The following is a 57671-nucleotide window of genomic DNA, read 5'->3' as shown; positions in this document are numbered from 1 at the left end:
TCCCAAACTGTGCACGGACAACGGCGCGATGGTGGCGGCACTGGGCGCGGAGATGGTAGCCCGGGGCCGGGCGGCGTCCGACTGGGACCTGTCGGCGGACTCGTCGCTTCCGGTGACCGACCCGCACGTGCCCGGCCGGCACCCCGGGCATCGGCACGGCCACGGTCACGACCATGTGCACGAGGTCGCCAAGGACAACCTGTACTCATGACCGTCGCGCTGATGTGGGAGGCCCGGGCGGCGGCCGGCCGGGGCGAGGAACTGCTGCGCTGGGCGCAGGAACAGGCGCGCCGGCTCGCGCTGCGGCCCCTGCGCAGCGAGACCTTCCGGGCTCCGCAGGACCGGGTGCTCGTCATCACCTGGTGGGACGCCGGGTACGACGACCCCGGCCTGCCCGAACTTCCGGAGCCGGACGGCGATCTGGTGGCCAGGGCGGTGCACCGCTGGAGGTTCGAGGCGGTGCCGGACCGGTCCTGAGCGGTCAGGGCTCGTCCGTCTCGGCTTCCAGCGAGGCGCGGGTCGCGACGCCGTACACCCCGGGCTCGTCCTGCAGCACCGCGCGGGTGAGCTGGTAGGAGCGGACCGCGTTCTCGACCTCGACGTCGTACACGCCCTCGGCCCGGCCTCCCTGGTAGCCGATCTGCCGCAGCCGCGCCTGGAGTTCGGCCACCTCGGGACCGGTGTCCCCGAACCGCAGCACGGGCGACGCCGCCGAGGCGCTCGGGCCCGGCCCGGGAGTCGTGGTGCCGGTGGCCCCCCTGGACGGGGCCGGGGGCGGCGCGGCGGACCGGGTGGGTCTCGCCGCGGTGGGGGAGGAGGGCGTTTCCGGGGAGTCGGAGGCGGTCGGCGACGGCGGTGTCCGCGAGGCACGCGGGGTCGCCTTTCCGGCTGTGGTGACACCGGCGGACGTCACGTCGGGCACCGGCGCCCGTACGCCCCCGGGGAGCGCGCCGTCGCGCGTGGGACCGTCGTACAGGAGGAATCCAACGAGCACTGCCGCGGTCACGGCGGTCGCGAGGAGGCCGGCGAGCACCAGCAGGCGCAGAGGGCTCCGGCGACGGCCCGGGGGCGATGTGTCGTCGCCGCCCGGGCCTGCCGCGGAGTCGTCGGCCCGCTCGTACTCGCCTGACGTACGCCCGCCTGAGACGCGCTCGAGCAACCCGGTTTCACGCAACTCGGCTCCGCCTGACTCGGGTTCGAGTAACCCGGCTTCGCGCGACTCGGGCTCGCCTGACGCGGAATCGCCTTGTGCGAACCCGTCCATCCCGTCGCCCTCCTGGGCCGCCTCGGCCCCCTTCGCGGAGGGCGGTTCGCCGTGCTCTCGCGCGGGCGCCGGGCCGGTGGCGGCAGAGCTCTCGGGCAGGGCGTCGTCCTGCGGGTCCCGGCCGCCGTCGTCCTGCTGGTCCCGTCCGGCGTCGAACGTGACGAACGGCCGGATGCGCACCGGGTCGAAGTCCTCGGCGGCGGCCGCCTCCGCCGTGCGTGCGCTGCGGTGGGCGTCGGACGCGAGCCGGGCGCACACGCACGTGGGGGCGCCGTCCGCGGCCCGGGGCGCACCGCACAACGGACAGACGCCACGCTGCGGTTCACTCAACCTGAAGCACCTCTCGGACCGGGCTTCAGATTTTATTCACATCCTGCGCACACCATCCCCCCGCACGCGGTTTCCACGGCTGCGGCGCGGACAGCGCCCGCGCCGACACCGGCGGTGTCCGCCCGCCCCGGCCACGGCGGCGGACACCGTGGACACCGGGTCCGGGGGCCGGCGGACGGCGGCCCGCCGCCGTCCCCGCGTCGTACGTCAGCCGGGCGAAACCTCCGCCTCGCAGCGCAGTCGCCGCCCCGCCCCCGTCTCGCGCACCGGCCCGGTCAGCCGCAGCCGTGCCGTGGCCCGTACGTCGGCGCTGGAGGCGCCCAACCGCAGTTCCAGGTCGCCGGGTTCGACCACCCGCCGTCCCGAGCGGTCGGTGAAGGCGGAGAGGTCGGCGTGGAAGCGGAAGGTCACGCGGGCCGCTTCGGCGGCGGCCAGCTCCAGCCGCTGGTAGCCGATCAGCCGCACGTCGGGGCGGGTCACCTCGGCCACCGGGTCGTGCAGATACAGCTGGACGACCTCCGCGCCCGCCCGGTCGCCGGTGTTGCGGACGGTGACGGCGACGTCGTACGAGCCGTCCGTGCCGATCTCCGCGTCCGGGCCGGTGAAGTCCTCCCAGGCGAACGCCGTGTACGAGCGTCCGTGCCCGAAGGGGTACAGCGGGGTGGGGTCGAGGTTGCTGACCTGGCCCGCCAGGCCGAGCGGCGGCTGGAGGTAGGTCCACGGCTGGCCGCCCGGCACGTGCGGCACGCTCACCGGGAGCCGCCCCGAGGGGTTGACCCGGCCCGACAGCACTCCCGCCACCGCCGGACCGCCCTCCTCGCCGGGAAAGAACGCCTGGACGACCGCCCCCAGCCGCCCGTGCCAGCGGCCCAGCGCGTACGGGCGGCCGGTGAGCAGCACGAGGACGACCGGGACGCCCGTCGCGACCAGCGCGTCCAGCAGCGCGCCCTGGACGCCGGGCAGGCTCAGATCGGCGACGTCACAGCCCTCGCCGGACGTGCCCCGCCCGAACAGCCCCGCCCGGTCGCCGAGGACGGCCACGCAGACGTCCGCCTCCGAGGCGCGCGTGATGGCCTCCGTGAAGCCGGACGGGTCCGGGTCCGAGACGCCGCAGCCCTCGGTGAACGTCACCTTCGCGTCGGGGAGTTCGGCCCGCAGGGACTCCAGCACGGTCGGGATGTCGATGCCGGTCTCCACCCCGGGGTGGTGGGGCAGGACATGCGACGGGAAGGAGTAGCAGCCGAGCATCGCCAGCGCGTCCGCCGCCCGCGGCCCGATCACGGCCACCCGCGCGTCGGGGGAGAGAGGGAGCAGGCCGTCGGGGTTGTCCAGCAGGACCACCGACTCCTCCGCCAGCCGGCGGGCCAGCGCGCGGTTCGCGGGCGGGTCGAGGTCCACCGACTCGGGAACGTGCGGCTGCCAGTCCTCGTCCAGCAGGCCCAGATCGCACTTCTGCAGCAGGACGCGGCGCGCGGCCCGGTCGATCAGCTCCGCGGGCACCTCGCCCGCCCGTACGGCGTCGGCCAGCGCCGCGCCGTAGTACTTCACGGTGGGCAGCTCGACGTCGATGCCCGCGTCCAGCGCCAGCCGGGCCGCCTGCGCGGGGGTGCCGGCCACCCGGTGCAGGGTCTGCAGGAAGCCGATGCCGAAGTAGTCGGCGACGACCGTGCCGGTGAAGCCCCACTCCTCCCGGAGCAGGCCGGTCAGCAGTTCGGGGTCGGCGGAGGCGGGGACGCCGTCGCGTTCGGTGTAGGCGGCCATCACCGAGCGGGCGCCGCCCTCGCGGAGCGCCATCTCGAACGGGGGCAGCGTGACGTCCGCGAACTCGCGGGTGCCCGCCCGCACCGGGGCCAGATTGCGCGCGCCCGCCGAGGAGGCGTAGCCGGCGAAGTGCTTGAGGGTGGCGACGACCCCGGTGGACTCCAGTCCGCGCACGTAGGCCGTGCCGATCGTGCCGACCAGATACGGGTCCTCGCCGATCGTCTCCTCGACGCGCCCCCAGCGCGGATCGCGGACGACGTCCAGGACCGGGGCGAGGCCCTGGTGCACGCCCATCGCGCGCAGGTCGCCGCCGATGGCCCGGCCCAGCTCCTCGACCAGCGGCGGGTCGAAGGCCGCGCCCCAGGCCAGGGGGACCGGGTACGCGGTGGCCCGCCAGGCGGTGACTCCGGCCAGGCACTCCTCGTGGGCGACCGCCGGGATGCCGAAGCGGCCAGCGGCGACGATCTGCCGCTGGGCTCCGGCCAGGGCACGGGCGCCGAGCGCCGGGTCCACGGGCGCGGTGCCGAAGGAGCGGGTCAGCTGGCCGAGCCCCCGGGTGATCAGCTCGTCGTAGTCGTAGTCGGCGGTCATGTCGTGCTGGTGCGGGGCGACTCCCCCGCCGTCCGCCGCGGCGCCGACCCACACGCCGTACAACTGGGCGATCTTCTCCTCGAGCGTCATCCGGCCGAGGAGGTCGTCGACTCGGGTGGCGGCGGGCAGGGCGGGGTCACGCCAGGGGGCGGTGGTCATGAAACTCCTGTCAGAGGTCGGTGAGCCACCAGGGGGCGGTGCATCCTGGAATGCTGTGGAGCGTCCGGCGGGGCGGGCCCGTCGAATGTTTCGAGCTGTATTCCGAATGTTCCGGGAACCTATGGCGTCGGCATGGGTTCGTCAAGAGGTCGCGTGACGATACGATCGCCGCCATGACGCCCTCGGAGCCCACAGAAACGCGGACAGAAGCGCGGCCGACGCAGACCGCGACGCTCGCGGAGATCGCCCGCGAGGCCGGCGTGTCGGCACCGACTGTTTCGAAAGTCCTCAATGGTCGTGCCGACGTCGCCCCCGCCACCCGCACCCGTGTCGAGGAGCTGCTGCGCACCCACGGCTACCGGCGCCGCCGCGCGGAGGCGACCCGCTCTCCCCTGATCGACCTGGTCTTCCACGAGCTGGAGAGCGCCTGGGCGATGGAGGTCATCCGGGGTGTGGAGAACGTGGCCCGCGACGCGGGGCTGAGCGTGGTCCTCAGTGAGAGCGCCGGACGGCTCACCCCCGGGCGGACCTGGGCCGACCAGGTCGCCGCCCGTCGCCCGCACGGCGTGGTGCTGGTGCTGTCCGGGCTCGACGAGTCCCAGCGGGCGCTGCTGACCAGCCGCTCCATCCCGTTCGTGGTGATGGACCCGGCCGGCGACCCGGGCGCCGACGTGCCCTCCATCGGGGCGACCAACTGGCAGGGCGGCCTCGCCGCCACCCGGCACCTGGTGGAGCTGGGGCACCGCCGCATAGGGGCGATCAGCGGTCCGCCGCAGATGATGTGCAGCCGGGCCCGGATCGACGGCTACCGGGCCGCGCTGGAGACCGCCGGGCTGCCGGTCGAGCCGCATCTGATCAAGACCGGCGACTTCCACCACGAGACCGGTTACCGGCTGGGCCGCGAACTGCTCGACCGGCCGGACCGCCCCACCGCGGTCTTCGCCGGCAACGACCTCCAGGCGCTCGGTTTCTACGAGGCCGCCCGCGAACTGGGCCTGCGCATCCCCGAGGACGTGAGCGTGGTCGGCTTCGACGACCTTCCGGTCGCCCGCTGGGTCGGACCGCCGCTGACGACGGTGCGCCAGCCGCTGACCGAGATGGCCGAGGCGGCGGCCCGGCTGGTCCTCGAACTGGGCCGGTCGGCCTCGCGGGAGGCGCCGACGTCGACGCGGGTGGAGCTGGCCACCAGCCTCGTGGTGCGCACGAGCACGGGTGCGCCGCCCGTGGCCGGAAGTTGACCTATTGACGGGTGTGCCGGACGCCTCCACACTCCACCGAAGTCAATCGGTTGAACAGCCGAAACTTTCGGAGGCCCCCGCAATGAGATCCTCCAGAACATCTCCCCGGACTTCACCCGGGCCGTTTCCACTGCGGACCCGGCTCATGACCCTGGTCACCGGCGCCGCCGCCGCGGCGGCCCTGCTCGTCGCCGCTCCCGTCTCCCACGCCGCCGACACGCCCCTGCGCGACCTCGGCGCCGCCAAGGGCAAGGTCGTCGGCACCGCCGTCACCGGCTCCAAGCTCACCGGTGTCTACGGCGACATCGCCGGGGCGCAGTTCTCCTCGCTGACCCCGGGCAACGCCATGAAGTGGGGCTCGGTGGAGCCGACGCAGGGCGTGTTCGACTGGGCCGAGGCGGACCGGATCGTGGCGTTCGCCCAGGCCCACGACCAGCAGGTGCGCGGCCACACCCTGGTCTGGCACAGCCAGAACCCGGGCTGGCTGGACAACGGCGGCTGGACGCCCGCGCAGCTCGGCACCCTGCTGCAGAACCACATCGACACCGAGGTCGGCCGCTACAAGGGGAGGATCGCCGCCTGGGACGTCGTCAACGAACCCTTCAACGAGGACGGCACCTACCGTTCGACCCTCTGGTACAACGGCCTCGGCGCCGACTACATCGCCACCGCCCTGACCCGGGCGCGGGCCGCCGACCCGGCCGCCAAGCTCTACGTCAACGACTACAACGTCGAGGGCGTCAACGCCAAGTCGACCGCCCTGTACAACCTGGTCAGGTCGCTGAAGGAGCGGGGCGTCCCGATCGACGGGGTCGGGCTGCAGGCGCACCTGGTCCTCGGCCAGGTGCCGTCCACGTTCCAGCAGAACATCCAGCGCTTCGCGGACCTCGGCGTGGACGTGGCGATCACCGAGCTGGACATCCGGATGACGCTGCCCGCCGACAGCGCCAAGCTCGCGCAGCAGAAGGCCGACTACAAGGCGGTCACCGCCGCCTGCGCCGCCGTCGCACGATGCGTCAACCTCACCGTCTGGGGCTTCACCGACTCCGACTCCTGGGTGGAGAGCACCTTCCCGGGACAGGGCGCGGCCACCCCGTACGACGCGAACTACGCGCCCAAACCGGCGTACTACGGCATCTCCGAGGCGCTCGGCGGCACGACCACGCCGGTGCCGACCGGCAAGTGCACGGCTGCCTACAGCGTGGGCAGCCAGTGGAACACCGGGTTCACCGGAAACGTGACGATCTCCTGCTCGGGCGCCTCGCTGTCGTCCTGGAAGGTGACCTGGGCCTACGGCGCGGGCCAGCAGATCACCCAGTCCTGGAACGCCCTCTGCACCCAGTCGGGGGCGGCCGTGTCGTGCGCGAACGCCTCGTACAACGGGACGATCCCGGACGGCGGTTCGGTGAGCTTCGGCTTCAACGCGAACTGGAGCGGGAGCAACCCGGCGCCCACGGTGACGTTGGGGTGACCGGGGCCGGAGCCACGAGATCTGCCTGTGCGGAAGGCGCGTTCACGCATCCCTTCCTCACCGTCTCCTCATAATTCGGACGTACGTTCTTTCCTGTGACGGAAGTCGAGGAGCACGCAACGACCGGCAGCGGAGCGGGCCGGCGGTCGAGAGCACTCAAGGCCGCCGGCCTCACGCTGGCCGCCGTCCTGGTGGCGGGCGTCGGGACGGCGGGCTGGGCCTACTGGCACCTCAACGGCAACATCGACAGCGTCGACATCGACAACGCGCTGGGCGACGACCGCCCGGCGAAGGCGGTCACGACGCCGCCGGCCTCGGCGTCCGGCTCCCCGGCACCCACCGAGGCAGTCAACCTCCTCGTGCTGGGCTCGGACTCGCGCAGCGGCGCCGCGAACCAGGCGCTCGGCGGCGGCGACAGCACCGGCGCCCGCTCCGACACGGCGATGGTCGTGCACATCGACGCGGGCCGCACGACGGCCACGGTCGTCAGCATCCCGCGCGACACCCTCGTCACCCGGCCCTCCTGCCCGCTGCCCGACGGCGGTTCGACGGTGACGGCGTACGGCGTGATGCTCAACACCGCCTACGCGGTCGGCGGCCCGGTCTGCGCCGTCAAGACGGTCGAGTCCGTCACCGGCATCCGGATGGACCACTACGTGGAGGTGGACTTCTCGGGCTTCGCCAAGCTCGTGGACGCGCTCGGCGGGGTCACCGTCACCACCGACGAGGACATCGACGACGACGACAGCCATCTGCACCTCGCGGCCGGCACCCACCATCTCGACGGCGCCCGGGCCCTCGCCCTGGCCCGCACCCGGCACGGCATCGGCGACGGCAGCGACCTCGGCCGCATAGGCCTCCAGCAGAAACTGGTGAAGGCCCTGCTGGAGCAGATCGCCTCCACCGACCTCCTCACCAGCCCCGCCGAGCTGTACCAGGTCGCCGACGCGGTCACCGGCAGCCTGACCACCGACACCGGTCTGGACTCGCTCGCCGAGCTGACGGAACTCGGCCGGAGCCTGAAGGGCCTGTCGGCCGGGAACGTCCGGACGGTCACCATGCCCGTGGTGCCGGCCCCTTCCGACCCCGACCGGGTGGTGGCGCGGGAGCCGGCGGCGGGCGCGCTGTGGAGATCGCTGAAATAGATTCCGGTGAGGTGTCGATCCGGCCCGCCGCCGTTCGACGCAGGGGGAGAGGCCGGGAAGGACCCGGCTCACCGCACCCGAGGAGTCACCATGCCCCGCTACCTGTCACTCGTGAAGATCGACGAGGCCACCGCCCCCGCCGAGGGCCCGAGCCCGGAGCTGATGCAGCGGATGGGCGAGCTGATCGAGGAGGTCACCAAGGCCGGCGTGATGCTGGAGACCGCCGGACTGACCCCGTCCGCGCAGGGCGTCCGCGCGCACTGGGAGGGCGGGAGGATCACCCTCACCGACGGGCCCTTCACCGAGGCCAAGGAGGTCGTCGGCGGCTACGCGATCATGCAGTGCAAGGACATGGCCGAGGCCGTCGAATGGACGAAGCGGTTCCTGAAGGTGCACGAGGAGCACTGGACGGTGACCTGCGAGGTGCGGGAAATCGCGGAAGGCTGAGGGTTCTCGGCCCGAGGGTTCCGGGCCTGGGAGGTTCCGGGCCTGAGGGTTCCTGGCCTGGGGGTTCTTGGCCTGAACGGGCGCCGGGTGTTCGATGGTGAGCTGTGGAACGACAGCCCGCCCCGGACCCCGGCCCGCCTTCGCGCCCCCGCACGCCCCCCGACCCCGGCGGCGCACCGGATCCCGGCGGTACCACGGATCCCGTCGGCACCCCGGATCCCGGCGGCGCACCGCCTTCGCGCGACGCCTCGGACACCCGTACGGCCCACCCGGACGCAGGTACCGCCCCGGATGCGCGTACCGCCCGTGATCCCCGTGCGGCCCCGGATGCGCGTGCGGCCATCGAGACCGTCTTCCGTCTGGAGTCCCCCCGTGTCATCGCCGCCGTCGCCCGGCTCGTGCGGGACGTCGGCGTCGCCGAGGAACTCGCGCAGGACGCCCTGGTCGCCGCGCTGGAGCAGTGGCCGCGCGACGGAGTGCCGGACCATCCCGGCGCCTGGCTGACCACCACGGCCCGGCGGCGCGCCGTCGACCTGATCCGACGGCGCGAGAACCACTCCCGCAAGCTCCAGGAGATCGGTCGCGACCTGGAGACCACGACCGCCGCTCCCCAGGAACCCGCCGATCCCGACGACATCGACGACGACCTGCTCCGGCTCGTCTTCACCGCCTGTCACCCGGTGCTCTCCGCCGAGGCCCGCACCGCCCTCACCCTGCGCCTGCTGGGAGGCCTGAGCACCCCGGAGATCGCCCGCGCCTTCCTGGTCCCCGAGCCGACGGTCGCCCAGCGGATCGTGCGCGCCAAGAAGACCCTGGCGACCAGGAACGTGCCCTTCGAGGTGCCGTACGGCCCCGACCGAGAGGCCCGGCTCGGGTCCGTCCTCGACGTCATCTACCTGATCTTCAACGAGGGGTACGCGGCCACCGCCGGCGACGACTGGCTGCGCCCGGCGCTGTGCGAGGACGCCCTGCGGCTGGGCCGTCAGCTCGCGGCGCTGATGCCGAAGGAGCCCGAGGTCCACGGCCTCGTCTCGCTGCTGGAGTTCCAGGCGTCCCGGACGGCCGCCCGCACCGCTCCCGACGGTACGCCCGTGCTGCTGAAGGACCAGGACCGCCGACGCTGGAACCGCATGCTGATCGCACGCGGCATCAACGCCCTCGACCGGGCCCGGAGCCTGGCGGCGGGCGCGGCCCCGGGCCCGTACGCCCTCCAGGCCGCCATCGCCGCCTGCCACGCGCACGCGTACAGGTACGAGGAGACCGACTGGGCGGGCATCGCCACCCTCTACGGGCTGCTGGCGGCCCGCTTCCCCTCCCCGGTGGTCGAGTTGAACCGCGCGGTCGCCGTCTCGATGGCCGAGGGCCCGGCGGCCGCCCTGGCCATCGTCGACGCCCTGACGGCCGAACCCGCCCTGCGGGAGTATCACTTGCTGCCGAGCGTCCGCGCCGACCTGCTGTCCCGCCTCGGCCGCACCGCGGAGGCCCGCGCCGAGTTCGAACGGGCGGCGGCGCTGACGGCCAGCGCCCGCGAACGACACCTGCTGCTGCACAGGGCGGCGGCGTCGGACTGACGGGGGCGGGTGGGTCGGAAGAAGGACGACGCCGGCACCCGGCACGCCGGCACCGCTTTCCTGACCGGCGTCAGGAGGTGGCGGGCTTCCCGATCAGCATGGTCGGGGCGCCCGCCACTCGTGTGAGGAACACCGTCACCGCCTCGGAGCCCTGCGGCCTGGGGAGCACCTTCTTCCGCAGCTCCTCCGGCTCCACCGCCGACCCCCGCTTCTTCACGGTCAGGACGCCGACCCCCCGCTCCCGCAACAGCGCCTTCAACTTCTTCACACCGAAGGGGAGTTGATCGGTGATCTCGTAGGCGGTGGCATACGGCGTGGCGCGCAGCTCGTCGGCCGTGACATAGGCGATCGTCTCGTCGACGAGCCCGCCGTCGAGCTCCCGGGCCACGTCGGCGACCAGATGGGCCCGGATGACGGCGCCGTCGGGCTCGTACAGGTACCGCCCGACCGGCCGGACGTCCGGGTCGGGCAGGCCGGCGCCGAGCAGGGTGCGCGGCCCCGGCAGCAGAGTCGCCCGGACGGTCCCCGGTGCGGCGGTCCCGAACCACAGCACCGCCTCCTTCACGTCCCCGCCGTCCGAGATCCACTCGGCCTCGGCCTCGGCGGGGATCGCCTCGTGCGGCACCCCGGGCGCGATCTTGAGAGCGGCGCGTGGCGCGGCGAGGGCGGCCCCGACCGCCCACGACAGGGGAGGCGAGTACGCCTCGGGATCGAAGATGCGCCCCCGGCCGCCCCGGCGCGCCGGATCCACGAAGACGGCGTCGTAGCCGTCGGTGTCCACCTCGGTGACGTCCGCCTGCCGCACCTCGATCAGCTCGCTCAGCCCGAGCGCCTCGGCGTTCGCCCGCGCCGCCTCGGCCGCCGCCGCATCCCGGTCCACCGCCAGCACCCGGATGCCGGCGCGGGCGAGGGCGATCGCGTCGCCGCCGATCCCGCAGCACAGGTCCGCGACGGAGGTCACACCGAGCGTCTTCATCCGCTCGGCCCGGTAGCCGGCGACGCTCGCGCGCGTCGACTGCTCCACCCCGTTCGGCGTGAAGAACATCCGCTCCGCGTCGCGCGCCCCGAACTTCACCGCCGCCCGCTGCCGCAGCCGGGCCTGGCCGAGGGCCGCGGAGACCAGGTCGGCGGGATGTTCGCGGCGGAGCCGGGTGGCGACGGCGAGTTCGTCGGCGGGGGCGGTGCCGCGCACCGCGTCGAGGAGGGCGCGGCCCTCGGGAGTGCGCAGGGGGGCGAGGTCGTTCACCGGGTCATTGTGGGCCAGTCGGTGGACAGCGCGCCTCCGGCGGCGGTGTCGGACCGGCTTCGGGAAGGGCGACTGCGAAGATCCGGCGCCATGGGACCTGTCGTACAAAATGACATGAACGGCCTCGATGGGCCGGCCCGTCGCCGCCCCCGTACGGAAACCCGTCCCGGCAGGGAAATCCGCTCCGGAGACTGGAAGGGCACCATGCCCGATCCTGTCCGCCGCTTCCTGGACGAGGTCACGGCGAAGGGCTACACGGTGGCCCGTCTCGAGGACTACCTGTGAGGGCGCGACGCAAGGGCGCGGGACCGGCGGCCGTCCTGCTCGTCGCGCTCGTCCTGACGACCCTGAGCGGCTGCGCACAGTCCGTCGACCCGATCGAACGGCTGGGCAGGAAAGCCGCGGCCCGGGTCCACCCGGCCGGCCCGGCCGCCGGGCAGCCCGCCTACCGCCGCTGGGGTCTGACGGCACCCCTGGCCCCCGCCCCGGCCCACCCGGCCCGCTCCCTGGCGGGCAGCCCCGGAACCGCCCTCCCTCCGGTCGTGGACCATGTCCCGACCGCCGACAGGGTCGTCTTCCTCACCTACGGCGACGGCGCCGAACGCGACCCCCGCTTCGCCGACATGGTCCGCGAACTGCGCCTGCCGGTCAGTATGTTCCTCACCGACAGCGTGATCGGCCCCGGCTACGGCCGGCTGGCCAGGCTGCAGTCGGTCGGGGCCAGTGTCCAGAACCACACCCTGGACCACCCGGCCCTGCGCGGCCTGCCCTACGCCGGCCAGCGCGCCGAGATCTGCGGCCAGCAGGACAAGCTGCGCGCCCGTTTCGGCCTGCGCCCCCGCCTGCTCCGCCCGCCCTACGGCGCCTACGACGCCACCACCCGGCGCGCCGCCGCCGACTGCGGCATCGCGGCCGTCGTCCTCTGGCGCGCGTCGATGGGCCCCACCGCCCTCACCTACGCCCACGGCCCCCACCGCCTCCACCCCGGCGACGTCATCGCCGTGGCCCCGGACGAGACGACCGCCCCGGACCTGCGGGACCGGACGACGCGACTCCTGCGCCGGATCCAGAACGAGCACCTGACGGTGGCCCGCCTGGAGGACTACCTCTGACAGCCCGTCCTCCCGCGTCGACCGGAACCTTGGAGCCGGGACACCGACTGGTACGGCGGCTGGTACGGCGGCTGGGGTTCGTCCTCTGAGCCCGTCCGGCGTCAGAGGACGAGGCCCGTCCAGGACCGAAGCGGGGTCCGGGGGCGCCAGTCCCCGGAAACGGGGCCCTGTCACCGGGCGACCAGGACACTCACGGCGGCCGAAAACCTGGCGACGCGCCGCACGCATTGGCACTCCGCTTGACCGAGTGCTAATCGCGGTCATAGTCTCAGGTCTGGCACTCCCCACCGGAGAGTGCCAACAACGCGACGGGCAGGTCCGGCACCCGCGACGACGGATCCACCTGGTCGCCACCTCAGACAGTTAACCCCGTGAGATCTCCGAAGGGGGAGGTCGGATCGTGACGACCACCAGCTCCAAGGTTGCCATCAAGCCGCTCGAGGACCGCATTGTGGTCCAGCCGCTCGACGCCGAGCAGACCACCGCCTCTGGCCTGGTCATCCCGGACACCGCGAAGGAGAAGCCCCAGGAGGGCGCCGTCCTCGCGGTGGGCCCGGGTCGCTTCGAGAACGGCGAGCGCCTGCCGCTCGACGTCAAGGTCGGCGACGTCGTCCTGTACAGCAAGTACGGCGGCACCGAGGTGAAGTACAACGGCGAGGAGTTCCTCGTCCTCTCGGCTCGCGACGTGCTCGCGATCATCGAGAAGTAATTCACCCAGTTTTGCAGTGAACTGCGCTCCTGGCCCCGCGTGTTTGTGAAGCCGGGTGCCGGGGGCGCAGTTCGTTTCTCCCACTTTTTCCGAGAGGGCTGAACCGCTCCCATGGCGAAGATCCTGAAGTTCGACGAGGACGCCCGTCGCGCCCTCGAGCGCGGCGTCAACAAGCTTGCCGACACGGTCAAGGTGACGATCGGCCCCAAGGGCCGCAACGTCGTCATCGACAAGAAGTTCGGCGCCCCCACCATCACCAACGACGGTGTCACGATCGCCCGTGAGGTCGAGATCGAGGACCCGTACGAGAACCTCGGCGCGCAGCTGGTGAAGGAGGTGGCGACCAAGACCAACGACATCGCGGGCGACGGTACGACCACCGCCACCGTGCTCGCCCAGGCGCTGGTGCGCGAGGGCCTGAAGAACGTCGCCGCGGGCGCGTCCCCGGCCGCCCTGAAGAAGGGCATCGACGCCGCCGTCAAGGCCGTCTCGGACGAGCTGCTGGCCTCGGCCCGCCCGATCGACGAGAAGTCCGACATCGCCGCCGTCGCCGCGCTGTCCGCCCAGGACCAGCAGGTCGGCGAGCTCATCGCCGAGGCGATGGACAAGGTCGGCAAGGACGGCGTCATCACCGTCGAGGAGTCCAACACCTTCGGTCTGGAGCTGGACTTCACCGAGGGCATGGCCTTCGACAAGGGTTACCTGTCGCCGTACTTCGTGACGGACCAGGAGCGCATGGAGGCCGTCCTCGAGGACCCCTACATCCTCATCAACCAGGGCAAGATCTCCTCGATCGCCGACCTGCTGCCGCTGCTCGAGAAGGTCATCCAGACCAACTCCTCCAAGCCGCTGCTGATCATCGCCGAGGACCTCGAGGGCGAGGCGCTCTCCACCCTCGTCGTCAACAAGATCCGCGGCACCTTCAACGCGGTCGCCGTCAAGGCCCCGGGCTTCGGTGACCGTCGCAAGGCGATGCTCCAGGACATGGCCGTCCTCACCGGCGCCACCGTCATCTCCGAGGAGGTCGGCCTCAAGCTCGACCAGGTCGGCGTCGACGTGCTGGGCTCCGCCCGCCGTGTCACCGTCACCAAGGACGACACCACCATCGTCGACGGCGGCGGCAGCTCCGAGGACGTCGTGGGCCGCGTCGGCCAGATCAAGGCCGAGATCGAGAACACGGACTCCGACTGGGACCGCGAGAAGCTCCAGGAGCGCCTCGCGAAGCTGGCCGGCGGCGTGTGCGTGATCAAGGTCGGCGCCGCCACCGAGGTGGAGTTGAAGGAGAAGAAGCACCGTCTGGAGGACGCCATCTCCGCGACCCGCGCCGCGGTCGAGGAGGGCATCGTCTCCGGTGGCGGCTCCGCGCTGGTCCACGCCGTCAAGGTCCTCGAGGGCAACCTCGACAAGACCGGCGACGAGGCCACCGGTGTCGCGGTCGTCCGCAAGGCCGCCGTCGAGCCGCTGCGCTGGATCGCCGAGAACGCGGGCCTCGAGGGCTACGTCATCACCTCCAAGGTCGCCGAGCTCGACAAGGGCCAGGGCTTCAACGCCGCGACCGGCGAGTACGGAGATCTGGTCAAGGCCGGCGTCATCGACCCGGTCAAGGTCACCCGCTCCGCCCTGGAGAACGCCGCCTCCATCGCCTCCCTCCTCCTGACGACCGAGACCCTCGTCGTCGAGAAGAAGGAAGAGGAGGAGCCGGCCGCCGGCGGTCACGGCCACGGCCACTCCCACTGACCCAGGTCAGCACCCACCGCAGTACCGAGGCCCGGCCCCCCGTTCCACCGGGGGCGCCGGGCCTCGGCGTTCGCCGGACGCGCGTCGGCCACCGTCTCGGACAAGGAACCCGAAGCCCCCGGCGAGCACCGCACGCACGCCGAGCGAAAGCGCGTCCGTGCCGCGTCAGTCGGCGGCCAGTGCCAGGAGCGCGGGTGCCACGGGCCCGGTCACCTGCTGCCGCCAGGCGGCCAGCCCGGCCCGCTCCCGCTCGGGCGGTTCGGCGAAGCGCCTCGGACCGACCGGGGCCCGGCTCCAGTCGAACAGGGTGTCGGCGTCCAGGTCCAGTGACTCGCCTCTGGGTGTCCCCGAGACCGACGCGCGCCGCGAGCAGAGCTCGTAGGGCCCGGTCACGGGTGAGTACGGAGCCTGCCCTCGGCCAGCCGTCCGACGGTCTCGCCACTCCTGGCCCGTGGCTGCTCCCGCTCCCCGGTGTCCGTCACAGTCCTCCTCATCCTGCCAGGTCGGGGCCGGGGACCGGAGGGGCCGGGAGCAACCGAAGAGAACACGGCGGCGGGCGCGCCGAGGGCGAGGCGAGCGCGAGAAGGTCGGATCATATGATTGACGTCTGATGGGCGGGGGCGCTGTCGTTCAGGGGCGCGCGACACCGAGGGGGCGGGCGCACGGTATGGGACAGCACGGAGTCGGCTCGCCGCAGGGCGGCACTCCGGATTTCAAGGCGACCGCCGAGGACCTGACGAAGCTCGCGGGCGACCTCGGCGACATGCGCGAACACCTGGACGGCCAGGTCACGCGCATGGACGCGATCGTCGACCGGATCGAAGCGGGCTGGCGCGGCCCGGCGGGAACGGCGTACCGCGACTTCCATCGCGCGGCCGCCGAGGACGCCGTACGCATCCGGGAAGTCGTGAAGCTGCTGGAGGAGGCCGTACGGCTGAGCCGGGACGGCTTCTCCAAGACCGACCTCGACGTGCTGGCCGCGATGCGCCAGGTCAGCGTGGACGTCGACAGCGAGGTCGACAGGCTCTCCACGCCGAACGTGGAGGTGGCGACACCCCCGCGCAGCACTCTCGACGCGTACTGACGCACGCCACGCTCTGCGCACGGCCACCGCAGACGCCACCAAGGGGGAACATGTCGAACGGGTCAGTACCCGAGGAGCAGATCACGGTCTCCTTCGCGGCGCTTCAGGAACTCGCCGCCGAACTGGAGGACATCCTCAAGAAGCTCAACGAGAAGCTGGAGGCGCTCTACGGCCGGGTGGAGCCGGTGGTGTTGTCCTGGAGGGGCGAGACCAGAGAGGTCTTCGTCGACAAGCTCGACGAATGGGACCGGTCGGCCCAGGACCTGGAAGCGGCCCAGAAGTGGCTGCACGACTTCGTCACCACCGGGCACCTCAACTACACGGCGGCGCACCGGGCGGTACTGCGCGGCTGGGGTGCGCTCTGATGGCCACACCGATTCCGGCGCCTTCCGCGAGTCCCACTCCCACCCCGTCCACGGGGGGCGGTCTGCCTCAGCCGTCCGGCTCCGGCGGCGCGAGCCCGACGCCGCATCCGTCGCCCGGCGGTCTCACCGACCCCGCCGGCAACGACATCTCCCGCGGCGACACGGACTCCGACCGCCACCGACGCACCGCCGAGCTGCAGGCGATGAAGCCCGCACCGCCTGGCAACATCGTCGGCTTCGACGTCCAGCCACAGCACGTGTATTACGCCTCGTACATGCTGCGCAACGCACAGTACGACTTCGCCGGCCAGGCCACGAAGCTGGTCGAGGGGCTCGACGGGCACGAGCACGCGGTCGGCTGCGGCACCGGCCCCGAGGCTTTCGCCAAGGCGTACGCCGACACCGCAGTCCTCTTTCTCGAGGTGTGGAACAGGACGACGGAAGGCGTCGGCGGCGCCGCGGTCGGCCTCACGGTCACCGCGAACAACTACCTCCGGGCGGACCACACCCTCCACCCCCTGACCCCGGTGCTGGCGACGAAGAACCCGCCGGACGTCCTGAAGAGTGCCCGTGCGTCCGGGCCCGTCGCCGAACTCGGCTGGGGCAACGCCCAGGGTGAGGACGGCTGGGGCAACGCGATCATCGACGAGGTCTCGGGTGCGGTAGCCGCGGTCGGGGCCGAGATCCTCCGCCCGATCCTCAGCCACGCCCTGCGTCACGGCAAGGTCGCCGACATCACGCCCGGCGGCGACGACAGCGCCCTGCCGGAGATCGCCAAGGCCTGGCGGCAGGCCGCCAAGGAGGCCAAGACCTCCGCGGAGGCCTTCGACGACGCCATCGCCTACATCACCAACCCGGCGACGGGGCACGACGAGTGGCAGAGCGCGATGAAGCAGTTCTGCTCGGCGATGTGGGGGACGTCGGACTGGGGCAAGGAGCATCACGGCTACAAGTGGGCCCACAAGGAGGGCAAGCAGCCTGCTCTCGACGTTCTCCAGGACACCGCGCGGGATGTGGCGACGGCGTGCGACGGGGTCAGCGCGGAAGTGACGAAGATCCGCTCCACCATCGTCGACGTCTACAAGGACGCGGCGACCAAGACCTTCGCGGTGAAGAGTTTCAAGGATCTCCTCGAACTGATCGGCGAGCTCCCCGCGCTGGCGGCGGAGTTCATCACCAACATCGACACGGGCCGCCTGAACAGCGCGGTGGACTCCTACAACCGCGAGATACACGGCCTCGGCGACGGGCTGACGAAACTGAAGCCCGCGCTGGAGGAGGCGAAGCGCAGCGTCCCAACCTACTCTGCGGAAGAGGCACGGGCCGAGGCATTCGGAGCCCGCTCGCTCAATGACTTCAAGGGACAGCCGCTCTACACGGTCGCAGGGGAGGAAAAGGACAATCATTTCTACACGGTTGACCTGGCGAACCAGGAGGGCGTGCATGGAAGCCATGTGATCGACAAGCACGTCGGGCAGTCCGACGCGCAGCTCGTGAACCGGCTGCGGGACCAGCCAGGAATCACCGCCGCTTCTACGTTCACGGACCTTGCCACAGCACAAAAGGCGACGCAGAGCGCCATGGATGAGATCGGCCCGTCCAACACTCCTGCGAACGCTGGCAAACCTAATACCGGGGTCAATAATCCAGAGAAGATCGAGAAGTGGCTGTCGCGGCCACGGTCCGACAGTTCGAAGCTTGAACTGGACCCCGTGGAGTTCGACTACGTCACGGGAAGAACCATCCCGAGCGGTTCGACCACTGCTCATGAAACCCACAGCGTCAAGGTGATTCTCAAATACAAGAACGGTATCGATCCGCCTTACGTTGTCCTTACTTCCATGCCGAAGTGATCTGTGTACCCGAGTGAGTGATGTCCGTGAGCGTAGGAACCCTGCCCGAGTGTGCGTCCACCCTGTTCGACCCGCTTCGCGCCGTCGTCTGTCTGACCCCCAGAAGCTATGAGGATTGGGCTGACGACCTGGTCGCCTTCACGCGCGGTGATTGTGGTGGGAAGAGCGTTGGTGTTGACCCGGTCCCGATGTTCGAGGCTGTGACCGGTGAGCTAGTGAGGCAGAACCTCATGCCGGTCACGGCAGGAGGTGCAGAGGAGTTGCTGAAGTTCCTCGCGGTGGGATCCTTCTACGAGGGGCCGGATCCGTCACTTCGTGAAGCGGATGAGGTCAGGGACGGGTGTGTTCGCGATGTCCTGGCCTCTGTCGGCGATTCCGTCGAATTCTTCACGAACCATGGACACGCCGAGGACGGCCCGGACGCGGAGTTCCTGGTGTCCGGCTTCTACTGGAATTCCCTTGCCGTCACGCTCTACGACGTCTGCCTAATCGGGGTTACGCCGGAATGGCTGCTGGTCGCCTGGAGATTCGAGGACGCCTGAACGGGAACCGCGGACCGAAGTTCGGTTGGTGTCACACCCCGGAAAAGGGGCGGCCTTCCGGATCTTTCATCCCCAGTCGAATAGGCGTTCCCTGGACGCCTCGTACCTTCCCAGCGAAAGTGGTGATCGTGTCCGAGACAGCTCCTGTGCGTACCAGGACGTCGACCTACCCCGACCGGGAGACGGCTCAGTGGGCCACCCAGCAGGTGGTCACCGCCAACGAGCAGCTCATCCACCGGTGGCTCGCCCAGTCCACCCGCGCACGTCTGACCGTCGAGGCGTCGTGGCCGTCGCGGGAGGAGCCGGTGGGGCGGGTGCTGCTGCAGGCGATGATGCTGGCGGGGCGTGGCCCCGTCGACGTGCGGGCCGCCCGGGTGATCCTCAGGCGGGACGCCGGCCGACCCCACGGCTTCGCCGTCCAGACCACCTTCCCCGTCTACCTGTAGCACTTGTAGAGGCTGACCATCGTGCCCCTGAGCCCCCTCGAACACGACCGCCGCTACGGCGAACTCGACCAGGTCGTCCGCGCCTACGCGGGACAGCAGGCCGACGACACCCCGGACCGGCCGAGCCAGGCGCTGACCGCCTACCTGCGCCAGACCTGGCACGACAGGCCATGGGCCCTCGCCGTCGCCGAGCGCCAGTTGCGGGAGTACGCGGACCATCCGCCGGGACGGCTGAGACTGCGCCTGGGCGAGTTCTATCCCGTGCCCGACGTCGGCCTGCCGGACAGCGAGATCCAGCGGTGGCTGTACTGCCTGGCCGACCACATCAGGCACAGCGTCGAGCAGGGCGAGGCACCACCTCCGTCCACCCCGGCGACGCACTGGGAGTGGCACGCCCGTTTCCCCGAACTCGGGCAGTTCCTCGGCGGCTGGTTCTCCCAGGACATGCCCGACGAGTTCGCCGGTCACGACGCCGCCGTCGACGACTACCGGGCCACGACCGACGCCCAGCTGGTGGCTCGGCTGGTCGGCGAGCTCCATGAACTGCTCGCGCTCGACCTGGACGAGCCCGACTGCGCACTGGCTCTGGCCGAGCTGGGCATGGAGGTCGACCCGCCGGCGCCGTACGCGCTGAGCGGCTGGCTGGAGCTGGTCGCCCACCGGCTGGCCGGGCCGCGGGCCGTGTACGCGCCGGAGACGACGGAGGGCCGGGAGTGACCCTCCCGGCGGATGAGCCGGGGCCGCTCCGCGACGGTCTCGTCGTGGGGACGGACGGGGTCCGCTTCGCCGCGCTGATCCAGGTGGCCGACGACTGACGCGGCGTTGTTCAGGGGCCGCAGGAGACGACGGCCCATACGGTCTTTCCGGGCGCACCCGGCCGGGGTGCGACGCCCCAGTCCTCGGCCAGCGCCGCCACGAGCGTCAGGCCGCGCCCGCCGTCCGTGAGCGGCCGGCCGTCCGGGCCCGCCTCCTGGACCGGCAGCCGCTCCCCTCGGACGTCGGTGACCTCCATGCGGACGTGCCCCGTGTCGTCGTCCCTGCTGAGCCGCAGCTCGGCGTCTCGGCCGGGCACCCGGCCGTGGGGTGACGGCGTTCGCGGCCAGTTCGGCTGTGATCAGTTCGACGGCGTCGTTGATGGCCGTGCCGTACGGCCATCCCCAGGCGTCCATCTGCTGGGAGGCGATGCGTCTGGCCAGGCGGGCGCCGCGCGGGGTGGAGCTGAACCGAAGGGTGAGGCCGGTCTCGGGGGCGGGCCGGAGGGCGGTCGTGCCGACGGGGGTGTCGTCGTGGGGGAGGGGCATGTGCCGAAGATCCCGTGTCCGGGGTGGCTGTGGCCAGGGGTGACGGTGCCACAGCCGGGGCTTGTCGGGGCGCGGCGGGGTTCTGTGGGCGTGGTCGGGTGTGGTCGGGTGCGGGGCTGTGGAGCCGTCGGCGGACCGGGATCAGCGTCGAGCAGGAGCGAACAGTTCGCGGGAAGTTGTTGACAGTAAGCCGTCAGTGAGGTCTAGGGTGTGGGTGAGCGGGCCCGTTCGGGCGCTTGCGCAAGGGGAGAGTGAGCTGTGACGATCAAGGTCAGTCTTGAGGTGAGCGCGGAGGAACTTCCCGCGCTGATCGACGTGTTGGCGGCCCACGGTGCCGAGTTCGACCTGCGCACCACGTCGCGTCAGGCGGCGGCGCCGGAGCCGTCCGTCCTGGACCCGGAGGTGCTCGCGCTGATTCGCACGCGGGCTGCGTCGCAGTACGCCGACCTGTTCGTCTCCTTCGTGGAGAAGGAGGTTCGGGAGCACGGAGCGGTCGCCGAGCTGGGCACCGAGAAGACGAGCTACGTGAAGCTCTATGTGCCGGGCCCGCGCAAGGTGGGCGCGTACTGCTACGTGCGGCCGGACCGCACCTACCTCGACTTCCGCCTGCCCGGCGACGCGGCCGAGGGCTGCCGTTTCGCCGCCGCGCGCAACGTCCAGGCCGACAACGCGCACGCCGTGCGCCTGCCCCTCACGACCTCCGACGCCCTGCCCGAGGCGTACCGGCTGGCCCGTCGGTCCGCGGCGGAGGCGGAAGCGGCGTGACCGCGAAGCGCTGTCAGGCTGCGTAAGAACCCTCTGCTCGTTGCGGCGAGCGGACGCGAGGCCCGCCCGGAATCAGGCGGGCCTCTGCTCTTGCGTGGGCCCTGTCGGCCGGAAGCAGCGTGGTGCACAGGGAGACCGGGTCGAGCCGCTTGAGGCCGGGGCTCTTCTTCCGTGGTAGAGGCTGAAGCCGCCGAGGTGCACGTTGGTGGTCAGCCGATTACCGTACGCCGTCGAAGAGTTGGAGGGCAGCTTTCGCGCGGCGTCTGCATGCCTGGATCGGCCGTGCAGCGTGGGCAGAGCGTCTCGTCGTTCAGCGGCCGGAAGAGCATGGGCTGGATGTGGGGGCCCTCGCACTCCCGGGCTCCGGTGAGGCGGGGGGAGAGGCGGGGGCCGGTGATGTCCGCGGTCGAGGGTGGGTCCGCTGCGGGCGGCGGCGGCGGTGGTTTGGGTGCGGGGACGGTGGGGACGTCGCGGAGGAGGTGGCGCAGGAGGCCGCCGGGGCGGTGGACGGGGGTGCCGTCGTCGGGGAGGCCGCGCAGGATGTGGGCGCGGACGGCAGTGGGCGCGTGACCTGCGGCGAGCCACCGGGCGGTGAGGTGCGTCAGCTCGGCCTGCATGGCCCGGGGGATGTGGCGGAGGTCGGGGGAGAGGTGGGGGAAGGTGGCGGCGAGGGCTTGAGCCGCTTCGAGTGCGGCGAGGGGCGGGGCTGCCGGTTCCGGTTCCTGCTCCCGTTCCCGCTCTGGTTCCGGTTTCGGTTCCCCGTCCGGATCCGGTCCGGGCTCGGGTGCGGGGGGTTCGGGGGGTTGGTGGGGGGTGTTCTCACCGGGTGTCTTGTTGGGATAGCCGTCGGAGAGCGGAGGGGTCGGCTCGCCGACGGCCGGGATCCGGGGACTCGGTGCGACCTGCGAAGACACGGGAGATACGGGGGTTACGACCGCTGCGGCGACTGCTACGGGCAGCCGCGCGAGGATCTTGGCGGCCTCGGCCTCGTTCAACGGGACGCTGGAGACGAGCTGTTGGGTGACCCAGCGACCACCGGGCCCCTGGAGGCGTCGCTCGTGCACGAAGCCCTCCGCCTTCAGCTGCCGCTTGGCCCGGGTGAAGGCGCAGCCGCCGATGTTGGCGCGTTCGGCGGTGCGCGAAAGAGGTTCGCGCGCCCCCTCCGGGAGAGAGAGCTGCCAGGTGAGGAGTCGAACGGCGTCCGAGGAGAGGCGGGGATGCCGGATCAGGTCGTGGGAGTACTGGGTGAAGGCGCGCGGGGGCGCGATATGGTGCCGGTAAATCACGGTGGAACTCTTCTTTCCACTGGTGGTTCAGGCCCTCGTGAGCGGTTGCACCCGCTACGGGGGCCGTATTTGTGCTGACGGTACCGCACGGAGAGTGCATGGCTGGATGCGTTGAGTGAAGAAAGCTTTCTGGCGGGCGTTCACCCACACGAACCAACTTGGTTTGTTCGAACCCCTGTTGAGCTGCGCTGCTCCTAACCTGCCCTCACTGACAACGGAGTCACGAGGGAGCGAGGCGGGATGGACAAGGGTGCGGATTCGGGCGCAGGGGGCGTGGAGCCGGACTCGGACGGGGAGTTCCTGCGGTGCTTCGGCCGTCAGATGAAGCTGCTCCGGGAGGTGGCCGGGTACACGCAGGCGCAGTTGGGGGAACGGGTCGGGTACGGGGAGGCGCAGATCGCGGCGGTGGAGCAGGGGAGGCGGATTCCGAAGCCCGACCTGATCGACGTGGTGGACCGAGCGGTGGGGGCGCGTGGTGTCCTCGCGGCGATGAAGCCGGAGGTGGCGAAGGCGCGGTATCCGTCGTTCTTCCGTCGGTACGCGGAGTTGGAGGCGGAGGCCGTTGAGCTGCATGCCTACATCAGCCACGTGATCAAGGGCCTGTTGCAGACGGAAGAGTACGCGCGGGCGGTGTTCCGCATGTGGCGCCCACTCTTGGACGAGGAGGTGATCGAGCAGGGTGTGGCCGCGAGGGTGGAGCGGCAGAAGCTCTTCGCCCGTCGTCCCACTCCACTGTTCAGCTTCGTCATCGACGAGCACGTTCTGCGTCGGCCCCTCGGCGGTCGTGAAGTCTGGCGGGGCCAGCTGGAACAGTTGCTGATCTATGGCTGCCAACGAAACGTGGCGATGCAGATCATGCCGATGGAGCGTGAGGAGCATGCCGGTCTTGCCGGGCCGTTCACATTGATCCACTCGAAGGAACAGCGCAGGATGGCTTACATGGAAGTACAGGACGTGAGCGCCCTGTACGCGGAGCCGAAGAAGGTCAGCCCGCTCGAAGCGACGTACGGCGCACTCCGAGCGGAAGCGCTGACGCCCCGGGAGTCACAGGCCTTCATCGAGAAGCTGTTGGGAGAGCTATGAAGACAGGCAGTCCCGCGCCCGCCGCTGCTGAGCTGCACTGGTTCAAGAGCAGCTACAGCGCGGGCAACGGTGGTGATTGTGTCGAGGTCGCGAACACCGGTACGGCCGTGCTGGTCCGTGACTCCAAGCGGCCGGGGGACGGTCTCCTCACGGTCGGTGCCGACGAGTGGGCCGCGTTCGTGGGGATGGCCGCGCGCGGCTGATGTGGGGGAGGGGCGGCCGGCTGCCCGGCCGCCCTTTTCTCATGCCTCGCGGAGCACTCAGAACGCCTGGAGACAGACCCGCGCCTGATCGGCTTTCAGTGTCTCGACGTAGATGTCGATCCACTGCACCTTCTTGCGGCGGTCGTCGTTCACGCAGGGAGGGCATACCCCGGCCCAGCGCGCTCCCTTCAACGCCTGCGGCTCGGGCAGCCCCAGGTGCCCGAAGCGCTCTCCCTCTGGAGCAAAATCCGTCTTCTGCGCCTTCAGGGGCTCTTGGAGGTGCAGGTCCTCCGCGATGTCCTCGGCGGTCTTCTCGCCGGTGACGAAGGTGAGGAGGTAGACGTCCTCGTCACCCGGAGCTCGTGACCCGGACGCCCCATCGGCCGCAGGCTCGGACCGACGGCCCGACGAGTTTCTGCATCCCTGTTGACCCGGTGAGGCGCGCCGTCAGGTCTCCAGCGTGTCCAGCGCTCCCAGTTGGGCCATCAGGCCGAGGCGGTCGTACTGCCACCAGCCCTCGGCGATTCTGCCGTCGTCGTCGAACCGGAAGACGGTCGTCCCGGTCATGGTGACCTCCCGCCCGGTGGGCGCGAGGCCCATGAACTCACCGTGGTGCGTCGCGTCGAACGTCCAGCGGGTGCACACGCGGTCGTCCTCGGAGAGCTGGTCCTCGATGGCGAACGTGACGGTGAAACCGGCGCGCCACATGTCGATCTGGCGCCGCATGGCGTCCATGCCGATCGAGTCCTGCACATTGGACGGATCATGGTCGTGGTAGTCCTGCGCCAACAGGCCGTCCAGCGGTGCCAGCTCGCCCGGGGCGGCCACCGTCTCGAAGAACCGCCGCGCCGTCGCCGCGCACAGCCGCTCGTCCCGCACGACGTCGAGATCGGTGAACGTGGGCATCTCGTCGCACAGGGCCACCAGTTCCTGGAAGACCTTGCCGGTCTCCGGAAGGTTCGAGTTCCGCATGGCCTCCTCGAACGAGGGGAACTCCACGATCTCGATGAAGTGCGAGGCGTCGGAGCGGTCCTTGCCGACCACCGCGTGGGTGGCGGTCCGCTTCCCCTTGGTCTGCTCGACCCATGTGTCCATCAGCCGGTCCATCTCGTCGAACCGGCTGGTCCTGCAGTCGATGAGCTGTACGAACGTCATGGCGTCGCCTCCGGCCCCCCTGGATCCGGTGTTCGGACACGCCCATCCTCCCACCGGAACGCCGACGCCACCCGCCCGCCCGCGGATCCGTCACCGGGGTCCGTACTTGCGCCCCGTCCGCGAGCTGACGCCGCCCAGCAATGACCGCGGGGTCACCTTCACCAGCCCCATCAGCGCCTTGTACCGCGGGTCGGGGATCGACACCGACTTCCCGCGCGCCAGGTCCTGCAGCGCCGCCGCGACCAATTTGTCCGCGTCCAGCCACATCCAGCCGGGGATGTTGTCGGTGCCCATCCCGGCCCGCTCATGGAACTCCGTGCGCACGAAACCCGGGCACAGGGCCATCAGCCGCACGCCCGTCCCGGCCAGGTCCTTCGCCACGCCCTGCGTGAACTGCACGACCCACGCCTTGGACGCCCCGTACGTCCCGCGAGGTACGAACGCCGCCACCGAGGCCACGTTGACGACGCCCCCGCGCCCGCGCTCGCGCATCGTGGCCGCGGCCGCGGACGTCAGCCGCAGCACCGCCTCGCAGTGCACCTTGAGCATGGTCAGCTCGTCCGCCATGGAGACGTCGAGATAGCGGCCCTTGTTGCCGAAGCCGGCGTTGTTGACCAGCAGGTCGACGGGCTTCTTGCGGTCGCCGAGCCGGACGGCCACCGCTTCGATGCCCTCGTCCGTCGACAGGTCGGCCGTCAGCACCTCAGCCTCGATGCCGTGCCGGTCGTGCAACTCGGTCGCCTGCTCGCGCAGCCGCTTGGTGTCCCGTGCGACGAGGACGAGATCATGCCCGTCCGCCGCCAGTCTGCGGGCGAACGCGGCGCCGATGCCCGCGGTCGAACCCGTGATGAGAGCCGTTGTCATGACAGAAGGTTAGTGACCCGGAGCGGGTCCGTCCGCTCTCTGCACGCGGCCTCCCGAAGGTGAAGGTCGCGTGAGCGCCGCTCACCCCGGAGGTCTCACTCTCCGTGCTGCTCCAGATACTTCCGGGCCGCGGCCAGCGTCTCCGGATGCAGGGCGTCGCCCGCGGCGAGCGTCCGGGGCAACAGCTCCCGGTGTGTGGTGACGGCCTGGAACTGCATGCGGGCCGTCACCTCGTGATCCGGCAGGTGGACGATCTCCACCGCGTCCCCCGCGCGGATCTCACCCGGCACGATCACCCGCAGGTACGCGCCCGTGGCCGCCTTCTCGGTGAACCGCCGGACCCAGCGCCGCTCACCCAGATGCCCCTGGAAGGTGAGGCACGGTATCCGCCCCGCGCTCACCTCCAGCACCACCTCGGAGCCGATCCGCCAGCGCTCGCCGATCCGCGCGCCGGAGACGTCGAGCCCCGACGTGGTGAGGTTCTCGCCGAACGCGCCGGCGGCAAGCGTGCGCCCCAGTTCTCGCTCCCATGCGTCGAGGTCCTCGCGCGCGAAGGCGTACACCGCCTGGTCGTCGCCGCCGTGATGGCGCAGGTCGCACACCGTGTCCCCGGCCAGGCCGCTCGCGCCGACGCCCTTCGGGCCGGGCGCGGACACCCGCACGGGCCCCTCGACCGGCTGTTTGTCGATGCCGGTCAGGCCCTGGGGCTGGTCGGTGTAGGGCACGGCCGTCGGGCGGCCCAGATTGACGGACAGAAGCCTCATGGCGGCACGATAGGCGACCGGACATCAAAGTGTCGACGCATTATTCGCCTGGAAACCCAAGACTCCCTTATGCTCGGCGTATGATCGAGGCACGTCATCTTCGCGTACTGCGCGCCGTCGCCGCCACCGGCTCCTTCTCGGCGGCCGGGCGGGAGCTGGGCTGCACCCAGCCGGCCGTCAGTCAGCAGATGAAGGCCCTGGAGGCGTCCGTCGGCACCCCGCTGCTGATCCGCAGCGGTCGTGAGATGCGGCTGACCCAGGCGGGCGAGGCCCTCGTCCGGCACGCGGCCGGGATCCTGTCGGGCCTCACCGCGGCGGAGGAGGAGGTCGCGGCCATCGCCGGCCTGCGTGCCGGCCGGGTTCGCCTGGTGTCCTTCCCCAGCGGCAGCTCCACCCTCGTCCCGACCGCCCTCGCCGCCCTGCGCGCGGCCCACCCCGGCACCCGCGTCTCCCTCGAGGAGGCGGAGCCGCCGCAGTCGGTGCGGCTGCTGCGCGAAGGCGACTGCGACATCGCCCTCGCCTTCCGCTACGAACGCGCGACCCCCGGCGGCGCGGACGGGCAAGGCCCCGGCCCCGTCCGCGGCCCCGGCCCCGTCCGCGGCCCCGGCCCGGTCCGTCCGGGCGGCCTCGGTCTGGCGGACCCCGGTGACGACGAATGGGACGACCTGGTCGTACGGCCGCTGCTGAAGGACCGCCTGGTGGCGCTCGTCCCCGAGCGGCACCGCCTCGCCCGCACCGGATCCCCGGACACCGTCGCCATCGGCGACCTCGCCGCCGAGCCGTGGATCGCCGGCTGCCCCCGCTGCCGCGGCCGGCTGGTGCAGGTGTGCGAGAGCGCGGGCTTCACGCCCCGCATCGACTTCGCGACCGACGACTACCCGGCGGTGGTGGGCCTGGTCGGCGCCGGTCTGGGCGTCGCCGTCCTGCCCCAGCTCGCGATCGACTCCGTACGCCCCCGCGGCGTCCGGGCGCTGACGCTGGAACCGGCGGTGCGGCGGGAGATCGTCGCGCTCACCCTGCCCGACCTGGCCAACGTGCCGGCGGTGGCGGCCACCCTGGAGCAGCTGGGGCGTGCCGCGGCCCCTTCATGACATGGCCGACGGAGGAAGCCGATGGCGAGGGCCGATGGCGGAAGCCGATCACGGAAGCCGATGACGGAAACGGAGGGCACGCGTGTGTGCCCTCCGTTGTGCAGAAACGTTCCTTCATGTGTTCGAAGCGGTGTCTCTCGCGCCCGACGACGCCGAGACCAGGCGGTTGCGTGCCCGCCCCATGAGCTCTTCGCGCTCGTCCTCGGTCAACCCGCCCCACACGCCGTACGGCTCGCGTACCGCCAGCGCGTGCGCCGCGCACTGCGCGCGGACCGGGCACCTCATGCAGACCTCCTTGGCCGAGTTCTCTCGAGCGCTCCGAGCCGCCCCGCGTTCGCCCTCCGGATGGAAGAAGAGCGAGCTGTCCACTCCGCGGCAGGCGGCGAGAAGCTGCCAGTCCCACAGATCCGCGTTCGGTCCGGGAAGGCGGGAGAAATCTGCCATTGCGTGACCCCTTGTAGCCGTTCAGAGCGGATACCGTGCCCACGACCGTACAACTACGATCTAAGGAGATGAAAATATGACTCATTGCGAATCTAGCCTCAGACACCAGTGAAAGGGAAGAAATAGGGCCAAACGGGGCGTCGCTTGTGGTGAAAGCTTGAGGGTCCGTGTGGCTGACTCCTCTGTGTCCGCGCCCTCACGTAGAGTGCCGAAGAATGCACGCGGCCCCGTAACTCTTTCGAGTGACCATCGTTGAGTGAGCGGTGGCGGTTGGAGAAGACAAACGCTCGGGCAGGCGTCCGAGACGGTCGACCGCACAGGTGACGATTTCGTACCAGCCTGGAGGCACAAGGTGACGCGCATCAGCTGCGGAGGGCGGCCATGACTTCCGTCCTCGTCTGCGACGACTCCCCGCTTGCCCGAGAGGCGCTCCGCCGCGCGGTCGCGACCGTGCCCGGTGTCGAGCGCGTGACGACGGCGGCCAACGGCGAGGAAGTCCTCCGCCGCTGGGGTGCCGACCGCTCGGACCTGATTCTGATGGACGTGCGCATGCCCGGACTGGGCGGCGTCGAGACCGTACGGCGGCTGCTGTCGGCCGACCCCGGCGCCCGCATCATCATGCTGACCGTCGCGGAGGACCTCGACGGCGTGGCCCTCGCGGTCGCGGCCGGCGCCCGCGGCTATCTGCACAAGGACGCCTCGCGCGCGGAACTGCGGGCGACGGTCACGCAGGCCCTCGCCGACCCCACCTGGCGGCTCGCCCCGCGGCGGCTGAGGTCAGCCGAGATGGGAGCGGCGCCCACGCTCACCGCGCGTGAGATCCAGGTCCTCGAAGGCATGAGTCACGGCCGCTCCAACGCGGAGATCGGCCGTGAGCTGTTCCTCTCCGAGGACACCGTCAAGACGCACGCCCGACGGCTGTTCAAGAAGCTCGGCGCGTCGGACCGCGCACACGCGGTGGCCCTCGGCTTCCGTTGGGGCCTGGTCCGTTAGGAGAGGCCGCCCCGGTCTTCGTCGCCCGGGCCCTGGGCCCCGGTCGCGGCCGGTCCCGCGACCTGGGGCCGGCGGCTGCGCAGCCGCGGTCGGGTCGGCGGGTTCCCGGCCTCGGACCGGTCGCCTCGCAGCGTCGACCGGTGGCCCTGCGGTTTCGACCGGTGGCTTCACGGCCTTCGGACCGGCGGGCCTCGCGGCTCCGGACCGGGCGCTTCACGGCGCTCCTGACGGCTGTTCCTTCGCACCTCGGTCGCAGGAGCATGGGTGCTCGGCCGTCGCAGTACACGGACGCTCGGCCTCACGGCCTTCGGGTCGACGGCTTCCCGGCTTCACGGCTCGGCTTCACGGCCTTCGGACCGACGGCTTCCCGGCGCGGCTTCAGAGCCTTCGGGCCGACGGGTCGAGGGCGTCGGGTCGATGGCCTCACGGCTCCGGGCCGGTCCCGGCACCGGGCGATCCCGGGCCGGACGGTGCGGTCCGTGGCGGTCCGCCATGGCATTCGGGCATGGCGTCAAGGCATGACATCCCGCATGGCGGTCCGGAGCGGCCGCGGGTGACATCGGTCATTCACGAGGGGAGTGGGCCCATGAGCGAACCTCCCTGGTCAGGGGCGGTCCTGAGGCCGGATGTCGCGTCCTCCCGCCGCACCTCGGGTGGGCGCGGCGAGAGGTCCCGGCCGACGCCCGCTGCTCGTTTCGCCGCGGATGCCGCATCCTTGAGGTGTGGAGTTCCTCGGGGACGAGTCGGTCGAGCGGAAGGGGAGGGCGCAGGGGATGACTTCCGGCGCACCTGCTCATAACGCTTCGGTGCACAACGACGGGCACGGTGCCGCGGCCGGTCCGGCCGCAGTGCACCATGGACCGATGCGCGATGACGAGGCGGTCGCTGCCGTGGGGACGATCGGGGCACTCGTCCATCGCGCCGTGGACGGCGACGAGCAGGCCACGCACGACCTGCTGGCCCACGTCCACCCGCTGGCCCTGCGCTACTGCCGTACCCGGCTGTCCCGGCTGCCCGGCGACGCGCGCCATTTCGTCGAGGACCTCGCCCAGGAGGTCTGCGTCGCGGTCCTCCTCGCCCTGCCCCGCTACCGGGACACCGGTCGGCCCTTCGAGGCCTTCGTCTTCGCCATCGCCGCGCACAAGGTCGCCGACCTGCAACGGGCGGCGATGCGTCATCCGGGCTCGACTGCGGTCCCCTCCGACGAGATGCCCGAGCGTCCCGACGACTCCCTCGGCCCCGAGGAGCGCGCCCTGCTCAGCAGCGATGCCGAGTGGGCGAAGAAGCTCATGGCCAACCTGCCCGAGAACCAGCGGGAACTGCTTCTGCTGCGCATCGCGGTGGGCCTCACCGCTGAGGAGACCGGCCAGATGTTGGGAATGTCACCCGGGGCGGTCCGGGTGGCCCAGCACCGCGCGCTGAGCCGGCTGCGGGCGCTGGCCGAGCAGTAGACCGCTCCGCCGGGCGCGCCGACGCCGCCCCGGAGAGAGCGCTTTCGCCGCCGGGCGGACCTCCGGTGAACGGGCACGCCGCGTTCTCCGTACGAACATACGAAGACCGGAGTCACGCTCATCCGTGGAATTCGGGCGGTTCGCTTCCCGTTAGCATGGACATCCGCACCGATCAAGGCCATTTGGGGAAGGTGTCATGACTGCAAACGTCGACGGAGTGCCCGCCAAATTCGCGACCCTCGGGCTCACCTACGACGACGTGCTGCTGCTGCCGGGCGCATCCGAGGTGCTCCCCAACGCGGTCGACACCTCGTCCCGCATCTCTCGCAATGTTCGTGTCAACATCCCGCTGCTGTCGGCGGCGATGGACAAGGTGACCGAGTCGCGCATGGCGATCGCGATGGCCCGCCAGGGCGGCGTCGGCGTGCTGCACCGCAACCTGTCCATCGAGGACCAGGTCAACCAGGTCGACCTGGTGAAGCGTTCCGAGTCCGGCATGGTCACCGACCCGATCACGGTGAACCCGGACGCGACGCTCGCCGAGGCCGACGCGCTGTGCGCCAAGTTCCGCATCAGCGGTGTGCCGGTCACCGACGGCGGCGGCAAGCTGCTCGGCATCGTCACCAACCGCGACATGGCCTTCGAGTCCGACCGCTCGCGTCAGGTGCGCGAGGTCATGACGCCGATGCCGCTGGTCACCGGCAAGGTGGGCATCTCCGGCGTCGAGGCGATGGAGCTGCTGCGCAAGCACAAGATCGAGAAGCTTCCCCTGGTCGACGAGGCGGGTCTCCTCAAGGGCCTCATCACGGTCAAGGACTTCGTCAAGGCCGAGAAGTACCCCCGGGCGGCCAAGGACGGCGAGGGCCGGCTGCTCGTCGGCGCGGCCGTCGGCGCCAGCCCCGAGGCGCTGGAGCGCGCCCAGGCCCTCGCCGAGGCCGGCGTGGACTTCCTGGTCGTCGACACCTCCCACGGCCACAACAGCAACGCCCTCAGCTGGATGTCGAAGATCAAGTCGACCGTCCGCGTGGACGTGATCGGCGGCAACGTCGCCACCCGCGACGGCGCCCAGGCCCTGATCGACGCGGGCGTGGACGGCATCAAGGTCGGCGTCGGACCCGGCTCGATCTGTACCACCCGGGTCGTCGCCGGCATCGGCGTCCCGCAGGTCACGGCCATCTACGAGGCCTCCCTCGCGGCCCGTCCGGCGGGCATCCCGCTGATCGGCGACGGTGGCCTGCAGTACTCCGGCGACATCGGCAAGGCACTGGCCGCCGGCGCCGACACGGTGATGCTGGGCAGCCTCCTCGCCGGCTGCGAGGAGTCGCCCGGCGAGCTGCAGTTCATCAACGGCAAGCAGTTCAAGTCGTACCGCGGCATGGGCTCGCTGGGCGCCATGCAGTCCCGGGGCCAGGCCAAGTCGTACTCCAAGGACCGCTACTTCCAGGCGGAGGTCGCGGCCGACGACAAGCTCGTACCCGAGGGCATCGAGGGCCAGGTGCCCTATCGCGGCCCGCTCGGCAACGTACTGCACCAGCTCGTCGGCGGTCTGCGCCAGACCATGGGCTACGTGGGCGCCGCCACCATCGAGGAGATGGAGACCAAGGGCCGCTTCGTCCGGATCACCTCCGCGGGTCTCAAGGAGAGCCACCCGCACGACATCCAGATGACGGTCGAGGCGCCGAACTACAGCAACAAGTAGCCGCTCGCCGGCGATGAACGGCGATGCGCGCAGGGCGCTCACGCGCGCGTGTGACGCGACAAGGGCGGTCCCGGAACATCCGGGGCCGCCCTTGTCGTAGCCGTCGGCGATACTGGAAGACGCTGCAACGCATCAGGGAAAGGCCACACACGTGACTGAGATCGAGATCGGGCGCGGCAAGCGCGGCCGCCGGGCGTACGCCTTCGACGACATCGCCGTCGTCCCCAGCCGCCGTACGCGGGACCCGAAGGAGGTCTCGATCGCCTGGCAGATCGACGCCTACCGCTTCGAGCTGCCCTTCCTGGCCGCCCCCATGGACTCGGTCGTCTCCCCGGCCACGGCAATCCGCATCGGTGAGCTCGGCGGTCTCGGCGTCCTCAACCTCGAGGGCCTGTGGACCCGGCACGAGGACCCGCAGCCGCTGCTCGACGAGATCGTCGAACTGGACGCGGACACCGCCACCCGCCGCCTCCAGGAGATCTACGCGGCTCCCATCAAGGAGGAGCTGATCGGGCAGCGCATCAAGGAGGTGCGCGACTCGGGCGTGGTCACCGCCGCCGCGCTCTCCCCGCAGCGCACGGCCCAGTTCTCCAAGGCCGTCGTCGACGCGGGCGTGGACATCTTCGTCATCCGCGGTACGACCGTGTCGGCGGAGCACGTCTCCGGTTCGCACGAGCCGCTGAACCTGAAGCAGTTCATCTACGAGCTCGACGTCCCCGTGATCGTCGGCGGCTGCGCCACCTACACGGCCGCGCTGCACCTGATGCGCACGGGTGCGGCGGGCGTCCTGGTCGGTTTCGGCGGCGGCGCGGCGCACACCACCCGTAACGTGCTGGGCATCCAGGTCCCGATGGCGACCGCGGTCGCCGACGTGGCCGCCGCCCGCCGCGACTACATGGACGAGTCCGGCGGCCGGTATGTGCACGTCATCGCGGACGGCGGTGTCGGCTGGTCCGGCGACCTCCCCAAGGCGATCGCCTGCGGCGCCGACTCGGTGATGATGGGCTCGCCGCTCGCGCGCGCGACCGACGCGCCCGGCCGCGGCAACCACTGGGGCATGGAGGCCGTCAACGAGGAGCTGCCGCGCGGCAAGAAGGTCGACCTCGGCACGGTAGGCACGATCGAGGAGGTCCTGACGGGCCCCTCGCACACCCCCGACGGCTCGATGAACTTCTTCGGCGCCCTGCGCCGCGCCATGGCCACGACCGGCTACAGCGAACTGAAGGAGTTCCAGCGCGTCGAGGTCACCGTGGCGGACTCGGTGCACCGGCGGTAGGCGCTTTCTCCGCGGGACGTCGGCAGGGGCCGGCCACCTCACCCGGATCGTGGGTGACATGGCCGGCCCCTTTCGTGTGCCCGCGCGGACCGGGGCGGGTGCCGCGGGACGGCGCGCCCATGGGCCGCCACCGCAGACCTGGGCCCATGGGCCGCCACCGCAACCCCCTTGCGGAGCCCGCGGCGGCCGTGTGCGCCCCGGCTCACAACCGGTGCGCTGCCCCCGTGGGAGTGGCCCCCCGCGTGTCCAGCAGCAGCTGCGCCTTCACTGACAGGCCCTGGAGGTCGTACGTCCGGTGCTGCTGCAGGAGGATCGTCAGGTCCGCGTCGGCGGCGGCCTCGTAGAGGGAGTCGGCGCGGGGCACCGGGCGGTCCAGGACGCTCCAGGACGGGACGTGCGGGTCGTGGTAGCTGACGGCGGCGCCGAGTTCCATCAGGCGGACCGCGATCTCGCGCGCGGGGGCGCCCTGCTCGTCGGCGAGGTCTGCCTTGTAGGTGACGCCGAGCAGCAGCACGCGCGCGCCCCGCGCCGACTTGCCGTGCTCGTTGAGGAGGGCGGCGGCGCGCTGGACGACGTAGCCGGGCATGCGGTTGTTGACCTGTTGGGCGAGTTCCACCATGCGCAGCGCGCTGCCCGGCCGGCCTGCGCCGTCCAGAGCGACGGAGTGGCCGCCGACGCCGGGTCCGGGGCGGAAGGCCTCGAAGCCGAAGGGCTTGGTCTCCGCGCAGCGGACGACGTCCCACAGGTCGACGCCCAGGTCGTGACAGAGGACGGCCATCTCGTTGACGAGGGCGATGTTGACGTGCCGGAAGTTGGTCTCCAGGAGCTGCACGGTCTCGGCCTCCCGCAAGCCACGCGCGCGTACCACCTTGTCCGTGAGCCGTCCGTAGAAGGCGGCGGCGGACTCGGTGCAGGCGGGGGTGAGACCCCCGATGACCTTCGGCGTGTTGGCCGGGGTGAAGGCGCGGCTGCCGGGGTCGACCCGGCTGGGGGAGTGGGCGAGGTGGAAGTCGCGGCCGGCGCGGAGGCCGGACGTCTCCTCCAGCAGCGGCAGCAGGAACTCCTCCGTGGCCCCGGGGCACACGGCTGACTCCAGGATCACGGTGGTGTGCGGGCGCAGGTGCCCGGCGAGGGTGCGGGCGGCCTTCTCCACCTGGCTCAGGTCGAGACCGCCGTCGGCGTCGCGCGGGGTCGGGGCGCAGATGACGGCGGTGCGCACCCGGCCCAGTTCGGCGGGGTCGGTGGCGGTCCGGAAGCCCTCCGAGAGCATCCGGCGCAGTTCGGCGGGACTCAGCGAGCCGGTCTCGGGGCCGGTGCGGTAGCCGATGGTGGGGATGCCGGCGGCCACGGCGGCCTGGGCCAGGGGGAGGCCGAGCGGGCCGAGTCCGATGACGGCGAGATCTGCGGGCATGGCGTATGCCGTCCTTCCCAGTAACCGAGGTGGGACAGGTGCGCAAGCCCGGTGGACAGGATGGGCGAGCGCAATGTCAGACTAGGAGTAAATATGACCGTTATGCGGGATTGATCGACTGTGTTGACCGGCCGTGTTACCCGGCGCTGCCCGATGTCCCCCGGCGTCCCCAGGCGTCCCCGACGGCGACGGCCGGGTTCCGTGAGAGTTGTCCACAGGCTGGGGCTCGTGGTGGCTGAAGTGGCGCAGCGCGGTCAGAATCTGGGCATGGGGGATACGGACGGGGTCTCGCTCCGACGGGCGCGGCCGGCACGACCGACAGCGGGAGGCAGCGGTGAGGACAGCGACACTGGGGCCGGCGCAACGAGCCGAGTCACTGGCGGCGATGGCCGAGCGTGAACTGGACGTGCTGGTGGTGGGAGCCGGTGTGGTCGGCGCCGGCGTCGCGCTGGACGCCGTGACACGCGGCCTGTCCACCGGCCTGGTCGAAGCGCGCGACTGGGCCTCGGGCACGTCGAGCAGGTCCAGCAAGCTGATCCACGGCGGACTGCGCTACCTCGAGATGCTCGACTTCGCGCTGGTGCGCGAGGCGCTCAAGGAGCGCGGACTGCTGCTCGAACGGCTCGCCCCGCACCTCGTGAAGCCGGTGCCCTTCCTGTATCCGCTCCAGCACAAGGGCTGGGAGCGGCTGTACGCGGGCTCGGGCGTCGCCCTGTACGACGCGATGTCCATGGCCCGAGGGCACGGACGCGGGCTGCCGACCCACCGTCATCTGGGCCGCCGCCGTGCGCTGCGCGTGGCACCGGCCTTGAAGAAGGACGCCCTGGTCGGCGCGTTGCAGTACTACGACGCCCAGATGGACGACGCCCGCTTCGTCGCCACCCTGGTGCGCACCGCCGCGTCCTACGGGGCGAAGGCGGCCAACTGCGCGCGCGTCACCGGATTCCTGCGTGAGGGCGAACGGGTCGTGGGCGCACGGGTGGAGGACGTAGAGGCGGGTGGGGAGTACGAGATCCGCGCCCGGCAGATCGTCAACGCCACGGGTGTGTGGACCGACGACACCCAGGCGATGGTGGGCGAGCGGGGCCAGTTCCACGTCCGCGCGTCCAAGGGCATCCACCTCGTCGTGCCGAGGGACCGCATCAGCTCCTCCTCCGGGCTGATCCTGCGCACCGAGAAGTCGGTGCTGTTCGTCATCCCCTGGGGCCGGCACTGGATCATCGGCACCACCGACACCGACTGGGACCTCGACAAGACCCACCCGGCCGCCTCCAGCGCCGACATCGACTACCTCCTCGAGCATGTGAACTCGGTTCTCGCGGTGCCGCTGAGCAGGGACGACGTGGAGGGCGTGTACGCGGGACTGCGCCCGTTGCTGGCCGGCGAGTCCGACGCCACCAGCAAGCTGTCCCGGGAGCACACCGTCGCCCATCCGGCGCCGGGGCTCGTGGTCGTCGCGGGCGGCAAGTACACGACGTACCGGGTGATGGCCAAGGACGCGGTCGACGAGGCGGTGCGCGGCCTCGACCAGCGGGTCGCCGACTGCGTCACGGAGGACGTGCCATTGATGGGTGCGGAGGGCTACCGCGCGCTGTGGAACGCGCGGGCGCGGATCGCTGCGCGGACCGGTCTGCACGTGGTGCGCGTGGAACATCTGCTCAACCGTTTCGGGGCGATGGCGGAAGAGGTCCTCGATCTCGTCGTCGCCGACCCGTCGCTTGGCGAACCGCTCCAGTTCGCCGACGACTATCTGCGCGCCGAGATCGTGTACGCCGCATCCCACGAAGGCGCACGGCATCTGGACGACGCGTTGACGCGCCGCACGCGCATCTCCATCGAGACCTTCGACCGCGGCACCCGCAGTGCCCTGGAGGCCGCGGAGCTCATGGCGCCGGTCCTCGGCTGGGACAAGAGCCACATCGCGCGCGAGGTCGAGCACTACCAGAAGCGGGTGGAGGCCGAGCGGGAGTCGCAACGCCAGCCCGACGACCTGACGGCGGACGCGGCGCGACTGGGTGCGCCGGACATCGTGCCCCTCTGACGGCTCCTCCGGCAGCTCCCGCGGCAGTTCCTCCGACGGTTCCCGCGGCAGTTCCTCCGACGGCTCCCCGGGCACGCCCGGATCGGAACGGCGGCGGCCCGGGCCTCCACGGGAGACGGCGGCCCGGGGCGGAAGGGCCCCGGGCCAAGGGCCCGGGGCCCTTCCGGGACGCGGCGGCCCGGGCTCCTGCCGGGAACACGGCCGGCGCCTTTCGGGGCCCGGCGCCTTTCGGGGCCCGGCGGCTCCGGCCGGGCTCGTGCCCGGTGCGACACCCGGCGGCTCGGGCCGAACTCGTGCCTGTCGCGGCCCGGCGTTGCCGGCCGTGGGCTCCTGCCCGCTGTGGGGCCGGGGTCTCGGTCTGCCGCACCGAGACGGAGCCGGTCGGCCGGTTTGTTCCGGGCCCTGCCCGCGTTTCACTCGAACGGATGACGCCAAGAGGGATCTCTGTTCGGGCCCGGCTCGTTCTACGGGTTGCGAGGGCAGAACTCGGCGGCGAGCAGGGCCGGTTCGAGGCCGGGATCTGCGATCGCCGTCGTGTTCACCCGGAAGGAGAGGACACGCCGGCCGTCGACGGTGGCTGCGGTGCGCACGTAACTGCCCGAAATCCGGCCGTTGTGCCCCCACACCGTGACGCCGCACGGGAGCTTCGCGGGGAACAGGCCCATGCCGTACGAGCCGTGTGCGGTACCGGTGTCGAGCATCTCGCGCAGCCGGCGCGGGGGCAGCAGTTCGCCGCCGAGCAGCGCCGCGTAGAAGCGGTCCAGATCGGCGAGCGTCGACACCAGCTCGCCCGCGGCTCCGGCCACCCGCGGGTCGAGTTCGGTGACGTCGGTTCCGTCCGCGTCGTAGGCGCGGCCGTGCGGGGAGGGCAGAAAGACGCGGGATCCCGGGAAGGAGGTGCCCGTCAGACGCAGGGGAGCGATGATCCGCCGTTCGGCCTCCGAGGCGTACGAGCGGCCGGTGACCTGTTCGACGACCAGGCCGAGCAGAACGTAGTTGGTGTTGGAGTAGGCGAAGCGGCCGAGGTCGGCCGGAGAGCGGGTGACAGCGATACGGACGGCTTGAAGTGGAGCGAGAGGTACGGCGCCTGCGGTGTCCCGGGTGTAGTCGTACAGGCCACTGGTGTGGGTGAGCAGGGAACGAAGAGTCAGCGCGCGCCCGTCGTTGCCGGCCCCGCGCACCAGTCCCGGCAGGTGCGACTCCACGGTGTCGGACAGTGCGAGCCGGTGTTCCTCGGCCAGTTGGAGCACCACGGTCGCGAGGAAGCTCTTCGTGACGCTGCCGGCCCGGAAGCGGTCGGACCGGGAGATGCCCGGGCCCGCCTCGGCGTAGCGGGCGCCGCTCTCCTCCCGGGTCAGCAGAGCCGCGGCGGGCGCGTCGCCCCGGGTGAGCAGCAGCGGGAGCAGCAGATCCGTGGGCGGAGTGGAGGTGGCCTGCGAACTCGCCGTGCACAGGCCGAGGAGCGCCAGGGCCACCGGGAGGGCGGCAAGGCTCCGACGCGACGGCATCCCGGGTCCCCCTCCCTCCTCGGCCTCGGCTCTTTTTCCATCTGCTCGTGGCACCCATCATCCAGGGTCGGGGCGCACGCTTCCCACCTTGGTCCGCGCCCCTGACCGGCGCGCGAGCGGCGCATTGGCCGGAGCGTGCTGCACCTTCTGGCCGGAATGCTCCCCTCCTGGGGTGCGGTCGGGATGCGGTGAGGGGCACCCTGGGCGTCGGGCACTTGTCGGGTGAGGGACAATGGAGGCTCTGTCAGGGCGGGTTGCATGAGGGGACGCATGTCGGAGGCGGAGCGGGCGGGAGCATCCCGTCAGGACAAGAGCGCACGTCTCCTCGCCGGGCGGTACCGGCTGGGAGACGTACTCGGCCGCGGCGGCATGGGGACGGTGTGGCGCGCCGAGGACGAGACCCTCGGACGCACGGTCGCCGTCAAGGAGCTGCGGTTCCCGGGGAACATCGACGAGGACGAGAAACGCCGCCTGATCACGCGGACGTTGCGCGAGGCCAAGGCCATCGCGCGGATCCGCAACAACAGCGCGGTGACGGTCTTCGACGTGGTCGAGGAGGACGACCGGCCGTGGATCGTCATGGAACTCGTCGAGGGCAAGTCGCTCGCCGAGGTCATCCGTGAGGACGGCGTGCTGGATCCGAAGCGCGCGGCGGAGGTCGGGCTGGCCATCCTCGACGTGCTGCGCTCCGCGCATCGCGAGGGCATCCTGCACCGGGACGTGAAGCCGTCCAACGTGCTGATCGCCGAGGACGGCCGGGTCGTGCTCACGGACTTCGGGATCGCCCAGGTCGAGGGTGATCCGTCCATCACCTCCACCGGCATGCTCGTCGGCGCGCCCTCCTACATCTCCCCGGAGCGGGCCCGCGGGCACAAGCCGGGGCCGGCGGCCGACCTGTGGTCGCTGGGCGGTCTGCTGTACGCGTCGGTCGAGGGATCGCCTCCTTACGACAAGGGCTCCGCCATCGCGACGCTCACGGCGGTGATGACGGAACAGCTGGAGGAGCCGAAGAACGCGGGTCCGCTGCGGGACGTCATCTACGGCCTGCTCACCAAGGATCCCGCGCGGCGGCTCGACGACGCCGGTGCTCGGGCGATGCTCAACGAGGTGCTGCACGCGCCCGAGCCGCGGTATGCCGAGCCGGCGGACGCGACGAAGGTCGTGCCGCTGCCGGTGCCGCCGGACGGCTCCGGCGGCAGGGGGAGTTCGGCGGGCGCCGAGCCCGGCGAGAAGCTGCGTGGCGCGCTGCGGTCCGTGCGGAAGGTCGCGGTCGCGGCGGGGGCGGCGACCTCGGCGGCCGCGGCCCGCGCCAAGTCGTCCAACGGGACGAGTGGTTCCGGTTCCGGTTCCGTGGCCGCGGGCGAGGCGCCGAAGGGCGGCGGGGCGTCGTACCGTGCCGGTGCCGCTTCCGCCGCCGCGTCGCCCACCGTGCCGCCTCCGCCTTCTGCCGCCGCGCCCGCTGTCCAGGCGTCCGGCAGCTCCGCGACGCGACCGGTTCCGGACTCGGCGTCCGGTGCGGCGGCGGCTTCGGGGTCGGCGGGCCGGGCCGGTTCCGGTGCGGCAGCGGCGTCCGCGTCGGTGCCGGCGGCACGTTCCGCTTCCGGCTCCGCCGCGGGCGCAGGGGCCGTCTCGGGCGGTGCGGCCGGAGGGAACGGCGACAACGGCGGGCGGAGGTCGGGATGGCCCGTCATGACGCCTCCGGACCTGCCCCCGCGGTCCGTGCCGAGGGCCCCGCTGACCGATGTGGTGCCGAAGCGGACGCTGGTGATCATCGCCGTGGTCGTGGCGCTCGCGGTGCTCGGGACCGTACTGGCCCTCACCCTCGGCGGCGGTGGCGACACCGCGGGCGGCGCGAAGGGCGGCGCCTCCACGGCGGCCGGCGGGAGCGCGAGCGCCGGCTCCGACACCAAGGAGGACACCGGCGAGGCGATCAAGGACGGGTCGGGTTCGAAGGACCCGTCACAGTCCGGGACGTCCGGATCCACGCCGAGCAACACCACCGCGGCCGGTGGAGCCGGATCCGGCGCCACCGGGGACGGCGCGGCGGTGACCACGTACAAGGGCGCGCAGGGGTACACGATCGGGCTGCCCGCGGGGTGGAAGTACCGGACCACGGTGGCCGCGGGAGACCGTTTCACCGGGCCGGGCGGGCAGAAGCTGCTCGTCGCCTGGACGAACACGCCCAAGGGCAGCCCCGTGGCGGACTGGAAGAACCAGGAGCGCTACATGGTGCGCTCCCAGTACAAGAAGGTCCGTATAGCGCAGGTGAACTACCGCGGCTGGAACACGGCCGACTGGGAGTTCACCTACAAGGAGGGCGGGACGGCCTATCGCACCATCGACCGCGGGTTCGTCGTCAACGACGGTCTCGGATACGCGTTGATGTACACGGCGAAGGCCGCGGCCTGGGGCACCGACCTGCGCGCCACCACCTGGGCGACGCTGACGGACACCTTCACGCCGAAGAAGTAGCGGCCGCCGGGCGGCCGGGTTCCGAACGCGAGATCCGGCATCCCCACTTTGCGGGTTGCCTCCGGCACGTATCGTGAGTGGTTGCGGACCGTACGCATCCAACAAGGCGGCCGGATTCGGCTGCAACGGCACGCAACGCGAACGGAATTGACCGACCGGGCGGCCGGGGGAGGCAACGTGGACGACTACGCGGGTCGGGTACTCGCCGACCGCTACCGCCTGCCCCTGCCGCTTTCGGACGAGTACGAGCACGAGAGCCGGGCTTTCGACACCTACAGCGGCCAGGAAGTCCTGGTCCGACAGGTGCCGTTGCCGGAGGTCGTCGAGGCGGAGGTGCTCGACGCCGAGGGACTGCCCGAGGGGTTCACCGCCCGTGAGCGCGGGGCACGGCGACCGGGGACGCGCGCCACCGGCGAGGCCTCCGGGACACGCCGGCCGGCCGACCCCGTCGTGCGGCGCGCGATGGAGGCGGCGCAGGCCGCCGCGGGAATCCCCGACCATCCACGGCTCGACCAGGTCTTCGACGTGTTCGCCCAGGGCGGCTCGCTGTGGATAGTGAGCGAACTGGTCGCGGCCCGGCCGCTGTCGGCCCTGCTCGCCGAGCAGGCGCTGACGCCGTACCGGGCGGCCGAGGTCGCCTCCGACGTGCTCATGGCACTACGGGTGCTGCACGCACACGGCTGGGTGCACCGGAACATCACCGCCCGCACGGTGCTCGTCTGCGACGACGGACGGGTCATGCTGACCGGGCTCGCGGTCGGCGCGGCGGAAGAGGCGCTCTGCGGATACGACCCGGTGCCGGCCGAGAACACGACGGCGGGCGGGACGGACCGGACCGACGGGGCGGGCGATCAGGCCCGCGGCGGTGCGGCGCCCGTCGGGCCCGCGGGAACGGGCGGCCACCCGAGGGCCGGCGGCCGCCCGCCGCACGGTGTGAGCGCGGGACCCGCCGGCACAGGAATCGACCGGGGCACCGGTGTGCCGCGGACCGGGGCGGTGGACGCCGAGGCCGCCCGGCGGGCCGCCATCGAGGCGCGGGCGTCCGGTGCGCGGCCGGTGCCGGCCGGTGAGCCGTCCGGCGCGGGCGGGACCTCCGGTGCGGTGGCGCGCAGGGCCCCCGTGGAGACCGGCGGGGACGTCCGTGCCGCGCGGGCCGGGGCGATCGCCGCGTACCGCGCCGGGGCACGGGCCGCGGCCCGCGTGCAGGAGGCCCAGGAGGCCCAGCAGCACGGCCGCGCGGCGCTGCCCGGCGCCCGCACGCCCGCCGACGGCGAGCCCGCAGCCCTGGGCGGCGGCAACCCTCCCGGACAGATCGCCGACCCCTACGGCGTGCAGGGCGCGCCCGGGCCCGGTCCCGCGCGGTACGGCGCTCCTCCGTCGGCGCACGCGTCGCTCGCGCCCCCCGCCGGACAGGATCCACAGGCCACGCCGGGCGGCCCGGCGGGCGAGACGCGGACCGGCACCCGCTGGGACGGGCCGCCGACCGCGACGTCCGGCGCGGGCGCCGGGCGCGGTCCCGCCACCGCGCTGGCGGCCGAGCGGGCCCGGCAGGCGCGCATGGCCGTCGTCGGGCCGGTCACCGAGCGATGGGCGCCCGAGCAGGCCGGACCGGTGCACGAGAACTGGCAGCTGGCCGCGCCGATCGGTCCCGCGACCGATCTGTGGGCGCTCGGTGCGCTGCTCTTCAGGGCCGTCCAGGGCCACGCGCCGTACCCGGAGGAGTCGACGGCCGAGCTGGTGCAGATGGTGTGCGCCGAGCCGCCCGCCTTCGCCGAGGAGTGCGGACCGCTGCGACCGGTCGTCGAGTCGCTGCTGCGCCAGGACCCCACCGACCGCCCCGACTTCGAGGAGCTGCGCGGCTGGCTGCGCTCCCTGGTGCGGTCCGCGCCGGAGCCGGAGGCGGGCACGCACGTCGTCGTCGCCCCGCCGGCCGATCCGCGCCGTCTGCCGATCGTCCGCCGCAAGGGCGAGCTGGTGCGCCGACGGCGCGCCGGGCTGCCCGCGTCGCACGGACGGCACAAGCGCGGCCGTCCCGAACCGGACCGCTCGCCGCGCAGTCTGGGCCGCACCCTGGTCGCCCTGGTCCTGCTGGTGCTGGCCGCGGCGATCGCCTACGCCGTGCTGTTCATGCCCAAGACCGGCGAGGATGACGCCGCCGGCCCGGACGGCGGCCGGCGGCCCGGGGCCACCGGGACTCCGGCCGGCCAGGCGCCCAACGCCAGCAGCGAACCCCGGCCCGACCAGACCGCGCCCGCCGACGGCGTCTCCGGATCCCCGTCGGCCTCGTCGGCACAGGCCACCCAGACCGGCGGGTCCGGCGCGGGCGTCGCCGCCGGCTTCACCCTCCGCAAGGACGAGGCGGGCTTCCAGATCGCCGTGGCGAACGGCTGGAACCGCACGCCGAAGAACGGCCGAGGCCAGGTCGTCTACGCGCACGGCGACTTCGAGCTGATCGTCGTGCCGGGGCGGGACGGCACGTCGGGGAACGGCAGCGACCCGATGGTCTACCAGCGGGAGAAGGAGAACGAGCTCCAGCCGTACCGCGCGTCCAGTTGGGCGACCGCCTCCGGGCTGCGCACGACGACCGTGGGCACACGGACCATGGCCGAGGGCCAGTTCACCTGGACCGACGGCGACGGTCGCAAGCTGTATGTCCGCAACCTCGCGATCCTGATGGCCGGGCGGTACCACGTCGTCCAGGTCAGAGGGCCGGAGGCGGAACGGGACGAGGTCACGCGGCTGTACGAGCAGGCGGCGGCCACCTACCAGTACACCGGCTGAGCGCCGCCGGTCCGACCGGTTCCCGAGCCTGCGGGGAGCGACAACCGTCACAGTGCTGTCTCCTTGGCACCCCTGCGGTTCCGTGGAAGCGACAAGGTCTTTACGCTGACCCTGTCAAGAGCATTGCGGGGCAACGTGAATCAGATGCAGGGCCAGCTCCTGTCCGGCCGCTACCGGCTCGCCGACGCCATCGGGAGCGGCGGCATGGGCCGAGTGTGGCGTGCCCACGATGAGCTGCTGCACCGGGCTGTCGCCATCAAGGAGCTGACCGCCGCGCTCTACGTCGCGGAGAGCGACCAGGCGGTGCTGCTGGCGCGGACCAGGGCGGAGGCCCGGGCGGCCGCGCGGATCAACCACTCCGCCGTCGTCACCGTCCATGACGTGCTCGAACACGACGGCCGGCCGTGGATCGTGATGGAGCTGGTCGAGGGCCGTTCGCTGGCCGACGCCGTCAAGGAGGACGGCCGCGTCGAGGCCGCCGAGGCCGCCCGGATCGGCCTGTGGGTGCTGCGCGCGCTGCGCGCCGCGCACTCCGCCGGCGTACTGCACCGCGATGTCAAGCCCGGCAACGTGCTCCTCTCGGACGACGGACGGGTCCTCCTCACCGACTTCGGCATCGCCCAGATCGACGGCGACACCACCATCACACGCACCGGCGAGGTCGTCGGCTCCGTCGACTACCTGGCCCCCGAGCGGGTGCGCGGCCATGATCCCGGCCCGTCCTCCGACCTGTGGGCGCTGGGCGCGACGCTGTACACGGCGGTCGAGGGACGGTCGCCGTTCCGGCGCACCTCGCCGCTGACCACCCTGCAGGCCGTGGTCGAGGAAGAGGCCGCCGATCCGCGGTACGCCGGCCCGCTGGGCCCCGTCATCAGCGCCCTGCTGCGCAAGGACCCGGCCGCCCGCCCCGGCACCGCCGAGGCCGAGCAGCTTCTCGCCGAGGCGGCCGAGGGACGGCTTCCGCACGAGGCCCAGGTGTATGTGCCCAAGCAGTACGGCGGACCCGACCCGGGTACGGGGGGCCACCGCACCGCGTCCCGCTCGGGGTCCCACCCGACACCCGCCACCTCGTACGTTCCCGTCGGCCCGGAGGCGGCGACGCCGGTACCGGGCCATCCCGCGACCGGCCCCACCACCATGGGCCCGGCACATGTCGGCCAGGGTCCGGCGCACCCCGGCCAGGGGCCGGCACACACCGGTCAGGGATCGACACACACCGGTCAGGGGCCGACGCGCATCGGCCAGGGCGCGCCGGTCGGGCCGGCCGCGGAGCCGCCCCCGCCCCGGCGCCGTCGTCGGCTGCGCTCGCTCGCGCTGGTGGCGGCCGTCGCCGCGCTGGTCGGCGGGGGCACGGCCGTGGTGCTGCAGAAATGGGACCCGGGGCAGTCGCAGACCGTGGACTCCGGGGCGGCGTCCGACTCGCCGAGCCCGACGAGCACCGGCACCCCCGTCCAGGAGGGCGCCGTGCCCGACTCCTGGCAGCCCGTCGACGACCCGCTGGGCTTCGGGCTCTCGCTCCCCGAGGGCTGGGAGCGCAAGGTCTTCCAGGACGACGGCGACCTCCAGCAGATCGACTACTCGCCCGACGGCGGCAAGCACTTCGTCCGCATCGCCCTGGACAAGTCACCCGACTTCAGCGACCCGTACGCGCACCAGATCGACCTCGAACAGCAGCTCAAGAGGCTGGTGCACTACAAACGCGTCACCCTCGAGAAGAACGTCTACCGCGACCGGGTCGCCTCCGAGTGGGAGTACACCTGGACCGCGCAGGCCAAGGACACCGAGTTCCCCGGGCCGCGCCGCGCGATCGAGGAGACGTACGTGGCCCGCAACGGCGCCGAGTACGCGATCTACATGTCCTCGCCTGCCGAGGACTGGGCCACCACGGCCAGGCAGTTCAGATCCGTACTGCAGAGCTGGCGCGAGCCCACGGCGTAGTACCGGCCGCGTGCTCCTGCAGTTGGCCGGACGGCGCCCCGGAGGCGGGCGGTCCGGTGGGGCATGATGTGCCCATGGGGAGCGAGGGGGGCGGGATCACCGCACGGGTCATCGCGGGCCGTTACCGGCTGGAGGCGAGGCTCGGGCGCGGCGGCATGGGTGTCGTGTGGCGGGCCACGGACGAGCTGCTGGGACGGCGTGTCGCGGTCAAGGAGCTGACCCAGGACGACACGCTCTCCGACGAGGAGGCACGCGAACGGCGCGACCGGACGCTGCGCGAGGCGCGTGCGGTCGCCCAGTTGCGCCATCCGCACGTCATCATCGTGCACGACGTCGTCGTGGAGGACGAGCGCCCGTACATCGTGATGGAGTTGCTGGACGGCGGCTCGCTCGCCGACCGGATCGCCGAGCACGGCCCGCTCGCCCCGGACGAGGCGGCCCGGATCGGCATTGCCCTGCTCGGCGCCCTGCGCGCCGCGCACGAGGCCGGGGTTCTGCACCGGGACATCAAACCCGCGAACGTCCTGCTGGAACGCGACGGCGACAGGGTCGTCCTCACCGACTTCGGCATCGCCCAGGTCTCGGGCGCCACCACGCTCACCCAGACCGGCTCGTTCGTCGGCTCGCCCGAGTACACCGCGCCGGAGCGGATGTCCGGGGCGCGCACCGGCGCGGAGTCCGACCTGTGGTCGCTGGGCGCGCTGCTGTGCACGGCGCTGAGCGGCGAATCGCCCTTCCGGCGGGACTCGTTGGGCGGCATCCTGCACGCGGTGGTGTTCGCCGAGATCCGTACGCCGCCGCAGGCAGGGCCGCTGCTGCCGGTCGTCCGGGGGCTCCTGGAGCGCGATCCGGACCGGCGGCTGAGCGGGGTGGAGGCGGAGCGGCTGCTGCGCGCCTTCCTCGACACCGGGTGCACGCCGACGCCGGTGTCGTCCGACTACACGCCGACACAGGCCGACCTGCCCCGTCCGCAGCCGGAGCAGGCTGCCCGGGAACGCTCCACGCGCAGTGTGCTGGTGGCCGCACTGCTGGTCGCCGCGATGGCCGGCGCGGGCGTGTCGGCGGCTGCGCTGCTGATGAAGGGGGACGGCGACGGAGGGAACACACCCGTGAGTTCGGCGCCGGCGGTCTCCGTGAGCGGGTCGGGGCGCCCGGCGAGCGGGTCCCCGAGTGCGCCGGTGTCCTCCGCTCCGTCGCCCGCCGCCTCGCCCACGCCGCCCCGTACGCCGTCCGCGCCCTCGGGCTACCGGGTGGCCGAGGACCCCTCCGGGTTCGCGCTCGCCGTGCCGGAGGACTTCACGCGTGTGCCGCAGGGCGAGCGGGTGTTCTACATGTCCCCGGGGCAGGTCTTCCGGCTCGGCGTCAAGGTCTCCGGCGCGTCGCCGGACGGCCCGCTCGCCGTCATGGAGCGGGCCGCCGCCCAGGGAGCGGACACCAACCCGGGCTACCACGACGGCCGGGTCACCGAGACCAGTCAGGGCGGACGGCCCGCCGCCCTCTGGCAGTTCACCTGGAACGGCTTCAGCGCGGCGGAAGGCCCCCGGCACACCTACGACCTGTGCTGGGAGGAGGGCGGGCGGCTGTACGACGTGTGGGTCTCGGCGCCGCTCGGGAAGGTGCGGGAGGCGCGGGAGTACTTCGACGTCGCGGTCGACACCTTCGTCGTCGGGTGAGGCGCCCGCACGGAGTGTCCGCGTAAATGGGGCATAAGTCGCGGGACGCGTCACGGGTCTGTGACCGGTGGGCCGGGCCGGTGGAAATCGGCCCGTGTGGCGCGATGTGATGAGCCCATGAGCCACCACGGGGGAGTCGGGCCCGGGCCCGACGACACGACGAGTTTTGTTCTGCAACCGCCGAACCCGCACCCGGCCCCGCACCCGCACCCGGACCCGCACCCGCACCCGCACCCGGACCCGGCCCCGCACCCGGACCCGGCCCCGCACCCGGACCCGGCCCCGCACCCGGACCCGGCCCCGCACCCGGACCCGGCCCCGCACCCGGACCCGGCCCAGCACCCGGACGCGGTCGCGCGCCCTGACCCGGTCCCGAACCTGAGCCCGTACCCGGCCCCGGGCGCCGTGCCGCCGTCGCACACCGTGCCCGCGCAGGCGTCGACGCAGGTCCCGCCGCGGGAGCCGGTGGAGGAGGCGGCCGAGGGGGCGGTGCAGGAACCCGGCGTCGGGCGGCTCGTCGCGGGACGCTATCGGCTGCTCGCCAAGCTCGGGCACGGCGGCATGGGCACCGTGTGGCGCGCCAAGGACGAGACCGTGGACCGCGAGGTCGCCGTCAAGGAACCCCGTGTGCCGGACCACCTTCCCGAACGTGAACGGGCCAGGACGTTCGAGCGGATGCGGCGCGAGGCACGGGCCGCGGCGCGGCTCGATCATCCGGCCGTGGTCAACGTCCACGACGTCGCCGTCGTCGACGGCCGGCCGTGGATCGTGATGGAGCTGGTCCACGGACGCTCGCTCGGCGACGCCCTGCAGGAAGGCACGCTGGGGACGCGCGAGGCGGCCCGGGTCGGCCTGGAGGTGCTCGGCGCGCTGGAGGCCGCGCACGCGGCGGGCATCCTGCACCGGGACGTCAAACCGGACAACATCCTGCTCGGCCGGCACGACAGGGTCGTCCTCACCGACTTCGGCATCGCCCAGATCGAGGGTGAGACCAACCTGACCGACACCGGCGGCTTCGTCGGCTCGCCCGAGTACATCGCGCCCGAGCGGGTGCTGGGGAGGCGTCCCGGGCCCGCCGCCGACCTGTGGTCCCTGGGCGTGGTGCTGTACACGGCGACCGAGGGCGTGTCGCCGTTCCGCCGCAGCAACACCCCGGCCACCCTGCAGTCCGTCCTCAACGCGGCGCCCGCGCCGCCCGCCGCGCGGGGGCCGCTCGCCGAGGTGGTGGACGGCCTGCTGCAGAAGGACCCGGCGCACCGTCCGGCGGCCGGGCGGGTGCGGGCGCTGCTTCAGGCCGCCGCGAACCCGCCCGCGCCGCAGCCCGTGCGGGCCCTCCCGGACGCCGAACCGCCGCGCGTCCGGCGCCGGCCCGGCCGCGCGGCCTGGACCGGGCTCGGCGCCGCTGCCGTCGCCGCGGCGGCAGCGGCGTACCTGGTGTTCGCCGATCCGTTCGCCGGACCGCTGCCGGACGGCTGGACGACGAAGCCCGAGAAGGACGTCACCGCGACGCTGGCCGTGCCCGACACCTACGTGCGCAGCGAACCCGAGAAGACCGCCCCCGCCGACGACCACTGGGTCGGCTACACCGACCCCAGCGGGGCGATCTCGGTCGTCCTGCGGGTGGCCCGCAGGGCGGAGGACACCGGCCACCAGATCAAGGACTCCGCGGCGGCCGAGATGTACGCCGACATCGGGGACTTCAAGCAGTCCGGCAGCTACGAGCTCGACATGCCGAAGGGGCCCGCGATCCGCACGGACGACGACCCGACCTTCCACGGCCGCAAGGCCGCCGGTAACACCGTCGTCTACACCACGGACGACAGCCGGCAGCCGGTCCCGCGCGAGCTGCGGATCCTGTACTACAAGTCCACCGCCGGCGACATGTACAAGCTCATGGTCGGCTATCCGGGCAAGGGCGACTTCACCGCCCGCGGCCGCGAGGTGGCCCGTACGGCGATCGCCCACCTGGAGATCGACCGACTCTAGGACCCGCCCCGGACCCGCCCCGGGACCGCGCGGTGTGCCCGCGCGGTGCCCGGGTGGCCGGACCGGGGTGGCGAAGGGCACGGGAATCGCGGGATACGCGGGGCTCGACGCCCTGATCAGCGGGTTTGTTGCCAGTGAATGCTGGCGTCATGTGTACGGGCGGTGAATCCCCATTACCGGCGGGTACCCAAAGTCCCCCGCACGTCATACCCTGCGGCTCATGACGGACTCGCAGGCCCCGGAGACGACTTCGGAACAGACGCCGGAAAAGACTGGCACCAACCCACTCGCCCCTGTCCCCACCGGCGTTCGTACCGCCGCCGACGTGGTGACCCCCGAGCTGGTGGCCCAGCTCACCAAGGGGGTGACCGGCTCCGGCCGCACGGCCAACCACACGCCGTTCACCGGCGAGAAGCTCGCCGACCTGCCGGAGTCCACCCCCGAGGACGTGCTCAAGGCCTACGAGGCGGCCCGCGCCGCCCAGGCGGTGTGGGCGAAGACGCCGGTCCGGGAGCGGGCCGCCGTCCTGCTCCGCTTCCACGACCTGGTGCTGGAGCGCCAGGCCGAGGTGCTCGACCTCATCCAGCTCGAGACCGGCAAGACCCGGCTGCACGCCCACGAGGAGGTGCAGGCCGTCGCGATAGCCGCCCGGCACTACGGCCGCAAGGCCCCCTTCTACCTGCGTCCCAAGCGGCACACCGGCGCCATGCCGACCCTCACCAAGGTCACCGAACTGCGCCATCCGCGCGGTGTCGTGGGTCAGATCGCCCCGTGGAACTATCCGCTGGAGCTGTCGGTGGGCGACGCGCTGCCGGCGTTCGCCGCGGGCAACGCCGTCGTCATGAAGCCGGACACGGAGACCTGCCTGACCGCCCTGTGGGCCCGCGACCTGCTCGTCGAGGCCGGTCTGCCCGCGGACGTCTTCCAGGTCGTCCTGGGCGAGGGTCCCGTCGTCGGCCCCGAGGTCGTCCGGCACGCCGACTACGTGTCCTTCACCGGCTCCACCCGCACCGGCCGCGAGGTCGCCCAGGGCGCCGCGGCCCGTCTGGTCGGCGTCTCCCTCGAACTCGGCGGCAAGAACGCCATGCTGGTCCTGGAGGACGCCGACATCGAGAAGGCGGCGGCCGGCGCGGTCCGCGCCTGCTTCACCTCCGCCGGTCAGCTCTGCATCTCCATCGAGCGGCTGTACGTCCACGAGTCGATCGCGGACGCCTTCGTCGAGCGTTTCGCAGCCCGTACCCGGGCCATGCGCCTCGGCACCTCCCTGGCCTACGGCGCGGACATGGGCTCCCTGGTCGGCGCGCGTCAGCTGGAGACCGTGACCCGGCACGTCGAGGAGGCCGTCGCCAAGGGCGCGAAGGTCGTCGCGGGCGGCGTCGCCCGCCCCGACGCCGGCCCGTACTTCTTCGAGCCGACCATCCTCGACGGCGTCACGGAACCCATGTCCGTCTGCACCGACGAGACCTTCGGCCCGGTCGTCTCGATCTACCGTTTCAAGACCGACGACGAGGCGGTCGAGCTTGCCAACTCCACGCCGTACGGCCTGAACTCGTCGGTGTGGACGAAGGACGGCCGTCGCGGCCGCGAGGTCGCCTCCCGCGTGCGGGCCGGCACCGTGAACGTCAACGAGGGCTACGCCGCCGCCTACGCCAGCGCCCAGTCCCCGATGGGCGGCATGAAGGAATCCGGCCTCGGCCGCCGCCACGGCTCCGAAGGCATCCTGAAGTACACGGAGGCGCAGACGGTGGCCCAGCAGCGCCTGCTGCCGCTGGCGCCGGCGTTCGGCATGGACGACGAGAAGTACGCCCAGTTCATGAGCACCAGCCTGAAGGTGATGAAGGTACTCCGGCTGCGCTAGGGCGTGTTTCGAGAGTCCCGCCTGTCCGGCGACGCCGGGCACGCACGCCCTGGGCCGTGCCCCGGGTGAAACGACCGGTCCCCATCCGTTCTCGACGAGGAGAGCACGTGTCCCAGGACGCCTACGACTACGACGTCATCGTCGTCGGATCCGGCTTCGGCGGTTCCGTGACCGCCCTGCGTCTCACGGAGAAGGGCTACCGCGTAGGCGTTCTGGAGGCCGGCCGCCGTTTCACCCGGGAGTCGCTTCCCAGGAACTCCTGGGACCTGAAGAACTACCTGTGGGCCCCGAAGCTCGGCATGTACGGCATCCAGCGCATCCACCTGCTGGGCAACGTCATGGTGCTGGCCGGCGCGGGCGTGGGCGGTGGCTCCCTCAACTACGCCAACACGCTCTACGTGCCGCCGAAGCCGTTCTTCGAGGACCCCCAGTGGCGTGGCATCACCGACTGGCAGGAGGAGCTGCAGCCGTACTACGACCAGGCACGGCGCATGCTCGGCGTACGGCTCAACCCGACGACGACCCCCTCCGACGTGCACCTGAAGGCGGCCGCCGAGCGGATGGGCGTCGGCGACACCTTCCACATGGCGCCCGTCGGCGTGTTCTTCGGTGACGGCGAGGACGCCGACGGTACGGCGAGGGCGAAACCGGGGGAGCAGGTCGACGACCCCTACTTCGGCGGCGCGGGCCCGTCCCGCAAGGCCTGCACCGAGTGCGGTGAGTGCATGACCGGCTGCCGGCACGGCGCGAAGAACACCCTGAACGAGAACTACCTCCACCTCGCCGAGAAGGCGGGCGCCGTCGTGCACCCCCTGACCACGGTGGTCTCGGTCACGGACGACTCGCAGGGCGGGTACGCGGTGGCCACGCTGCCCACCGACGAGCGCCGCAGGGGCAGGGCGAAGGCGAGGGGCAGGGTCTTCAAGGCCCGCCGGGTCGTCCTCGCCGCCGGCACCTACGGCACCCAGACCCTGCTGCACCGGATGAAGGCCAACCGCCAACTCCCTTACCTCTCGGACCGGTTGGGCGAGCTGACCCGTACCAACTCGGAGGCGCTGGTCGGCGCCCAGACCGACGACCGCCGCTACCGCAAGGCGACCGGCGCGCCGAAGGTGGACTTCACGCGCGGCGTCGCCATCACCTCCTCCGTCCATCCGGACGCCGACACCCACATCGAGCCGGTCCGCTACGGCAAGGGCTCCAACTCGATGGGCGGGCTGTCGATCCTCCAGGTGCCGTACGCGGAGGGCTCCTCCAGGGTGGCCGGCTGGCTGACGAACGCTGCCCGCCACCCGTTGCTCGTCCTGCGCTCGCTGTCCAACCGCCGCTGGTCGGAGCGGACCATCATCGGCCTGGTGATGCAGTCGCTGGACAACTCGCTGACGACGTTCCTCAAGCCGTCCGGCGTCGGCCGGGGCCTGCTGACGGCGCGCCAGGGGCACGGCGCCCCCAACCCCAAGCAGATCAGGGCCGCCTCCGAGGCCGCCTCCGCGATCGCCGCCGACATCAACGGCTTCGCAGGTTCCAACGTCGGCGAGTTGATGGGCACCCCGCTCACCGCGCACTTCCTCGGCGGCTGCCCCATCGGCGACTCCCGCGAGACCGGCGTCATCGACCCGTACCACCGCCTGTACGGCCACCCGGGCATCTCGGTGGTGGACGGCGCCGCCGTCTCGGCGAACCTGGGTGTGAACCCCTCGCTCACCATCACCGCCCAGGCCGAGCGCGCGATGTCGTACTGGCCCAACAAGGGCGAGACGGATCCGCGTCCGGCGCAGGGCGCGGCGTACGAACGGCTGAAGCCGGTGGAGCCGGTCAGCCCGGCGGTGCCGGCGGATGCCTTCGGCGCGCTGCGCCTGCCGTTCCTCGGGATGCCGACGGTCCCGCCCCGGCAGTAGGGCCGCCCGCACCCGGCGCGGCTCGGCCGGCATCCGGCTCGGCTCGGCCGGCCCCCGGCTCGGCCGGTGGTCCGCGTGTGACAGGGGTTCGTAGGGCACGGATACCGACGACGACATGACGGAGGGACCTGCGCTCCCCTCCGAGCGCAGGTCCCTCCGTGTGTCCGGACGCGGGTTACGCGTGCGTGCCGACCTTGCGGCGGCGGACGGCGAACACCGCGCCGACGCCGGCGAGCACGGTGACCCCGCCGACCAGGCCGATCACCGGCAGGGCCGAGTCGGAGCCGGTCTCGGCGAGACTGCCGCTGATCGGCTTGGCGCCGCCCTGGGGCTTGGCGCCGGAGGTGGGCTTGTCGCCGTTCGGCTCGGCGTCGCCGGAGTCGCCCTCGTCCGCGCCGGCGGCGAGGATCCGGACGTCGTAGAAGTCGCCGTTGCCGTAGCAGGCGGAGCCCTCACCGGCGTAGACGGCCTCGCTCAGGGCGAACGAGGAGCCCGCCGGGGCGGAGGCCTTGACCTTCACCCGCAGTTCGAGGCTCGCGGAGGAGTGCTTCTCCAGCGTGTCGAGCAGGCCGACGAACGATCCCGTGACGTTGACCGTCTTGCCGTGCTCGTCCTCGAAGGAGTCCTGGAAGCTGTTGGTCCACTTGCCGTCCTCCTTGACCTGGATGACAGCGAGGCCCTCGGACAGGAACGCGTCGGTCGCCTCGTCGCCGTACTCGAGGAACGCGTCGATGTACACGTTCTTCAGGTCGCGGTCGGAGTCGTTGTCGACGACGAACGTGAAGCCGTGCCAGCCGGAACCGGCGACGATCTTGCTCGGCAGGCCCTTGACCTGCGCCGACAGGTTCTCGTCCAGGTCGAAGGAGTCACAGTCCTGGTACGGGTCGAACCCGTCCCCGCTCTCGGTGGCCGACGCGCTCGCGCCGGCCTTCCCCGAACCGGAGGAGGAGGGCGAGGTGGAGCCGGACGGCGAGCCGGACGCCTTCTGGCCGTCCGACGGGGACGACGAAGCCGACGAGGCGTCGGTCGGGGCGCCGGACGTGCTCTGGCCGGCCGAGGCCGAGCCGGACGGCGTGGAGGTGCCGGTCTCCGAGGAGGACGCGCTCGGGGAGGACGTGCCGCCCTCCTCCGCGAAGGCGGCGGGCGCCGACAGCAGCGCGAGCGGCGCGATGACGGCGCCCGCGGCGACGGTGACCATCGTGCGGCGGAGATTCATGAAGACCTCGTGGATCTGGTGGTGGAGGCCTTCCGCATGGGGGTGTGGGAGTGGCCCTGGCTCGGTACGTGTGACCGATCATGGCGCGAAACGGTTGTCCTGAACTCACCGGTTCTTTATGTGACGCCCGCCACGGAGGGCTCCCCGGCCGACGGAGAGCCCTCCGGGCATGACGAAGGGCCCCGCGGGACGGATCCGCGGGGCCCTTCTTTACCGTCAGCACCGGCGTCAGGGCAGCGCCGGTGCCTGGGAGCGGCGCCGGGGGGGTTGCGCCGCTGGTCTGGACCTCTGGCAGTCGAAAAGGGCAACAGCGCACGTGAGGCAGTTGTCCGAGGGGTACTCAAGCCTGTTCGGGGCTTTCTCGCATCGTGCTGGATGAGCGCGGCCTCCGCAACCGTTTGACCCAGCCTTGCGTATTTTTGCAGTGTCCGCCGGTCGGCCCCGGGCGTCCCCGAGGCCGGCCGTTCTCTTGGGTGACCGGGCTGCTGTCCCCTGCCGTCCGGTCACTTTCCGGAGCGAGGTCCCACGGCGCACGAACGCTGTCCGTACGCCTCTCGCCCCGGCTAGCCACGCGTGGTTCTTTCCGGGCCCGCCCCTGGCTGGCGCGGACACGGGGACCAACGAAGCGACCCGGGCCCCGGTCACGCGCCGTACGGGTGAGAGGGCGCCCGAACTGGCGCGCGACCCCGGCCCGTCGCCGTGCGGCTCCCTCCCGGCCTCGGCCTCAGACGCGGCCCCGGCACAGTTCCAGCAGCGTCATCGCCAGTGACGTGCCGGGCTTGCCGAGCGCGTCGCTGTAGTGCCCGAGGACCTCCATCTCGCGCGAGAGGTTCACCCGCCGGCCGCCGGAGGTGATGCGGGCCTCCTGGATGACGGCCGAGACGGCCATCCGTTCCTGGATCAGTCCGATGATCCGGTCGTCGAGCGCGTCGATGCGCTCCCGGGCGCCGGTGATCAGGTCGGCGGCCTCGGTGGTGCGGGCGCCGGTCCTCTCGGCGGCTGTGGAGGCTGCGGAGGTGGAGGTGGAGGTGGCGGCGGCGGTGGAGGTGGCGGTGGTCATGTCGGGGCTCCTCGTGGGAAAGGGGGCCCCGGATCGGCAGGATCCGGAAAACACCAGGCGCCCCGGACCTTGTCGGCCCGGGGCGCCTGGGAAGTCGCTCGTCAGTTGCTCAAGCAGCACGACCATGGCAGCCGGTGGGCCGGTTGCCATAGGTAAACAGGAAGGTCGGGTGCGTGAGCATGCGGCCAGTATGCAGCGTCGTCGGACGCGTTCCAACACGGTTCGCATCCTGAGACGCGGGGGTGCCCCGCCGCGTCTCAGGATCCGCCGCATCCGCCGCCGGATCCGCCTGGTCCACCGCCGGTCCGCCGCCCGATGCGCCGCGGGTCCACCCCCGGTGCGCCGTCGGATCCGCCGCCGGGACCGCTCCCCGCGCCCGCCTCGGTAGAATCGGAGGACACAGAGACCCCGCCCCACCGCCGGAAGGCCCCCGTGTCATCAGCGACTCCTACTGCCGCCGCCCCCGACACCGTCCTGGTCGTCGACTTCGGTGCGCAGTACGCCCAGCTCATCGCCCGTCGAGTCCGTGAGGCGCGGGTCTACAGCGAGATCGTGCCGAGCAGCATGCCGGTCGAGGAGATGCTCGCCAAGAACCCGGCGGCGATCGTCCTCTCCGGCGGCCCCTCGTCCGTGTACGAGGAGGGCGCTCCGACCGTCGACCGCGCGCTCTTCGAGGCCGGCGTTCCCGTCTTCGGCATGTGCTACGGCTTCCAGCTGATGGCGCAGACCCTCGGCGGCACCGTCGACAACTCCGGCGCCCGTGAGTACGGCCGCACCGACCTGCACGTCTCCCGCGCCTCCTCCACCCTCTTCGAGGGCACCCCGGCCGAGCAGGCCGTGTGGATGTCGCACGGCGACGCCTGCTCCGCCGCGCCCGAGGGCTTCGTCGTCAGCGCCTCCACCGACGTCGTCCCGGTCGCCGCCTTCGAGAACGACGAGAAGAAGCTCTACGGCGTCCAGTACCACCCCGAGGTCATGCACTCCACGCACGGCCAGCAGGTGCTGGAGCACTTCCTCTACCGGGGTGCGGGCCTGAGCCCGGACTGGACCACCGGCAACGTCATCGACGAGCAGGTCGAGGCCATCCGCGAGCAGGTCGGCGACAGGCGCGCCATCTGCGGCCTCTCCGGCGGCGTGGACTCCGCGGTCGCCGCGGCCCTCGTCCAGAAGGCCATCGGCTCGCAGCTGACCTGCGTCTACGTCGACCACGGTCTGATGCGCAAGGGTGAGACCGAGCAGGTCGAGAAGGACTTCGTGGCCGCGACCGGCGTCCAGCTGAAGGTGGTCGACGCGGAGGAGCGCTTCCTCACCGCGCTCAAGGGCGTCTCGGACCCCGAGGAGAAGCGGAAGATCATCGGACGCGAGTTCATCCGCGTCTTCGAGCAGGCCCAGGCCGAGATCATCGCGGACGAGGGCCCGGCCGTGGAGTTCCTCGTCCAGGGCACGCTCTACCCGGACGTCGTCGAGTCCGGCGGCGGCACCGGCACCGCGAACATCAAGTCCCACCACAACGTGGGCGGTCTGCCGGAGGACCTCGAGTTCCAGCTGATCGAGCCGCTGCGCAAGCTGTTCAAGGACGAGGTCCGCATGGTCGGCCAGGAGCTCGGCCTGCCGGAGGAGATCGTCCAGCGCCAGCCGTTCCCGGGCCCCGGCCTCGGCATCCGGATCGTCGGCGAGGTCACCAAGGAGCGCCTGGACCTGCTGCGGGACGCCGACGCCATCGCCCGTGAGGAGCTGACGGCCGCCGGTCTCGACCGGGACATCTGGCAGTGCCCGGTGGTCCTCCTCGCGGACGTCCGCAGCGTCGGCGTCCAGGGCGACGGCCGCACCTACGGCCACCCGATCGTCCTGCGTCCGGTCTCCTCCGAGGACGCCATGACGGCCGACTGGTCGCGGCTGCCGTACGACGTCCTGGCGAAGATCTCCACCCGGATCACCAACGAGGTCAGCGACGTCAACCGCGTCGTCGTCGACATCACCTCGAAGCCGCCGGGCACCATCGAATGGGAGTGACCCCCTTCACGGGATTCAGGTCCGCTTGAGAGTGCGCACCGGCTCTCCGGGCTTCCAGACCTGGGTGACCAGATAGGTGTCGTCCTCGATGGAGGTGCGCACGACCTCCGTCAGCTCGGTGCGGAAGAGGTGGAACGGCTCCGGCGGTTCCACCTCTTTGACGTACGCCCCTTTGGTCTTCGGGTCGTCCACCTCGACCGCCCGGCCGGCGATCCGGACGTCGCCACCGCCCAGCCCCGTCCCCTCGCCCGGGTTGGCCTGGAGGTTGAAGCGGGGGTCGCGGTGCAGGTCCCGTGCCTTGAGCGAGTTTGGCATCATGCCGAGCCACAGCTCACCGCCGGTGAAACGGACCTCGAGGCCGCTGGTGCGG

Annotated in this window: 47 protein-coding genes and 2 pseudogenes (2 of these 49 running past the window's edge); 34 read left to right on the top strand and 15 right to left on the bottom strand. The window is 71.9% G+C overall.

Annotation, left to right across the window (positions count from 1 at the left end; genetic code table 11):
* Both tsaD and C6376_RS05505 read left to right on the top strand, forming a co-directional pair.
* A protein-coding gene (tsaD, locus tag C6376_RS05510) for a tRNA (adenosine(37)-N6)-threonylcarbamoyltransferase complex transferase subunit TsaD (RefSeq protein WP_107442382.1) crosses the window boundary here: on the top strand, nucleotides 1-211 show its 3' portion. Its footprint begins 905 nt before the window's first position; the window shows 211 of its 1116 coding nt (coding positions 906-1116); the start codon falls outside the window, past its left edge; it ends in the stop codon at nucleotides 209-211.
* A complete protein-coding gene (locus C6376_RS05505; protein WP_107442380.1) occupies nucleotides 208-477 on the top strand; it encodes a hypothetical protein in 270 nt (89 codons plus the stop codon). The genes tsaD and C6376_RS05505 overlap by 4 nt, the downstream gene beginning before the upstream one ends.
* A gap of 4 nt (nucleotides 478-481) precedes the next feature.
* Here C6376_RS05505 and C6376_RS05500 read toward each other — a convergent pair whose 3' ends face one another.
* Both C6376_RS05500 and C6376_RS05495 read right to left on the bottom strand, forming a co-directional pair.
* The gene (locus C6376_RS05500; protein ID WP_107442379.1) at nucleotides 482-1594 is read right to left on the bottom strand and encodes a peptidoglycan-binding protein; all 1113 of its coding nucleotides are present in this window, start codon (nucleotides 1592-1594) and stop codon (nucleotides 482-484) included.
* A gap of 207 nt (nucleotides 1595-1801) precedes the next feature.
* On the bottom strand, nucleotides 1802-4105 hold the full coding sequence (locus tag C6376_RS05495) for a glycoside hydrolase family 3 N-terminal domain-containing protein (RefSeq protein ID WP_107442377.1): 2304 nt from the start codon (nucleotides 4103-4105) through the stop codon (nucleotides 1802-1804).
* A gap of 173 nt (nucleotides 4106-4278) precedes the next feature.
* On the opposite strand from C6376_RS05495, the gene C6376_RS05490 reads away from it, so the two are divergent.
* The 5 genes from C6376_RS05490 to C6376_RS05470 all read left to right on the top strand — a co-directional run bounded on the left by C6376_RS05490 (nucleotide 4279) and on the right by C6376_RS05470 (nucleotide 9977).
* Complete coding sequence (locus C6376_RS05490) at nucleotides 4279-5343, top strand: LacI family DNA-binding transcriptional regulator (RefSeq protein ID WP_107442375.1); 1065 nt, start codon at nucleotides 4279-4281, stop codon at nucleotides 5341-5343.
* 145 nt (nucleotides 5344-5488) lie between these two features.
* Complete coding sequence (locus C6376_RS05485) at nucleotides 5489-6814, top strand: endo-1,4-beta-xylanase (protein ID WP_254075846.1); 1326 nt, start codon at nucleotides 5489-5491, stop codon at nucleotides 6812-6814.
* Nucleotides 6815-6909: 95 nt separating this feature from the next.
* Nucleotides 6910-7959 carry an LCP family protein gene (locus tag C6376_RS05480; protein WP_107442371.1) on the top strand — a complete coding sequence of 350 codons (1050 nt, stop codon included), beginning with the start codon at nucleotides 6910-6912 and terminating at the stop codon, nucleotides 7957-7959.
* 90 nt (nucleotides 7960-8049) lie between these two features.
* Nucleotides 8050-8406: a YciI family protein gene (locus C6376_RS05475; protein WP_107442369.1), complete on the top strand. Its 357-nt coding sequence runs from the start codon at nucleotides 8050-8052 to the stop codon at nucleotides 8404-8406.
* Nucleotides 8407-8747: 341 nt separating this feature from the next.
* Nucleotides 8748-9977, top strand: coding sequence for an RNA polymerase sigma factor (locus C6376_RS05470; protein ID WP_107448791.1), 1230 nt, complete (start codon nucleotides 8748-8750; stop codon nucleotides 9975-9977).
* Nucleotides 9978-10047: 70 nt separating this feature from the next.
* Here C6376_RS05470 and C6376_RS05465 read toward each other — a convergent pair whose 3' ends face one another.
* On the bottom strand, nucleotides 10048-11223 hold the full coding sequence (locus C6376_RS05465) for a methyltransferase domain-containing protein (protein WP_254075845.1): 1176 nt from the start codon (nucleotides 11221-11223) through the stop codon (nucleotides 10048-10050).
* A 189-nt stretch (nucleotides 11224-11412) separates the two neighbouring features.
* On the opposite strand from C6376_RS05465, the pseudogene C6376_RS05460 reads away from it, so the two are divergent.
* From C6376_RS05460 to groL, 4 genes and pseudogenes are all read left to right on the top strand, one after another.
* Nucleotides 11413-11508 (top strand): annotated as a pseudogene (locus tag C6376_RS05460) (polysaccharide deacetylase family protein); the annotation flags it as partial.
* On the top strand, nucleotides 11505-12335 hold the full coding sequence (locus C6376_RS05455; RefSeq protein ID WP_107442367.1) for a polysaccharide deacetylase family protein: 831 nt from the start codon (nucleotides 11505-11507) through the stop codon (nucleotides 12333-12335). The pseudogene C6376_RS05460 and the gene C6376_RS05455, both read left to right, overlap by 4 nt.
* 400 nt (nucleotides 12336-12735) lie before the next feature.
* Nucleotides 12736-13044 carry a co-chaperone GroES gene (groES, locus tag C6376_RS05450; protein WP_057584642.1) on the top strand — a complete coding sequence of 103 codons (309 nt, stop codon included), beginning with the start codon at nucleotides 12736-12738 and terminating at the stop codon, nucleotides 13042-13044.
* Between the two features lie 111 nt (nucleotides 13045-13155).
* The gene (gene groL, locus C6376_RS05445) at nucleotides 13156-14781 is read left to right on the top strand and encodes a chaperonin GroEL (protein WP_107442365.1); all 1626 of its coding nucleotides are present in this window, start codon (nucleotides 13156-13158) and stop codon (nucleotides 14779-14781) included.
* A gap of 165 nt (nucleotides 14782-14946) precedes the next feature.
* Here groL and C6376_RS05440 read toward each other — a convergent pair whose 3' ends face one another.
* Nucleotides 14947-15174 (bottom strand): hypothetical protein, encoded by a 228-nt coding sequence (locus C6376_RS05440; RefSeq protein ID WP_107442364.1) that lies wholly within the window; start codon nucleotides 15172-15174, stop codon nucleotides 14947-14949.
* Between the two features lie 274 nt (nucleotides 15175-15448).
* Here C6376_RS05440 and C6376_RS05435 point away from each other — a divergent pair, with 274 nt between their 5' ends.
* The 6 genes from C6376_RS05435 (at nucleotide 15449) to C6376_RS05410 (ending at nucleotide 19788) form a co-directional block, all read left to right on the top strand.
* Nucleotides 15449-15865, top strand: coding sequence for a WXG100 family type VII secretion target (locus tag C6376_RS05435; RefSeq protein WP_107442363.1), 417 nt, complete (start codon nucleotides 15449-15451; stop codon nucleotides 15863-15865).
* Nucleotides 15866-15915: 50 nt separating this feature from the next.
* A complete protein-coding gene (locus C6376_RS05430; protein WP_107442362.1) occupies nucleotides 15916-16230 on the top strand; it encodes a WXG100 family type VII secretion target in 315 nt (104 codons plus the stop codon).
* Between the two features lie 203 nt (nucleotides 16231-16433).
* Entirely contained in the window at nucleotides 16434-18083 is a 1650-nt protein-coding gene (locus tag C6376_RS45030) for an RNase A-like domain-containing protein (RefSeq protein WP_254075844.1), read from the top strand.
* A gap of 26 nt (nucleotides 18084-18109) precedes the next feature.
* The gene (locus tag C6376_RS05420) at nucleotides 18110-18625 is read left to right on the top strand and encodes a hypothetical protein (RefSeq protein ID WP_159083158.1); all 516 of its coding nucleotides are present in this window, start codon (nucleotides 18110-18112) and stop codon (nucleotides 18623-18625) included.
* A gap of 146 nt (nucleotides 18626-18771) precedes the next feature.
* Entirely contained in the window at nucleotides 18772-19071 is a 300-nt protein-coding gene (locus tag C6376_RS05415) for an RNase A-like domain-containing protein (protein ID WP_107448789.1), read from the top strand.
* Between the two features lie 21 nt (nucleotides 19072-19092).
* A complete protein-coding gene (locus C6376_RS05410; protein WP_107442359.1) occupies nucleotides 19093-19788 on the top strand; it encodes a contact-dependent growth inhibition system immunity protein in 696 nt (231 codons plus the stop codon).
* 109 nt (nucleotides 19789-19897) lie between these two features.
* On the opposite strand, the pseudogene C6376_RS05405 reads toward C6376_RS05410, so the two are convergent.
* Nucleotides 19898-20267: pseudogene (locus tag C6376_RS05405) on the bottom strand (ATP-binding protein).
* A 363-nt stretch (nucleotides 20268-20630) separates the two neighbouring features.
* On the opposite strand from C6376_RS05405, the gene C6376_RS05400 reads away from it, so the two are divergent.
* Nucleotides 20631-21137, top strand: coding sequence for a hypothetical protein (locus C6376_RS05400; RefSeq protein ID WP_107442357.1), 507 nt, complete (start codon nucleotides 20631-20633; stop codon nucleotides 21135-21137).
* A 209-nt stretch (nucleotides 21138-21346) separates the two neighbouring features.
* Here C6376_RS05400 and C6376_RS43700 read toward each other — a convergent pair whose 3' ends face one another.
* Nucleotides 21347-22423 carry a hypothetical protein gene (locus C6376_RS43700; protein ID WP_159083157.1) on the bottom strand — a complete coding sequence of 359 codons (1077 nt, stop codon included), beginning with the start codon at nucleotides 22421-22423 and terminating at the stop codon, nucleotides 21347-21349.
* Between the two features lie 240 nt (nucleotides 22424-22663).
* Between C6376_RS43700 and C6376_RS05385 the strand changes: the two genes are divergently transcribed.
* Both C6376_RS05385 and C6376_RS05380 read left to right on the top strand, forming a co-directional pair.
* Entirely contained in the window at nucleotides 22664-23506 is an 843-nt protein-coding gene (locus tag C6376_RS05385) for a helix-turn-helix transcriptional regulator (RefSeq protein WP_107442354.1), read from the top strand.
* Nucleotides 23503-23709 carry a DUF397 domain-containing protein gene (locus C6376_RS05380; protein WP_107442353.1) on the top strand — a complete coding sequence of 69 codons (207 nt, stop codon included), beginning with the start codon at nucleotides 23503-23505 and terminating at the stop codon, nucleotides 23707-23709. Before C6376_RS05385 ends, C6376_RS05380 begins: the two co-directional genes overlap by 4 nt.
* A gap of 447 nt (nucleotides 23710-24156) precedes the next feature.
* Here the strand turns inward: C6376_RS05380 and C6376_RS05370 are convergent, their stop codons facing one another.
* The 3 genes from C6376_RS05370 to C6376_RS05360 form a co-directional block, all read right to left on the bottom strand.
* The gene (locus C6376_RS05370; RefSeq protein WP_107442352.1) at nucleotides 24157-24864 is read right to left on the bottom strand and encodes an ester cyclase; all 708 of its coding nucleotides are present in this window, start codon (nucleotides 24862-24864) and stop codon (nucleotides 24157-24159) included.
* Nucleotides 24865-24954: 90 nt separating this feature from the next.
* Nucleotides 24955-25728 carry an SDR family oxidoreductase gene (locus C6376_RS05365; RefSeq protein ID WP_107442351.1) on the bottom strand — a complete coding sequence of 258 codons (774 nt, stop codon included), beginning with the start codon at nucleotides 25726-25728 and terminating at the stop codon, nucleotides 24955-24957.
* A gap of 95 nt (nucleotides 25729-25823) precedes the next feature.
* On the bottom strand, nucleotides 25824-26492 hold the full coding sequence (locus C6376_RS05360; RefSeq protein WP_107442350.1) for an MOSC domain-containing protein: 669 nt from the start codon (nucleotides 26490-26492) through the stop codon (nucleotides 25824-25826).
* Nucleotides 26493-26572: 80 nt separating this feature from the next.
* Here C6376_RS05360 and C6376_RS05355 point away from each other — a divergent pair, with 80 nt between their 5' ends.
* Nucleotides 26573-27583 carry a LysR family transcriptional regulator gene (locus tag C6376_RS05355; protein WP_107442349.1) on the top strand — a complete coding sequence of 337 codons (1011 nt, stop codon included), beginning with the start codon at nucleotides 26573-26575 and terminating at the stop codon, nucleotides 27581-27583.
* A 114-nt stretch (nucleotides 27584-27697) separates the two neighbouring features.
* On the opposite strand, the gene C6376_RS05350 is transcribed toward C6376_RS05355, so the two are convergent.
* Complete coding sequence (locus C6376_RS05350; RefSeq protein WP_057584636.1) at nucleotides 27698-28027, bottom strand: WhiB family transcriptional regulator; 330 nt, start codon at nucleotides 28025-28027, stop codon at nucleotides 27698-27700.
* 381 nt (nucleotides 28028-28408) lie between these two features.
* Here C6376_RS05350 and C6376_RS05345 point away from each other — a divergent pair, with 381 nt between their 5' ends.
* The 4 genes from C6376_RS05345 to C6376_RS05330 all read left to right on the top strand — a co-directional run bounded on the left by C6376_RS05345 (nucleotide 28409) and on the right by C6376_RS05330 (nucleotide 33446).
* A complete protein-coding gene (locus tag C6376_RS05345) occupies nucleotides 28409-29020 on the top strand; it encodes a response regulator transcription factor (protein WP_003948568.1) in 612 nt (203 codons plus the stop codon).
* Between the two features lie 863 nt (nucleotides 29021-29883).
* Complete coding sequence (locus C6376_RS05340; protein ID WP_107448788.1) at nucleotides 29884-30471, top strand: sigma-70 family RNA polymerase sigma factor; 588 nt, start codon at nucleotides 29884-29886, stop codon at nucleotides 30469-30471.
* Between the two features lie 196 nt (nucleotides 30472-30667).
* Nucleotides 30668-32170, top strand: coding sequence for an IMP dehydrogenase (guaB, locus tag C6376_RS05335; RefSeq protein WP_107442348.1), 1503 nt, complete (start codon nucleotides 30668-30670; stop codon nucleotides 32168-32170).
* A gap of 151 nt (nucleotides 32171-32321) precedes the next feature.
* On the top strand, nucleotides 32322-33446 hold the full coding sequence (locus tag C6376_RS05330; protein WP_107442347.1) for a GuaB3 family IMP dehydrogenase-related protein: 1125 nt from the start codon (nucleotides 32322-32324) through the stop codon (nucleotides 33444-33446).
* 202 nt (nucleotides 33447-33648) lie between these two features.
* On the opposite strand, the gene C6376_RS05325 is transcribed toward C6376_RS05330, so the two are convergent.
* Entirely contained in the window at nucleotides 33649-34857 is a 1209-nt protein-coding gene (locus C6376_RS05325) for a nucleotide sugar dehydrogenase (protein ID WP_107442346.1), read from the bottom strand.
* Nucleotides 34858-35191: 334 nt separating this feature from the next.
* Between C6376_RS05325 and C6376_RS05320 the strand changes: the two genes are divergently transcribed.
* Entirely contained in the window at nucleotides 35192-36898 is a 1707-nt protein-coding gene (locus C6376_RS05320; RefSeq protein WP_107442345.1) for a glycerol-3-phosphate dehydrogenase/oxidase, read from the top strand.
* Between the two features lie 464 nt (nucleotides 36899-37362).
* Here C6376_RS05320 and C6376_RS05315 read toward each other — a convergent pair whose 3' ends face one another.
* Nucleotides 37363-38406 carry a serine hydrolase gene (locus C6376_RS05315; RefSeq protein ID WP_107442343.1) on the bottom strand — a complete coding sequence of 348 codons (1044 nt, stop codon included), beginning with the start codon at nucleotides 38404-38406 and terminating at the stop codon, nucleotides 37363-37365.
* 270 nt (nucleotides 38407-38676) lie between these two features.
* Between C6376_RS05315 and C6376_RS05310 the strand changes: the two genes are divergently transcribed.
* From C6376_RS05310 to C6376_RS05275, 7 genes are all read left to right on the top strand, one after another.
* The gene (locus tag C6376_RS05310; protein WP_107442341.1) at nucleotides 38677-40878 is read left to right on the top strand and encodes a serine/threonine-protein kinase; all 2202 of its coding nucleotides are present in this window, start codon (nucleotides 38677-38679) and stop codon (nucleotides 40876-40878) included.
* Nucleotides 40879-41055: 177 nt separating this feature from the next.
* Complete coding sequence (locus C6376_RS05305) at nucleotides 41056-43659, top strand: protein kinase (protein WP_216825574.1); 2604 nt, start codon at nucleotides 41056-41058, stop codon at nucleotides 43657-43659.
* Nucleotides 43660-43803: 144 nt separating this feature from the next.
* On the top strand, nucleotides 43804-45597 hold the full coding sequence (locus tag C6376_RS05300; protein WP_107442339.1) for a serine/threonine protein kinase: 1794 nt from the start codon (nucleotides 43804-43806) through the stop codon (nucleotides 45595-45597).
* Between the two features lie 74 nt (nucleotides 45598-45671).
* A complete protein-coding gene (locus tag C6376_RS05295; RefSeq protein WP_107442338.1) occupies nucleotides 45672-47270 on the top strand; it encodes a serine/threonine-protein kinase in 1599 nt (532 codons plus the stop codon).
* A gap of 117 nt (nucleotides 47271-47387) precedes the next feature.
* Nucleotides 47388-49256, top strand: coding sequence for a serine/threonine-protein kinase (locus tag C6376_RS05285; protein ID WP_254075843.1), 1869 nt, complete (start codon nucleotides 47388-47390; stop codon nucleotides 49254-49256).
* 220 nt (nucleotides 49257-49476) lie between these two features.
* Nucleotides 49477-51114, top strand: a complete 1638-nt coding sequence (locus tag C6376_RS05280; protein ID WP_107442337.1) for a succinic semialdehyde dehydrogenase — start codon at nucleotides 49477-49479, stop codon at nucleotides 51112-51114.
* A gap of 107 nt (nucleotides 51115-51221) precedes the next feature.
* A complete protein-coding gene (locus C6376_RS05275; RefSeq protein WP_107442336.1) occupies nucleotides 51222-53012 on the top strand; it encodes a GMC oxidoreductase in 1791 nt (596 codons plus the stop codon).
* A gap of 175 nt (nucleotides 53013-53187) precedes the next feature.
* On the opposite strand, the gene C6376_RS05270 is transcribed toward C6376_RS05275, so the two are convergent.
* Both C6376_RS05270 and C6376_RS05265 read right to left on the bottom strand, forming a co-directional pair.
* A complete protein-coding gene (locus C6376_RS05270; RefSeq protein WP_107442335.1) occupies nucleotides 53188-54228 on the bottom strand; it encodes an LPXTG cell wall anchor domain-containing protein in 1041 nt (346 codons plus the stop codon).
* A gap of 724 nt (nucleotides 54229-54952) precedes the next feature.
* The gene (locus tag C6376_RS05265; protein WP_107442334.1) at nucleotides 54953-55288 is read right to left on the bottom strand and encodes a chorismate mutase; all 336 of its coding nucleotides are present in this window, start codon (nucleotides 55286-55288) and stop codon (nucleotides 54953-54955) included.
* Nucleotides 55289-55720: 432 nt separating this feature from the next.
* Here C6376_RS05265 and guaA point away from each other — a divergent pair, with 432 nt between their 5' ends.
* A complete protein-coding gene (gene guaA, locus C6376_RS05260; protein ID WP_107442333.1) occupies nucleotides 55721-57301 on the top strand; it encodes a glutamine-hydrolyzing GMP synthase in 1581 nt (526 codons plus the stop codon).
* Between the two features lie 15 nt (nucleotides 57302-57316).
* Here guaA and C6376_RS05255 read toward each other — a convergent pair whose 3' ends face one another.
* Nucleotides 57317-57671, bottom strand: partial view of a pyridoxamine 5'-phosphate oxidase family protein gene (locus C6376_RS05255; protein ID WP_107442332.1) — the 3' portion only. It continues 134 nt past the right edge of the window; 355 of the gene's 489 nt are visible here — the last part of the coding sequence; its start codon lies off the right edge, out of view; its stop codon occupies nucleotides 57317-57319.

Origin of the sequence: Streptomyces sp. P3, assembly GCF_003032475.1 — a bacterium.
Classification (GTDB): domain Bacteria; phylum Actinomycetota; class Actinomycetes; order Streptomycetales; family Streptomycetaceae; genus Streptomyces.
Note: the sequence above shows the minus strand (reverse complement) of the source record. Positions and strands in the feature narration are given on the sequence as shown.

Coding starts and splice junctions, on each gene's coding strand:
- C6376_RS05505 (WP_107442380.1), top strand. CDS start 208: ATGACCGTCGCGCTGATGTGGGAGGCCCGGGCGGCGGCCGGCCGGGGC.
- C6376_RS05495 (WP_107442377.1), bottom strand. CDS start 4,105: ATGACCACCGCCCCCTGGCGTGACCCCGCCCTGCCCGCCGCCACCCGA.
- C6376_RS05490 (WP_107442375.1), top strand. CDS start 4,279: ATGACGCCCTCGGAGCCCACAGAAACGCGGACAGAAGCGCGGCCGACG.
- C6376_RS05485 (WP_254075846.1), top strand. CDS start 5,489: ATGACCCTGGTCACCGGCGCCGCCGCCGCGGCGGCCCTGCTCGTCGCC.
- C6376_RS05475 (WP_107442369.1), top strand. CDS start 8,050: ATGCCCCGCTACCTGTCACTCGTGAAGATCGACGAGGCCACCGCCCCC.
- groL (WP_107442365.1), top strand. CDS start 13,156: ATGGCGAAGATCCTGAAGTTCGACGAGGACGCCCGTCGCGCCCTCGAG.
- C6376_RS05435 (WP_107442363.1), top strand. CDS start 15,449: ATGGGACAGCACGGAGTCGGCTCGCCGCAGGGCGGCACTCCGGATTTC.
- C6376_RS05430 (WP_107442362.1), top strand. CDS start 15,916: ATGTCGAACGGGTCAGTACCCGAGGAGCAGATCACGGTCTCCTTCGCG.
- C6376_RS45030 (WP_254075844.1), top strand. CDS start 16,434: ATGAAGCCCGCACCGCCTGGCAACATCGTCGGCTTCGACGTCCAGCCA.
- C6376_RS05385 (WP_107442354.1), top strand. CDS start 22,664: ATGGACAAGGGTGCGGATTCGGGCGCAGGGGGCGTGGAGCCGGACTCG.
- C6376_RS05380 (WP_107442353.1), top strand. CDS start 23,503: ATGAAGACAGGCAGTCCCGCGCCCGCCGCTGCTGAGCTGCACTGGTTC.
- C6376_RS05370 (WP_107442352.1), bottom strand. CDS start 24,864: ATGACGTTCGTACAGCTCATCGACTGCAGGACCAGCCGGTTCGACGAG.
- C6376_RS05365 (WP_107442351.1), bottom strand. CDS start 25,728: ATGACAACGGCTCTCATCACGGGTTCGACCGCGGGCATCGGCGCCGCG.
- C6376_RS05360 (WP_107442350.1), bottom strand. CDS start 26,492: ATGAGGCTTCTGTCCGTCAATCTGGGCCGCCCGACGGCCGTGCCCTAC.
- C6376_RS05355 (WP_107442349.1), top strand. CDS start 26,573: ATGATCGAGGCACGTCATCTTCGCGTACTGCGCGCCGTCGCCGCCACC.
- C6376_RS05350 (WP_057584636.1), bottom strand. CDS start 28,027: ATGGCAGATTTCTCCCGCCTTCCCGGACCGAACGCGGATCTGTGGGAC.
- C6376_RS05345 (WP_003948568.1), top strand. CDS start 28,409: ATGACTTCCGTCCTCGTCTGCGACGACTCCCCGCTTGCCCGAGAGGCG.
- C6376_RS05340 (WP_107448788.1), top strand. CDS start 29,884: ATGCGCGATGACGAGGCGGTCGCTGCCGTGGGGACGATCGGGGCACTC.
- guaB (WP_107442348.1), top strand. CDS start 30,668: ATGACTGCAAACGTCGACGGAGTGCCCGCCAAATTCGCGACCCTCGGG.
- C6376_RS05325 (WP_107442346.1), bottom strand. CDS start 34,857: ATGCCCGCAGATCTCGCCGTCATCGGACTCGGCCCGCTCGGCCTCCCC.
- C6376_RS05315 (WP_107442343.1), bottom strand. CDS start 38,406: ATGCCGTCGCGTCGGAGCCTTGCCGCCCTCCCGGTGGCCCTGGCGCTC.
- C6376_RS05310 (WP_107442341.1), top strand. CDS start 38,677: ATGTCGGAGGCGGAGCGGGCGGGAGCATCCCGTCAGGACAAGAGCGCA.
- C6376_RS05300 (WP_107442339.1), top strand. CDS start 43,804: ATGCAGGGCCAGCTCCTGTCCGGCCGCTACCGGCTCGCCGACGCCATC.
- C6376_RS05295 (WP_107442338.1), top strand. CDS start 45,672: ATGGGGAGCGAGGGGGGCGGGATCACCGCACGGGTCATCGCGGGCCGT.
- C6376_RS05285 (WP_254075843.1), top strand. CDS start 47,388: ATGAGCCACCACGGGGGAGTCGGGCCCGGGCCCGACGACACGACGAGT.
- C6376_RS05280 (WP_107442337.1), top strand. CDS start 49,477: ATGACGGACTCGCAGGCCCCGGAGACGACTTCGGAACAGACGCCGGAA.
- C6376_RS05270 (WP_107442335.1), bottom strand. CDS start 54,228: ATGAATCTCCGCCGCACGATGGTCACCGTCGCCGCGGGCGCCGTCATC.
- C6376_RS05265 (WP_107442334.1), bottom strand. CDS start 55,288: ATGACCACCGCCACCTCCACCGCCGCCGCCACCTCCACCTCCACCTCC.